Source organism: Pseudomonas putida (assembly GCF_025905425.1).
Classification (GTDB): Bacteria; Pseudomonadota; Gammaproteobacteria; order Pseudomonadales; family Pseudomonadaceae; genus Aquipseudomonas; species Aquipseudomonas putida_AF.
Genome location: NZ_CP109603.1, coordinates 3933236 through 3988698, shown reverse-complemented (window position 1 = coordinate 3988698; position 55463 = coordinate 3933236). Strand labels below are relative to the sequence as shown.

Below are 55463 nucleotides of genomic sequence, written 5' to 3'. Positions count from 1 at the left end.
CCAGCACTTCAACCCAGCCAAACACCGCCCGTGCCGGGTCGAACGCCGCCAACACCCCCTTGATGAAATAGATATTCACCACAAAGCAGGTCCAGGCATGTGCCCGGGCACTGCCTGTCAGCATGCCCGGCAGCAGCAACAGCAGCGGTACCAGCTCGATCGCCAGAATCACTTCGACCCGCGCCCCGTGCAGGTTGGCGAACCACAGGTTGTTCGCCACCAGCAGTGCGATCAGGCCAAAAAAGCACGCCAGGCTCAACGCCCGCGTCAGGCGCAGGCGGGGTGTCAGCCATTCCAGCGGCGGCAACACCTTCGGCTTTTTAGCCACGCGCGGCCTCCAGGGCCTTGGCGGTGCTCGCCAGGCGTTGGCCGAGTGCACGGCACAGGGTGATTTCGTGCGGGTCGAGCTCGCGCTTGCCGTCGGCACCGGCATGGTGGCTGGCGCCATAGGGTGTGCCGCCGCCGCGCGTTTCGAGCAAGGCCGATTCGCTGTAGGGCAGGCCCATCACCAGCATGCCGTGGTGCATCAGCGGCAGCATCATCGACAGCAGGGTGGTTTCCTGGCCGCCATGCAGGCTGGCGGTGGAGGTGAATACCCCGGCCGGCTTGCCCACCAGCTCTCCGCCCAGCCACAGGCTGCTGGTGCCGTCGAGGAAGTATTTCAACGGCGCGGCCATGTTGCCGAAGCGGGTCGGGCTGCCCAGCACCAGGCCGGCACAATGGCGCAGGTCGTCAAGGGTGGCGTACAGGGCGCCGCTGGCCGGGATATCCGGGGCCACGGCTTCGCATTCGGTGGAAATCGCCGGCACGGTGCGCAGGCGTGCTTCCATGCCGGCCATCTCGATGCCACGGGCAATGTGCCGGGCCATCTCGCTGGTGGCGCCATGGCGGCTGTAATACAACACCAGGATGAAGGGCTGGCTCACGGCAGAATCTCCAGCACTTTCTCGGGTGGGCGCCCGATCACGGCTTTATCGCCAGCCACCAGGATCGGCCGTTCGATCAGCTTGGGGTGTTGGGCCATGGCTTCGATCAGTTGCGCGTCGGTCAGGGCCGGGTCGGCCAGGTTCAGGTCTTTGTATTCGTCTTCACCGGTGCGCAGCAGCTGGCGCGGGGAGAGCCCCAGCTTGCCAAGCAGCGCCGCCAGGGTGGCGGTGTCCGGAGGGGTTTCGAGGTAGCGCACGATGGTGGGTGCCAGGCCGCGTGCTTCGAGCAGTTCCAGCGCGCCGCGGGATTTCGAGCAGCGCGGGTTATGATAGAGCGTCAGGTCAGTCATGTCGGGTCGCATCCAGCTGGTTGTGGCGGCTATTCTAACCGCAGCGACTGAACCATTTGCTTGAAACTTCGAGAAGGATTGACCCATGGCAAGGCGTCTGGCAGCAGTACTGGCCATCACCGCGAGCCTTTTGCTCGGTGGTTGCGGTGCCGATTACGGCGTGGACCAACACGGCAATACAGTAAAGGCCGAACAGATCGAAGGGCACTGGCTGGTGCTCAACTACTGGGCAGAATGGTGCGGGCCGTGCCGTACCGAAATCCCTGAACTGAACGCGGCGGCCAAGCAATGGGCGGCCGAGGGTATCAAGGTGGTTGGGGTGAACTTCGATGGCTTGCAAGGCGCGGACCTCAAGCAGGCATCCGAGACCTTGGGCATCGGGTTTACCGTGCTGGCGCAGGACCCGGCCGAGCGCTATGAGCTGCCGCGCAGCGAGGCGCTGCCGGTGACCTACATCATCGATGACAAGGGCAAGGTGCGTGAGCAGTTGATGGGCGAGCAGACGCTGGAAGGGCTACAGGCCAAGATCAAGGCCCTGAAGGGCGCTTGATGTAACAGGAAGCCCTTTCGCGGGTAAGCCCGCTTCCACAGAATCACCGCAGCATCGAATACTGCGGGATTCCTGTGGGAGCGGGCTGCGCAGTCCTCAGCCTTCCTCGGGCCAGAACCGCAACGGCTTGCCCTCGGCCGGCCAGAAGCGCATCTGCTCCACCGGCGACACATCCCAGCGCTGCACCGTCTCCAGTGCCTGCAAGAAGCGTTTTTCCTGCTCCATCAATGCCGGTGCGCACAGCTTGCGGGTCTTGCCGACCTTGCCGAAGCTCAGTTGCTCGCCCTCCAGCGTATACGGCGCAAACCAGTGGTTGCAGCCGCCATTGCCATAAGCGCGGCCATCGCTGGCCAAGGTCAAGGTGAGGTGGCTGTAGTCAATCAGCGGGCGTTCGCCAATCCACTCCAGCACATAACTGCGCTCCTGCTGCAGCTTCGACGGTTGCGCGGCGCAGCCGAGCAGGCCGGTGGCAATCAGCACGCCGGTCAGCAGATTTTTCACGCAGCGCTCTCCTGGCAACGCGGGCACAGGTGCTTCTCGCCACGGCTGGCCCAGCCCAGTTCAGCGATACGTGCGCTGGCCGCCGGCTGACGGGCTTTCTTGCCCAGTTTGGCGTCCACCGCGAATTCGAAATCCAGCACCGCGTCGCACTGGTCGCATTCGACCTGCCAGGTGAGGATCTCCAGTTCGTTGAATACCGGGCCGCTAGCCACGGCGACCCATTGGCCGCGTGGGTTGATCAGGTGTCGCACGCTTTCCACGGCCAAGCGCATGGACAAGTCCTTGCTGCCCTTCAGGGTTACCAGCAGGGTATCGCCCTTGTGCATCGAACCGCCGTTGCCGGTCACCTGATAGCGGCCGGGTACCAGGGCGCGGCACTCGATCAGGGTGTGTTGCGGGTTGAATAGGGTGTAGCGGAAATCGTGCTCGACCATGGGTCCTCCAGAAATGCCGCGTATCCTAGCATTAACCCAATACCAGATTCTGTGGATTGCCTGCCATCCAGCGGTTGATGTTGTCCAGAGTGGTGGTGGCGATGGCGTCCAGGGCTTCGCGGGTTAGAAAGGCCTGGTGGGCGGTGATGATCACGTTGGGGAAGGTCAGCAGCCGGGCCAGCACATCGTCTTGCAGTGGCAGGTCTGAGCGGTCTTCAAAAAACAGTTGCGCTTCTTCTTCGTAAACATCCAGACCCAGGTAGCCGAGCTGCCCGCTCTTGAGTGCGTCGATCAGTGCCGGGGTGTCGACCAGGGCGCCACGGCCAGTGTTGATCAGCATCGCCCCAGGTTGCAGTTGGGCGAGGCTCTGCGCGTTGATCAGGTGCCGGGTATGCTCGGTCAGCGGGCAATGCAGGCTGATGATGCGCGCCTCGCGCAGCAGCTCGGGCAGGGGCAGGTAGCGGGCGCCGAGGGCTAGCAGTTCCGGGTTGGGGTAGGGGTCGTAGGCCAGCAACTGGCAGCCGAAGCCGGCCATGATGCGGGCGAAGGCAGCGCCGATCTGGCCGGTGCCGACCACGCCCACGGTCTTGCCGTGCAGGTCGAAGCCGGTCAGGCCATGCAGGGTGAAATCGCCTTCGCGGGTGCGGTTGTAGGCCCGGTGCAGGCGCCGGTTGAGGGCGAGGATCAGTGCCACGGCGTGCTCGGCCACGGCGTGTGGCGAATAGGCCGGTACCCGCACCACGGCCAGGCCCAGGCGTTGGGCGGCGTTGAGGTCGACATGGTTATAGCCTGCCGAACGCAGGGCGATCAGGCGTGTGCCGCCTGCGGCCAGGCGCGTCAGCACCTGGGCGTCGAGCTCATCGTTGATGAAGGCGCAGACGACCTCGTAGCCACTGGCAAGGGGCGCGGTGTCCTGGGTAAGCCGCGCCGGCTGGAAGTGCAGTTCCAGCGCGTTGCCGGCGGCGGCCTGGGTGAAGCTTTCCTGGTCGTAGTGCTGGCTGCTGAACAACAGGGCGCGCATGGTCGGGCTTCCTTTGCGAGGGTCTGGGGATTGTAGTCGGGGGCCTGTCAGGCGTTGATGTGCGCCTGTGATGCGAGCCGGCTGATCGCGCCGTCCAGCTCATCCAGTGCCTGCTGCGCATGCGGATGCTCCTGTTTGAGCAAGGTCTCGCTACGTTGGCACGCTGCCCGCAGTTGCGGCACGCCGCAGTAGCGTGAGGCACCGTTGAGGCGGTGTACCTGTTCGATCAGCGTGGTGCTATCGCCTGCCGCGCGCGCGGTACGTATCGCCTCGCGATCGGACTCAAGCGACGCCAACAGCATGGCCAGCATGTCGGCAGCCAGGTCGGGCTTGCCGGCGGCCAGGCGCAAGCCTTCCTCGGGGTCGAGTACCTTGAGTTCGTCGCCGTTGGCCAGTTGCTCCGACAGGCGCTCCTGCTGTGGCATGCCAAGGCTCAGGCCGGTCCACTTCATCACCACCTGGGCCAACTGCCGCTCGCTGATCGGTTTGGTCAGGTAGTCGTCCATGCCGGCATGCAGCAGGGCGCGTTTTTCATTGGCCATGGCATGGGCGGTGAGGGCGACGATCGGCAGCGGGCTGCCGCTCTGGGCGCTTTCCCACAGGCGAATCTGCTCGGTGCAGGCGCGGCCGTCCATGCCTGGCATCTGCACATCCATCAGCACCAGGTCGAAAGGCTCGTCCTGCACCGCTTGTACCGCTGCATGGCCGTTGTCGACGGCCAGCACCTCGGCACCGAGGTCTTCGAGCAGGGTCTGTACCAGCAGCAGGTTGGCCGCATTGTCATCGACGCACAGAATCTTGGGCTGGCGCTGGCCGCTCTGGGTGTTCGGCTCGCCCAGCGGGCGACGCGGCTGGACCAGCTCCAGCAACAGCCGGCGCAACTTGCGCGTACAGGTCGGTTTGGACAGTAACTGGCCATGCCCATTGGGCAGGTACGGGTGGTACAGCGCCTGCTCGGTGGTCGGGCACAGCACCACGCATTGGCATTGGTAGCGCTCCAGTTGCTGGTGGTACTCGCCGAGCTGCTCTGGGGTCAGGTTGCCCAGGTTGGCGCCGAGCACTGCGAAGTCGAACGGGTGGCCGACCTGGTGGGCGGCCTGCACGGCATGCAGCAACTGATCGAAAGATGCGAACAGGCTGACGCTCAGGCCGCAGTCTTCAAGCTGGTGCTCCAGCGCCTGGCGCGCCAGCTCATGGCTGTCGACGATGGCGGCGCGGCGCCCCAGCAGCGGTTGCAGCGGCAGCTCCTCGGCATCGTCGTGCGCCTTGGGCAGGTTGAGGCTGATCCAGAACTGCGAGCCTTCGCCCGGCGTGCTGTCGACGCCAATCTCACCGCCCATCTGCTCGATCAGGCGCTTGGAAATCACCAGGCCCAGGCCGGTGCCGCCGGGCTGGCGCGCCAGCGAGTTGTCAGCCTGGCTGAACGCCTGGAACAGCGTGCGCACATCCTGCGGTGACAGGCCGATACCGGTGTCCTGCACGCTGATGCGAAGCTGCGCGCTGTCTTCGTGTTCGTCCTCAAGCATGGCACGCACGACGATGGTGCCTTCGCGGGTGAACTTGATGGCGTTGCTCACCAGGTTGGTGAGGATCTGCTTGAGCCGCAGCGGGTCGCCGACCAGCGAGGACGGGGTGTCACGGTAGATCAGGCTGAGCAGTTCGAGCTGCTTGGCGTGCGCGGCAGGCGCGAGGATGGTCAGGGTGTCCTGGACCAGGTCGCGCAGGTTGAACGGAATGCTGTCGAGCACCAGCTTGCCGGCCTCGATCTTGGAGAAATCGAGGATCTCGTTGATGATCCCCAGCAGGTTGTCGGCGGACTTCTCGATGGTGCTCAGGTAGTCCAGCTGGCGCGGCGTCAGCTCGCTTTTCTGCAGCAGGTGGGTGAAGCCGAGGATGCCGTTGAGCGGGGTGCGGATCTCGTGGCTCATGTTGGCCAGGAACTCGGACTTGATCCGGCTGGCCTCCAGGGCTTCCTTGCGGGCCATGTCCAGCTCGATGTTCTGGATCTCGATGGTCTCCAGGTTCTGGCGCACGTCCTCGGTAGCTTGGTCGATGCTGTGCTGCAGTTCTTCGTGGGCGCTGTGCAGGGTCTCGGCCATGCGGTTGATGCCGCGGCCCAGCTCGTCCAGTTCATGGCTGCCCATGGCCGGCAGGCGTTCGTCCAGGTGGCCGTCCTTGAGCTGATTGACCGCATGCTTGATGCGTTTGATCGGGTCATTGATGGCGCGGCTCATGCGCAGTGCAAGCAGGCCACTGAGGGCCAGGCAGGCGAGAATCAGCAGCAGGCTGGTGAACAGGTTACGGTAGCCGCGCAGCAGGGTGCCGTCATGCGACAGTTCGATTTCGACCCAGCCCAGCAGGCGCTCGGCCTCGGCCGGCACGGCGTCGGTGGCCAGGTCGCGGTGGTGGCCGAAGACCGGCATCAGGTAGCGGGTGGCATCATTGCCGGAGCGTTGCAACAGTTGCGTGCCGGTGCCGCCGCTTGGCGGCTGGTTGAGCATGCTGGGGCCGGCATGGGCCAGGCGCGTGCGGTCCGGGGCAAGAAAGGCGACGGCGCGCACATCTGTCTGCTCCAGAGTCTGCGCGGCAATCCGTTCCAGCTGTGCAGGGGCCAACTTGGCCATGGCAGGCGCGGCCAGTGGCGCCAGCTGCTCGGCGATCATTTTGCCCCGTTGCAGTAACTGGGTACGCAAATCGCTTTGCTGCAACCAGGTGAAATAACTGCCCAGTACCAGCGCCATCAGGCCGGCAGGCAGCAGGGCCAGTAGCAGGACCCGGCTTCTGATTCCCAAACGATCGAGCACACTTGCCTCCTGTCATGTGCCTGGACGCCGTCAACCGCGTGACGGACCAAGCCGGAAAGTTACTCCGCCTGCTCGGCTATTGCACCCATTTGTCAGTCTTTTCGTGGCCTTGTCGAGGCATTGGTCGCAGGGCGGTTGCTTAGAGCGGAGCGGATGCTCAATAATTGCGCAATTGAGAATGCATGGCAGTTGCCAATGAATCCCGTAGCTATTCACACCTCCACTATTCTCGCCATCGAGGATGACCCGGTACTGGGCGCTTATCTGTACGAAGAGCTGCAGCGTGGCGGCTTCCAGGTGACCTGGTGCCGCAATGGGCTTGAAGGCCTGGAAACGGCCGGCCGTCAGGCATTCGATGTGGTGCTCATGGACATTCTGCTACCAGGGCTCAATGGCCTGGATGCACTGGCCCAGCTACGCCAGCGCAGTGCCACACCGGTGATCCTGATGTCGGCGCTGGGCGCCGAGGCCGACCGCATCAGCGGTTTTCAGCGCGGCGCCGACGACTACCTGCCCAAGCCCTTCAGCATGGCCGAACTGCAGGTGCGCATCGAGGCTATCCTGCGGCGCGTGGCCCTGGAACGGCGTCATCAGCCGCAGCAGGACGCCGCTGCCGGGGAGTTGCAGTTCGACGAAGGGCTCAGCGATGTCAGGCTCGAGGGGCGGCTGGCAGGCCTTACGCCCAGCGAATATCGCTTGCTCGAGATCCTCAACCGCAACCTGGAGGAGGTGCTGAGCAAGCCCTTCCTTTATCAGCAGGTTTTGCAGCGTGGTTACTCGCGCCATGATCGCAGCCTGGACATGCACGTCAGCCAGATCCGCCGCAAGCTCAAGGGCATCGGCTACCAGGAGCGGCAGATCCGCACGGTCTGGGGCAAGGGCTACGTGCTCAGCGCCAGCGAGATAGAGTAAGCCATGCTCGACCGTCATTCGCTGTTCTGGAAGCTGGCCATCCTGCTGGTGGGCTTCTGCCTGCTGATGATCGGCCTGAGCTACACCTGGGGCCGGCACATGGAAACCCAGAACGCCTTTCTTTCCGAGCCGGCGCGCCAGTTGCTGCGCGGTTACGCGGCTGAGGCCGAGCAGGCCTGGCGCAGCGACGGGCAAGTGGGGCTGGACCGCTGGGTGCAGGCCATGCATCAGCGCGAGCGCGGTTGGGTGGGGGTGCTGGACAGCAACTTGCGCCCGCTCGATAGCGCCACCCTGCACCCCGACATCATGCGGCGTCTGACGCGCCTGCGCGGTGTCGACTGGCCCATGAGCCGACGTAGCGTCGACCAGCCTTGGGTGCGTATCCCATTCCCGGGGGCGCCAGAGCAGGGCATGCTGGTGATCGAGCTGCCCGAGCGCCTCAACCCAGGGCAATACCGCGTGCTGTGGCGGGTGGTGACCAACGGCATCATCCCCGGCCTGTTCACCTTGCTGTTGTGCGTGGGCCTGTACCGCATGTTGATCATGCCGCTCAACCAGTTGCGTGAGCAGGCCAATGCCTGGCGGGCCGACCAGCTGTCGGCCCGCCTCGATTCGCGCACCATTGCTCGGCATGACGAACTCGGTGAGCTGGCCCGCGCGTTCGACCAGATGGCCGAGCGGTTGCAGGGTACGGTGGCCATGCAACAGCAGATGTTGCGCGACCTGTCCCACGAAATGCGCACGCCGCTGAGCCGGCTGCGCGTGGCCTGCGATGGCGAAACTGACTTGCAGCGCCTGCGCGAACGCCTGGCGCGTGAGGTGGATTGCATGCAGCAGTTGGTCGAGGGCACCTTGCAGTTGGCCTGGCAGGACGCCGAGCGCGCGCCGATGAACCTTGAGCCCATCCAGGTTCAGGCGTTATGGGACCTGCTCGCCGAGGACGCCAGTTACGAAAGCGGCTGGTCACCCGAGCGCCTGCGCTGCGAACTGCCCGCCAGTTGTTGGGTGCAGGGCAACCTCAATCACCTGGCCCAAGCGCTGGAGAACATGCTGCGCAATGCCATCCGTCACTCGCCGGCCAACGGGCTGGTGCGGCTCGGCGGGCAGCGTGAGGGCAACCATTGGTGGCTATGGTTGGAAGATGAAGGCGGTGGCGTGGCAGAAGAGGACCTGGAGCGGATCTTCGCGCCGTTCTCGCGGCTGGACGGTTCGCGGCCGGGGGATGGTGGTTTCGGGCTGGGCTTGAGCATTGCGCGCAGCGCTATCCAACGCCAGGGCGGGACGCTGTGGGCGGAGAATGGCAAGCGTGGGCTGCGCTTGTGGATGCGCCTGCCGGTGCATGAGCCCGCGGCGCGCGAACAGGGCGGTAATGGGCTGAAATCGGCCACTTATAGCTTGTAGCTATATGCACCACAGATTGCGTGATATGGCCGGGAAAGGATTGCCGGTATGATAGGCGCCCCTGCCGTCCGGATTGTGAAATACGCCATGACCTTGCAGTACCCAACCATCGCCGATTGCGTCGGCAATACGCCCCTGGTTCGCCTGCAGCGCATTGCCGGAGACACCAGCAACACGCTCTTGCTCAAGCTCGAAGGCAACAATCCCGCCGGTTCGGTCAAGGACCGCCCGGCGCTGTCGATGATCACCCGCGCCGAACTGCGCGGCCAGATCAAGCCCGGTGACACGTTGATCGAGGCGACCTCCGGCAACACCGGCATTGCCTTGGCGATGGCGGCAGCGATCAAAGGTTACAAAATGATCCTGATCATGCCGGACAACGCCACCGCCGAACGCAAGTCCGCCATGACGGCCTACGGCGCCGAGTTGATCCTGGTGACCAAGGAAGAAGGCATGGAAGGTGCCCGTGACCTGGCCGAGAAGCTGCAGGCCGAGGGCCGCGGTCTGGTGCTCGACCAGTTCGCCAATGGCGACAACCCGATCGCCCATTACAACAGCACGGGCCCGGAGATCTGGCAGCAGACCCAGGGCACCATCACCCATTTCGTCAGCTCCATGGGGACCACCGGCACCATCATGGGCTGCTCGCAGTACCTCAAAGAGCAGAACCCAGCGGTGCAGATCGTCGGCCTGCAGCCGATGGAAGGCTCGGCCATTCCTGGCATCCGCCGCTGGCCGGAGGAATACCTGCCGAAAATCTTCGACGCCAGCCGCGTGGATCGCGTGGTCGACATGTCGCAGCAGGAAGCCGAAGACATCACCCGCCGCCTTGCCCGCGAAGAGGGCATTTTCTGTGGCGTGTCTTCCGGTGGTGCGGTTGCGGCGATGCTGCGCCTGTCCCAAGAGGTGGAAAACGCGGTAATGGTCGCAATCATCTGCGACCGTGGTGACCGATACCTGTCCACTGGCCTGTTTGATCCGAGCTAAATGTCCAAAAAGAAAAGCAACAGCGGCCTGCGCTTCCAGCCAGCCGGTGGCAACCGTAGCCCCCAGGTTCCCGTGGGCAAGAAACAGCGCCTGGATATCGAGCGCCTGGCCGGTGACGGCCGTGGCATCGCCTTCCATGAAGGGCGTACCTGGTTCGTCAGCGGCGCGTTGGCCGGTGAAGCGGTCGAGGCCCGCGTGCTCAATGCCCGTGGCAAGGTGGTGGAGGCGCGCCTGGAGCGCGTCCTGCAGGCCAGCCCCGAGCGGCGCGAGGCACCGTGCCGGCACTATGCCCGTTGTGGTGGCTGCAACCTGCAGCATTTGCCCCACGAAGGGCAGCTGGCGCTCAAGCAGCGCACCCTGGCCGAACAGCTGCAACGGGTCGCGGGGATACAGCCCGAAGAGTGGGCCGCGCCCCTGAGTGGGCCGGAATTCGGCTATCGACGCCGGGCACGGGTAGCCGTGCGCTGGGACATCAAGGCACGTCAGCTGGAGGTCGGCTTCCGTGCCGAAGCCAGCCAAGACATCATTGCCATCGACGATTGCGCGGTACTGGTACAGCCCTTGCAGTCGATTCTGCGTCACTTGCCAACTGCGCTGCGTGCGTTGAGCAAGCCGCAGGTGATTGGCCATGTGGAGCTGTTCAGCGGTACCGCCGATGCCGTGCTGGTGCGCCATGTCGCGCCGCTGCCGGCCGATGATCTGGCCCGCCTGCAGGCATTTTGCGACGAGGCCAAGGCGCAGCTCTGGTTGCAGGGCGAAGGCGAGCCTGCGCCGGTGGATTCGGCCGCGAAACTGGGCTTTGCCTTGGAGCCCTGGCAGTTGGAGCTGGCCTGGCGCCCTGGCGACTTCGTGCAGGTCAACGCCCAGGTCAACACGGCGATGATCGAGCAGGCCCTGGCCTGGCTCGCACCGCAGGCCGACGAGCGTGTGCTGGACCTGTTCTGCGGCCTGGGCAACTTTGCCCTGCCGCTGGCGCGCCAGGCACGTGAAGTGGTGGCGGTGGAAGGCGTGCAGGCCATGGTCGATCGGGCTGCGGCCAATGCCCGAAACAACAATGTGCATAACGCACGGTTTTTTCAGGCCGATTTATCGCAGCCTTTGGCAGGTGCCGAATGGGCCGCCGAAGGCTTTTCTGCGGTACTCTTGGATCCACCGCGCGACGGTGCTTACGAGGTGGTGCAAGACATCGCCCGCCTCAAGGCCAGGCGGCTGGTCTACGTATCGTGCAACCCGGCCACGCTGGCGCGAGACGCCCAGGTGCTGGTCGGTCAGGGGTACCGGTTAAAAAGGGCCGGGATTCTCGACATGTTTCCTCAGACGGCGCATGTCGAGGCCATGGCGTTATTCGAAGCGGGCTAGCAGACTGGCCCGTTGGTGCGGCTGCCAAGGAATGGCGGCCACACGGTGGAAGCCTGCGCACCCGCGTGGTGCGCTGTATGGAAAGGTAAAACAAAGATGGTACAGGTGAGAGTGCACCAGCCGGTCAACACCGACGGCAGTATCAATCTCGAAGCATGGCTGGATCATGTGGTAAGCGTCGATTCGGCACTGAATCGCGCGGAGCTCAAAGAGGCCTGCGAGTTCGCTCACGAAGTCGAGAAAAAGGGTAATCCTGCCAAGCATTCCTGGGCCGACGGTACGTCCAGCTTCCAGGCGGGCCTGGAGATCGCCGAAATTCTCGCCGACCTCAAGCTCGACCAGGATTCGCTGGTAGCGGCCGTCATCTACCGCTCGGTACGTGAAGGCAAGGTGACCTTGGCCGAAGTCAGTCAGCGCTTTGGGCCGGTGGTGTCCAAGCTGATCGACGGCGTGCTGCGCATGGCGGCGATCAGCGCCAGCCTCAGCCCGCGCCAGTCGTTGGTGCTGGGCTCCCAGGCGCAGGTCGAGAACCTGCGCAAGATGCTCGTGGCCATGGTCGACGACGTGCGTGTGGCACTCATCAAGCTGGCCGAGCGTACCTGCGCGATCCGCGCGGTGAAGTCTGCCGACGACGAGAAACGCTTGCGTGTCGCGCGCGAGGTGTTCGACATCTATGCCCCACTGGCGCATCGCCTGGGCATCGGTCACATCAAGTGGGAGCTGGAAGACCTGTCTTTCCGCTACCTTGAGCCCGATCAGTACAAGCAGATCGCCAAGCTCCTGCACGAGCGCCGGCTGGACCGCGAGCGCTTTATCAGCGACGTGATGAACCAGCTGCAGAACGAGCTGCTGGCGACCGGCGTCAACGCTGACATCAGCGGCCGGGCGAAACACATCTATTCGATCTGGCGCAAGATGCAGCGCAAAGGCCTGGAATTCAGCCAGATCTACGACGTGCGTGCGGTTCGCGTGCTGGTGCCGGAAGTGCGCGACTGCTACACCGCGCTGGGTATCGTCCACACCCTCTGGCGGCACATCCCCAAAGAGTTCGACGATTACATCGCCAACCCCAAGGAAAATGGCTACCGCTCGCTGCACACGGCGGTGATCGGCCCCGAGGGCAAGGTGCTGGAAGTGCAGATTCGCACCCACGGCATGCACGAGGAAGCCGAGCTTGGCGTTTGCGCCCACTGGCGTTACAAGGGCACCGACGTCAAGCCCAGCTCCAATCACTATGAAGAGAAGATCTCCTGGCTGCGCCAGGTGCTCGAATGGCACGAGGAACTGGGCGACATCGGCGGCCTGGCCGAACAGCTGCGGGTCGATATCGAGCCGGACCGGGTGTACATCTTCACCCCCGACGGCCACGCCATCGACCTGCCCAAGGGTGCCACGCCGCTGGACTTCGCCTACCGCGTGCACACCGAGATCGGCCACAACTGCCGTGGCGCCAAGATCAACGGGCGCATCGTGCCGCTCAACTACAGCCTGCAGACCGGCGAGCAGGTGGAGATCATCACCAGCAAGCACGGTAGCCCGAGCCGTGACTGGCTGAACTCCAACCTGGGCTACGTCACCACCTCGCGGGCACGGGCCAAGATCGTCCACTGGTTCAAGCTGCAGGCACGTGACCAGAACGTCGCCGCCGGCAAGACCTTGCTCGAACGTGAACTCAGCCGTCTGGGCCTGCCACAGGTGGACTTCGAGCGCCTGGCCGAGAAGACCAACGTCAAGACCGCCGAGGACATGTTCGCCTCGCTTGGCGCGGGTGATCTGCGCCTGGCCCATCTGGTCAACGCCGCTCAGCAGTTGCTCGAACCCGAGCGTATCGAGCAGATCGAGCTGGTGTCACGCAAGCCCACGGGGCCGCGTACCGGCAAGCGCGGCGATATCCAGATCCAGGGTGTCGGCAACCTGCTGACGCAGATGGCGGGTTGCTGCCAGCCGCTGCCGGGCGATGCCATCGTCGGCTACATCACCCAGGGCCGTGGTGTGAGCATCCACCGTCAGGACTGCGCTTCGGTGCTGCAACTGTCAGGCAAAGAGCCAGAGCGGATGATCCAGGTCAGTTGGGGGCCGATCCCGGTGCAGACCTACCCGGTCGACATCGTCATCCGTGCCTACGACCGCCCAGGCTTGTTGCGTGACGTGTCGCAGGTGCTGCTCAACGAGAAGATCAACGTGCTGGCGGTCAACACCCGCTCGAACAAGGAAGACAACACCGCGTTGATGTCGCTGACCATCGAGATTCCTGGCCTGGATGCGCTTGGGCGCTTGCTGGGGCGGATTTCGCAGTTGCCCAACATCATCGAGACGCGGCGTAACCGTACCCCTTGAGCGCGAGGTGGCTGCTTCGCGGGCAAGACCGCTCCCCCAGGTTGAGTGCAAACCTCAAGATAAGCACTGTGCCTGTGGGAGCGGGCTTGCCCGCGAAGGGCGCACCACCGAAGGACCTGTTCAGATGACTTACACCCTCGAAGACCTGCTGCACCTCATGGCCCGCCTGCGCGACCCGCAGTATGGCTGCCCGTGGGACTTGAAGCAGGACTACGCCAGTATCGTTCCGCACACCATCGAGGAAGCCTACGAAGTCGCCGACACCATCGAACGCGGCGATTTCGAGCACTTGCAGGGTGAGCTGGGCGATCTGTTGTTCCAGGTGGTCTACTACAGCCAGCTGGCCCGGGAAGAGGGGCGTTTCGAGTTTGACGGGGTGGTCGACAGCATCACCCGCAAGCTGATCCGCCGCCACCCGCATGTATTCCCCACTGGCGAGCTGTACGCACCGGTGGACACACCCAGCCTGAGCGAGGCCCAGGTCAAGTCGCGCTGGGAAGAGATCAAAGCCGAGGAGCGCGCCGAAGCAAGCGAACCCGAACAGCTGTCGTTGCTCGATGATGTGCCAGCGGCATTGCCGGCGCTGTCGCGGGCAGCCAAACTGCAGAGGCGTGCGGCCACGGTCGGTTTCGACTGGCCCGACGCATTGCCGGTGCTGGACAAGGTGCGCGAGGAGCTGGATGAAGTCCTGCAGGCCATGGCCGACGGTGATGCCGATGCGCTGGAAGATGAAGTGGGTGATCTGCTATTTGCCACCGTCAACCTGGCTCGCCACCTCAAGCACGACCCGGAGCACGCCCTGCGCCGCGCCAACCGCAAGTTCGAGCGACGTTTTCGTTTTATCGAACAGGCGTTGCGCGACAGCGGTCGACCCATCGAAGATTGTAGCCTTGACGAGCTGGATACCCTTTGGGGTGAAGCCAAACGTCAGGAAAAGAACCTGCCCAGCTGCGGCTGAGCTGTTGCATAAGTGAGTGAACATTCATGAGCCTTTCCCTTCGCGACCAATTGCTCAAAGCCGGTCTGGTCAACCAGAAACAGGTCTCGCAGACCAACAAAGCCCAGAAGAAACAAAAGCGCCTGGAGCACAAAGGCCAGGTCGAGGTGGACGACACCCAACAGCGCCTGGCCAAGGAAGCCATGGCCGAGAAGGCCAAGCGTGACCAGGAGCTGAACCGTCAGCAGCAGGAAAAGGCCGAGCAGAAGGCCCGTGCCGCGCAGATCAAGCAGTTGATCGAAGCGACCCGCCTGCCCAAGCTCAACAGTGAGGACTACTACAACTTCGTCGACGACAAGAAGGTCAAGCGCATTGCAGTCAATGCCCTGATGCGCAGCAAGCTGAGCAATGGCTCGCTGGCGGTGGTCTCGTTTGCTGGCGGCTACGAAGTGATTCCACGTGAGGCGGCGGTGAAGATCCAGGAGCGCGACCCTCATCGCGTGCTGCTGCTCAACACCCATGTCGAGGAAGCCGACGAGGATGACCCGTATGCGGCATACAAGATCCCTGACGACCTGATGTGGTAAGCAGCAAAAACCCCGCCTAGGCGGGGTTTTTTTATTCAAAGACTGTGGCATTGCTGGCTCATTGTGTAGCGCGCTGACTTTCCAAGTCTTCAAGCTCTACACGGTAAAGGTGGGCTTCGTGTTCATTGTGGAACATCCCCACCAGTTGGCCTTGCTGGTGCACATCCCAGATCCGCACGCCAGCGGCTAGGCCTTCGTGGGACATTTTCGATTCGTCGCGTTCGGTTACTTGGACTGTCATCGGTAAACTCCACTTTTCAGTTAGCTGCGGCACTGTGTCGCAGGTCTTCTTTATAGAGTTTGTTAGCAGGCTAAGTAAATAAAACGGCCATGAAACAAGTTTCATGAAACGTAAATGTCAGGCAAAAAGAAGCCCCGCACAAGGCGGGGCTTCGGATGCATCTGGCAGTGCCGGATCAGTTTCCCTTCACCGACTTGCCATCGACCGTACCTTCCTGCAGCACGATCACGTACTCCTTGCCATCGGTTTCGACCTGGCGCAGTTGCACCAGCAGGTAGTCCCAGTTCTTGGCGAACCACAGCTCGGTGATGCGCTTGCTTTGGCTTGGGTCGCGCACGCGCTCGACCTTGACCGCATCGACCTGGCCGGTCTTGGTGGTGACCTTCTCGGTGCCCAGTACGCGGAAATCGTAGGTGTCGATCTCGTCACCGTCGACCACCTGGTAGGTCATGCTCTTCTTGCCGGCCGCCACGTCATGCTGCAGCGCCAGTTGATAAGACGACTTGTCCAGCACGCCGCGGTTGAGCGGCAGGCTGACGGCATCGCCACGGTCGCTACCGGTGACTTTCTTGCTGTTCCAGTCAAAGTTCAGGTCGACCTTCTTCGCCTTGCCCAGGCCGCCACGTTCGAAGTGATACTTCTGCGGCAGCAGGGTGTCGTTTTCCAAGCGCAGGGTGCTTTGCTCGGTCAGGCTGGCGATCATCATGGAGGCCCTGAAATTAAGGTTCCAAGTACCGTTGGCATTTTTGACCAGGCTGCGTTCGGCGGTGCCGCTCATGGGCAGTTGCTTCCAGTCGGCGGTGTAGCTGGCCGAGAAAGGCTTCAGATCAGCTGCCTGGAGGGGCAGGGCGAGCACGGCGAGAGCCAAGAGCAGGGCGCGACGCATAAAATCTCCTAGGGTCGAATCAAATGACCGCTGGCCGCCAGAGGCTGGCCATCCAGTAACGCACCGTGCTCACCCAGACGCAAGCGTCCTTCGGCGAACCAGTGCACCGCCAGCGGGTAAATCTGGTGTTCCTGGTGGTGAACCCGATGGGCCAGGCTTTCAGCAGTGTCGTCCGACGTCACCGGTACCACAGCCTGTACGACCAGTGGGCCGCCATCGAGTTCCTCGGTGACGAAGTGTACGCTGCAGCCGTGCTCGGCGTCGCCTGCCTCCAGGGCCCGGCGGTGGGTATGCAAGCCCTTGTACTTGGGCAGCAGCGACGGGTGGATATTGAGCAGGCGGCCCTGATAGTGGCGCACGAAGTCGCCACTGAGGATGCGCATGAAACCGGCCAGCACCACCAGGTCGGGCGCAAAGCCGTCGATGCGCGCCATCAGCGCCGCATCAAAGGCTTCGCGACCGTCGAAACCGGTGTGGTCCAGTACGGCGGTGTCGATGCCCGCTGCTGCGGCGCGTTGCAGGCCGTAGGCGTCGGCACGGTTGGAAACCACCGCGCGGATGCGCACCGGGCTGTCGTCACGGCGGCAGCTGTCGATCAGGGCTTGCAGGTTGCTGCCGGAACCCGACAGCAATACCACTACATTACAGGTCTTGCTCGGCATCAGTGTGCCTTGAGGTTTTGCAGCTCGACCTGGGCGGCGCCTTCGGCGGCTTCGGCGATATGGCCGATCACCCATGGCTGCTCACCGGCGGCGCGCAGTTCGTTCAGGGCGGTTTCGACCTGGTCCTGGGCCACGCAGATGACCATGCCCACGCCGCAGTTCAGTACGCGGTGCATTTCGTGCTCGTCGACGTTGCCTTTTTCCTGCAGGAAGTCGAACACTACAGGGCGCTGCCAGCTGGCCACGTCAACCACGGCCTGGGCGTTTTTCGGCAGTACGCGCGGGATGTTGTCCAGCAGGCCGCCACCGGTGATGTGGGCCATGGCCTTGACCGCGCCAGTGTTCTTGATCAGTTGCAGCAGCGGTTTGACGTAGATGCGGGTTGGCGCCATCAGCAGGTCGGTCAGTGGCTTGCCGTCGAGCTGGGTGTTCTCGATGTCGGTGCCGGACACTTCGAGGATCTTGCGGATCAGCGAGTAGCCGTTGGAGTGCGGGCCGGAAGACGGCAGGGCGATCAGCGCGTCGCCGGTGGCAACCTTGGAGCCGTCGATGATCTCGGCCTTTTCCACCACGCCGACGCAGAAACCGGCCAGGTCGTAGTCTTCGCCTTCGTACATGCCAGGCATCTCGGCGGTTTCGCCGCCGACCAGCGAGCAGCCAGCCAGTTCACAGCCGGCACCGATGCCGGTAACCACCGTAGCGGCGACGTCGACGTTGAGCTTGCCGGTGGCGTAGTAGTCGAGGAAGAACAGCGGCTCGGCGCCGCACACCACCAGGTCGTTGACGCACATGGCGACCAGGTCCTGGCCGATGCTGTCGTGTTTGTTCAGGTTCAGCGCCAGGCGCAGCTTGGTGCCGACGCCGTCGGTGCCGGAGACCAGAACCGGCTGCTTGTAGCCGGCCGGGATCTCGCAGAGGGCGCCGAAGCCACCCAGGCCACCCATGACTTCAGGGCGTGCGGTGCGTTTTGCCACGCCCTTGATGCGTTCGACCAGTGCTTCGCCGGCGTCGATGTCTACACCGGCGTCCTTGTAGCTCAGGGAGGGTTGCTTGCTCATTGATCCAGGCCTTTAGGAGGGAGGGATTCTTAAAAACGACCATGACGGCCAAGGCCGGCTTGGAAGCGACGGCTGCCTGAAACGTCAGAGGTCTGCGAAGGCGCGCGATTTTATCAGGGTTGCCGTGCAGCGGCCATCCTCAGGCCGACGGGCAGGGCGGTAAATTGCTGAAAAACGCTGATCGAGCCATGCGGGTGGTTGATACTGCTGCTTCTGTATAAGCTGCAAACAGCGAGCCTCACGCGCCGGGCATTGCAGGTGGGTGCTCGGCCTGCTTTTTTCTTGCAGCTTGAAGCTTGTGGCTTGAAGCTCGACTGGACAGGAATCCTTCATGCGTTTTCTTAATTATCTGGCAGCAGGTTGCCTTGCCCTGGTGGCTGTCACCGCGCAAGCCGAAACCGTCTCCGGGCTTTATCAAGTGCGTGAGCCGCTCCAAGGCCAGGGCGCAGAAGCCCGTACTCAGGCCACTGGCAAGGCCCTCGAAACCTTGGTCCAGCGCCTGACCGGCGACCCGAAGGCGGCGCAAAGCCCAGCATTGGCCGAACTGCGCAAGGATCCGCAGCAAATCATCAATCAGGTCGGCACCGAAGCCGGCCCGCCCGAGTCTGTGCTGGTCGAGTTCGACCCCGGCAGTACCGAGCGTGCACTGCGCAAGGCCGGCCTGGCCCTGTGGGGCAGCAACCGGCCGTCGATCCTTGGCTGGTGGCTCAACGACAGCGTCGAGGGCAGCAACCTGGTGGGTGACGGTCAGGCCGCTGCCCAGCCTCTGCGTCGTGCGGCCCAACACCGAGGCTTGCCATTGCGCCTGCCGTTGGCCGACCTGCAGGAGCAGTTGGTGGCCAACGCCAAGCAAATCGAAGGCAATGACCCAAAACCGCTACGCGAAGCCTCCGAACGCTACGCAGCGGATGCCTTGCTGGCGGTCCACGCCCAAGAGGCGGAGGGCAAATGGCAAGGCAAATGGCAGTTGTGGGTGGGCGACCAGCACGAGCAGGGCAATGCCGAGGGCGCCGACCAGGCTGCCTTGGCCGACGCGGTGATGCAGGCGGTGAGCAGCCGCCTGGCGCCGCGTTATGTGACCCGCCCGGGCGCCAGCAGCCAGCTGCAGCTTCAGGTGCAGGGGATGAACCTGCAGCGCTATGCCGAATTGAGCCGGGTGCTTGAACCTTGCGGCCCGCGGCTGAAGATGGCCGAAGGCAGCACGCTGACTTACGGCGTCACTGCCAATCGCGAACAATTGCGTGCCCAGCTTGGCCTGGCCAAGCTGCAGGAAGTACCGGTCGAGGCAGCCCCTGTCGCTCCGGCGGCCCCGGCACCTGCCCCTGGCGTCAACCCGGAGCAGCCCGCAGCGCCCAAGCCGTTCGACGGCCTGCGTTTTCGCTGGTAAGGAGTAGCGACCGTGACCGATATGCGCCGTTGGATCTGGCTGGGTGCGGCACTGCTGATCGCCGTGCTGTTATATAGCCTGCACAACATCCTTACCCCCTTTTTGATCGGCATTCTGCTGGCTTATCTGGCAGACCCGCTGGTTGACCGTCTGGAACGTTTGGGGCTGTCTCGTACCTGGGGCGTGGTGGTGGTATTCAGCCTTTTCACCCTGGTGTTCATGGCCTTGCTGTTGGTGCTGGTGCCGATGCTGGCCAAGCAGCTGGTGCGCCTGTACGAGCTGGCACCGCAGATGCTTGACTGGCTGCAGCACGTGGCGCTGCCTTGGGTGCAGCACCGCCTTGGCCTGGCCGATGGCTTCTGGAAGTTCGACAAGATCAAGGCCGCCATTGGCGAGCACATGGGCCAGACCACCGACATCGTCGGCATCGTACTGTCCCAGGCGACCGCTTCGAGCCTGGCCTTGATCGGCTGGCTGGCCAACCTGGTACTGATCCCGGTGGTGGGCTTCTACCTGCTGCGTGACTGGGACCTGATGATGGCCAAGCTGCGCAGCCTGTTGCCACGCCAGCGCGAGTCGCAGGTCGTGGGGTTGGCGGAAGAATGCCATGAAGTGCTGGGCGCGTTCGTCCGTGGCCAACTGATGGTGATGCTCGCGCTGGGCGTCATCTACTCGGCCGGGCTGATGCTGGTGGGGCTCGAACTTGGCCTGTTGATAGGCATGCTGGCGGGGTTGGCAGCCATTGTGCCGTACATGGGCTTCATCATTGGTATTGGCGCGGCGTTGGTTGCCGGGCTGTTTCAGTTCGGTGGCGACCTGTACCCGATGCTGGGCATCGTTGCGGTGTTCATGGTGGGCCAGGTGCTTGAGGGTACGGTGCTGACGCCGTTGCTGGTGGGTGACCGCATCGGCCTGCACCCGGTGGCGGTGATTTTCGCCATTCTTGCCGGCGGCGAACTGTTCGGCTTTACCGGTGTGCTGCTGGCGCTGCCGGTGGCGGCGGTGATCATGGTGCTGCTGCGGCATGTGCATGATTTGTACAAAGAGTCGGACATGTATGACGCCGATGTCGATCCGCAGCTGTAAGTTGGCCGGGCAGGGCAGCCAGAACATGACGCAACCTGTTGATTTTGCTTGTGCTCTTCTGCTCCCTGATTGTGCCGCCCGCGTTGCGGGTATAGACTTTGCACACTGTCCAGCAAAGGCCCCCTGTGGTCCCAGCGACCACCCGCGAGCATGAAACCACCGATCCAGTTGCCCCTGGGTGTGCGCCTGCGCGATGACGCCACCTTCATCAACTACTATCCGGGCGCCAATGCCGCGGCATTGGGCTACGTCGAGCGTCTTTGCGAAGCCGACGCCGGCTGGACCGAGAGCCTCATCTACCTGTGGGGCAAGCAGGGTGTTGGCCGCACCCACCTGTTGCAGGCCGCCACCCACCGTTTCCAGCAATTGGGCGAGCCCGCCGTCTACCTGCCGTTGGCGCAGTTGGTCGAGCGCGGTGTCGAGTTGCTCGATCACCTCGAACAATACGAGCTGGTGTGCATCGACGACCTCCATGTGATTGCCGGCAAGGCCGATTGGGAAGAGGCCATGTTCCACCTGTTCAACCGCCTGCGCGACAGTGGCCGTCGTTTGCTGCTGGCGGCCTCCAGCTCGCCCCGCGAATTGCCCATCAAGCTGGCCGACCTCAAGTCGCGGCTGACCCTGGCGCTGATCTTCCAGATGCGTGGCATGTCCGATGAGGACAAGCTGCGTGCCCTGCAGCTGCGTGCGTCGCGCCGTGGCCTGCACCTCACCGATGAGGTCGGCCACTTTATCCTGACCCGCGGTACCCGCAGCATGAGCGCACTGTTCGATCTGCTCGAGCGCCTCGATCAGGCTTCGCTGCAGGCACAGCGCAAGCTGACCATTCCTTTTCTCAAGGAAACCCTGGGCTGGTAAGCCCCTGAAAATCCTGGGCCAGAGCGGTAAAACGAAAAAGTCACATCTTTTTCGATAAAATTTGCAAATGGCCATGATAGAGGGCATAGTTTCACCCCTCTAAAGGATTACAGACACGGTCGTGCCCATGCTAAAGCGCTTCGCACCCCTCGTGCCCCTCGCACTCGTGACCCTGCTTTTTGGCTGCGCGGCCCAAGGCCCGGTATCCCAGCCCCAGGATCACACCCCGATCTCCGCACAATCGGCGTTCAAGGCCAAAGCCTCGTCTTCGTCCGTATTCGGCGAACCGGAAGAGCTGGCCACTGAAGATGACCTGGAGGCGTTCTCCAGCAACAGCAAGCCTTATCAGCTGCCGGTTCTGGCTGACAGCATTCTCGAGCGCGGCATGGCCCTGATCGGCACCCGCTACCGCTTCGGTGGTACCTCGGAGAAGTCCGGCTTCGACTGCAGCGGCTTTATTGGTTACCTGTTCCGCGAAGAAGCCGGCATGACCTTGCCGCGTTCGACGCGCGAAATGATCAACGTCGATGCCCCGAAAGTGGCCCGCAACAAGCTCAAGCCAGGCGACCTGCTGTTCTTCAGCACCAATGGCCGCGGTCGCGTCAGCCATGCCGGTATCTACCTGGGTGACAATCAGTTCATCCACTCCAGCAGCCGCCGCAGCGGTGGCGTGCGCATCGACAGCCTCGGTGATCGCTACTGGAGCAAGACCTTCATCGAAGCCAAGCGTGCCTTGGCGATGGCGCCGACTAACATCGCGCGCAACTGATACCAAAACGAAATACCCCCGCCGCGGCGGCGATGCTTTGAAAAAAGCTCGCCGCCGTGCGCATTTACAGAAAGCGTCTAATCTAAATTCTCAACTCTTTTCGGCCGCAGCGCAGCGGTCTCAGACAGGATGTTCTGGCCATGGCAATGATGGCGCGCTTCGCATTCCTTTCCCTGGTGGCATTGCTTGCTGCCTGCTCCAGTCGCGCCCCTGCGCCGGCTCCTACGGTTCAGCAGCCGAAGGTTACCTACAGCCAGCCTGATGGTTCGCCGATCGCCGACGACGTGTTGATCCGCGCGATCGGGCTGGTGGGCACGCCTTATCGATGGGGCGGCAATACGCCCGACTCCGGTTTCGATTGCAGCGGCCTGATCAAGTATGTCTATCGTGATGCCGCCGGCATCAGTTTGCCGCGCTCGACGCGGGAGATGATTGTCATGCGCGCGCCGACCGTGGATGCGAAGGCGCTGCAATCGGGCGACCTGGTGTTCTTTGCCACCAGTGGCGGCTCGCAGGTCAGCCATGCCGGCATCTACGTGGGGGAGGGGCGTTTTGTGCACGCACCGTCCACGGGTGGGACGGTGCGCCTGGACTACCTGTCCAACAGCTATTGGGCCAAAGCGTATCTGCAAGCCAAGCGCGTGATTGTTCAGGGGCACCTGGCGCAGAACCCCTGAGGTACTGCGCCTACCGGGCCTTGCTCACTCGCCAGATGACGTTCCCCACGTCATCGGCCACCAGCAGCCCACCGCGCTGATCGTTGGCCACGCCTACCGGACGCCCCATGGCCTTGCCATCGGTATTCAGGAACCCCGTCAGCAGGTCGACCGGTTTGCCGGCAGGTTCGCCTGCCGTGTTGAACGGCACAAAAATCACTTTGTAGCCACTGTGCGGCTTGCGATTCCACGACCCGTGCTGGCCCACGAATGCCCCTTGCCCGAACGGTGGTGGCAACACGCCAGGTTCAGCGAATGTCAGCCCCAGCGATGCCGTGTGCGGGCCGACTGCGTAGTCCGGCACAAGTGCCTGGGCGACTTTCTGCGGGGCTTGCGGTTCTACGCGCTGGTCGACGTGTTGCCCGTAATAGCTGTAGGGCCACCCATAGAAACCGCCGTCCTTGACTGACGTGATGTAGTCCGGCACCAGGTCGCTACCGATCTCGTCACGCTCGTTGACCGCCGTCCACAGCGCCCCGCTGTGTGGCTCCCAGGCCAGGCCGTTAGGGTTGCGCAGGCCGGTGGCAAACAAACGCTGCTGGCCGCTCGCAGGGTCCACCTCCCAGATCGCCGCACGCCCTTGTTCCTTGTCCAGGCCGTTTTCCCCCACATTGCTGTTGGAGCCAACTGTCACGTAGAGCTTCTTGCCATCGGGGCTGGCGATCACGTTCTTGGTCCAGTGATGGTTAAGCGGCCCGCCTGGCAGCTCGATCACCTGCTGGCCGTCATCGCGGATCTGCATGGCCCCAGGCTCGTAGTGAAAGCGCAGCAGCTTGTCGGTGTCGGCGACGTAGAAGTCCTTGCCCACCAATGCCATGCCAAAGGGCGAATTGAGCCCTTCGATGAAGGTTGTGCGTATTTCTGCGACGCCATCATGGTCGGCATCGCGCAGCAAGGTGATGCGGTTGGCGCTGGGCACGCCAGCGCCGGCGCGTTTCATCGCCTTGCCCATCACCCAGCCACGGATGCCTTTGCCATCTTCAGGCTTGGCTGGTGCATTGGTCTCGGCCACCAGAACGTCGCCGTTGGGCAGTACATAGAGCCAGCGCGGGTGGTCGAGCTTGTCGGCGAAGGCCCTGACTTGTGTGCCTGTTGCTGCCTTGGGTTTGCCGCCGTCCGGCCAGCCGATGGCGGGTGCGATGTTGACGGTCGGGATCAGCGTCTTGTTGGGCGCGGGCAGTTGCGGCGAGGGGCCGCTGCCATCCATCACGTCAAGGTGGGCGGTGTCGCTACAGCCCGCCAGGCAGGCGCCAAGCGCCCAGGGTAAGAGGATACCGATGCGTTTCATGTGCGCCGCGCTCCGAAGTTGCTTTCTCACTATTCAGAGCACGGCTGAACAGCAGTGGTTCAGCCTGCGGCGGCACACATCTACCACTCTGCGCGGGCTCAGGCAGCAACGATGGTTGCCCGACAATCAAGGTTTGGAGTGGAGCATGGGCGATATCAACGATAAAGCGCGCCGCAGCCTGGCAGCAATGGACGCAGCCGCGCCTCTGGCACAACTGATGAGTACCATTTTAGATGATTTCCCTGACCCGTATGCGCTGGCCGGCAAGCATGCAGCGCGTCTCCTGCTCAAGCACACGGGGAGGGCGATGGACCCTCGGTTCGTTTGGTGGCATCAGTTCAACACCGAAAGCTCCAGCCCCCGGGCATTCACCGGCTGGCAGCACAGCGGGCCACCCCAGAAGTCCATGGTGCTGGACGAATTGGTGATCAATCGATTCGATGCATACTTCCAGGACGCCAGCGACGAACTCGACCTGCGCGGTGGTTTCTACCGTCAGGGGCCGCATGCAATAACCTTTGATGAGCGCAATGAAGTACCCATGCTCGGCAGTGAAGTGCAAAAAGACTTGTGGGCGCTGGATTTCGCGGTGCTCTACCGTGCTGACGTCGAGCGTTATTGGTCGAACTATGGCGCCAATTTTCACATTGTTGCCAAGTTCAATCTGCTAGGGCAGGCGGCTACTGCGCTGAACCGGGGCAAAATCTTGCTGCTCGACTGGGAGCGCTTGCGGGCAATGATAAGCGACACATTAGCCAATGAAGCGTTGCCAACACTGGCGGGGCTGCAGCAGGGGGCGACGCGTAGCGTGTTGACGGTCAACCGCTACGTCTTCGGTGACGGTGACAGGTGGTGCCTGTTCAGTTTGGTCGCACCGGATGGCCGGGTACTGGCGTTCATGCCCTGGTCCGACGAAGCGCTACAAGGCTTCGATTCCGAGGCGGCGATGGCCAGTTGGCTGTGCTGGCAACTGCAATCGAGCGCCAAGCTCGATGCGTTTGTCAGCGGCGCGCACAGCAACCACCGCGATGCTGACGCAAAGCGCCTGATCAGGGTGCACCTGCAAGGCATTGCTGGGAGCCGCTCGGATGAAGCCGCATTGATTGCCTTGTCCTTGTTCAAAAGGCCGCTGGCTTCGGAGCTTTTCACCTACCTGGTCGACCAAGCGAAGCTCGATATGCAAGGTAATGCTCGGCTGATGCAGGACAATGCCAGCTTGCGCAAAGGCATGCTCAGTGGCTATCTGTCGGCCTTTCTTGGGGTCTTTGGTGGCCTTGCGCCCTTGGGCTGGCCCCTTTCTCTCATGCTGCTCGGTGCCAGTGCTGGCAAGGTGGCACTCGATGTGGATGAAGCCCTGCATGCAACTGACGAGCGCAGCCGCAAGCAGGCGCTGCGCGCGGCAATGCTGGAAAGCGTGTTCGCGAGCATGAACCTGCTGGATATCAGCTTTCAGTCGAGTTTTGCCTCCCTGTCTTATGAGGCGCCGCCCCATGAAACCGGCGTTTCACTCCAGCATTGGCAATGGGCGGATGCGTCGACCCTGCCCGTGGAGGTGCGCGACGCCAATACCGTGCTCATTGGCGAGCCGGACCAAGCAGGCCGCTTGCGTGGTATTCAGGTCAATGACGATGGCAGTTGCTGGATCACCCTGCAGGGCCTGCCTTACCGCGTGCGTTACAGCCATGGGTTGGCGGTGTGGCTGGTGGTGTCGGCGGATAATCCGTTCGCTTTCAGTCCGCTGCACCCTGTGCGCTTGAACGAAGCGGGCGAATGGGAACTGCTGGCACCCCCACGCTTGCTCGGCGGTGCTCCCCCGACAGTGGAGGGTATGCAGAGCTTGGTTTCACCGTTCTGGGATACCTACACGCAGGCGAACGCTGTGCAAAGCAAGAAGCTGTCCGGTTTTGCGCTGGAGCGGCAGAAGGGCTTGTTGAAATCCTGGCCAATCGCTGAGCTGCCACGCGGGCGGGCGCCGGACCTCGATGTGCGAAACCTGGATTGCGTGAAAATCGCGGGGCGCACGCACTATTCCTACCGCTATGGGCCTGAGTACTTCAATGCGGTGATTGACTACTACACCAGCGATGAGTCGAAGGTGAACGATGTGTTCCGTTCCGGGAGCTATCGATATGGTGATGAGGATGACTACATCGTCGACCTGGCCGATAGCCTCGAACAGTTGCCCAAAAGCAACCAGGTCAGGCTTTACCGGGGTGGCCATCGTTCTCGGGGTACCGGCGGTGAAGGTTATCGACGCGGTGAGCTGCAGGTTGGCGATGTGCTGGTCAATACCGACTTTACCTCGTTTACCGAGAACCCTTACATGGCTACAGAGTTCGCCTGCTTGCCTTACCCGAACGTGCCAGGAGGCCTGCCTGGGCTATTTGATGACAGTTCGGTAGTGTTCGAACTCCCTGCAGGTGAGTACCACGGCGCGACACCGGTCAGCGCCTTTTCGTCTTTCCCGGAAGAGGCCGAAACGCTGTTCCTACCGGGTAATTACTTTCGCATCGATGCCTTGCAGCAGGTCTATGGTGAGTACTATCGCTTCATCAAGGTCACCTTGAAGCAGACGATCAAGCCTGCTTTGGGGCCGGTATACGATTTGCGTACCGGGCTTGCCTTCGACATGGCGGCTTATCGTGAACAGATTCGAACACCGGGACTGGTACAGCGCTTCTTTCCCGCTTGAAGCCGCGAGCGCCGCTCCGTTGGGCTATTCCAGGCTCAGGGGGCGGCGCTCGATAGGTGCACTGCCACTGCTCAGAAGGCAAGCGTGTTCGATTGACGCTCCCGCCCCAACCCTCTAACCTTCGCGCGTGTTTCAGGTGCCCTGCCGGCCTCGACTGTGCAGGGTGAAACTGGGAAGCCGGTGGGCGCCTGCCAAGGTGCGATTCCGGCGCTGCCCCCGCAACGGTAGGTGAGTCAAAGGTCGCGCACAGCCACTGGATGCCAGCATCCGGGAAGGCGCGCAGGCCGGGGCCAAGGCCCGCTCACAAGCCCGGAGACCGGCCTGATACAGCCAACGGCATCACGGAGGGTGATGCGCGGTGCACCGTGGCGTCTGGCCGCGGCTCCTGCGCGCTCTCCGTCTGCCTGCCTATCGACCTGTCGCTGCGCTTCGCGTGGCCTCAGCCTGCGGAGACCCCTGATGAGCGAACCCACCGAACGCGACGAACGCCACCTGGCGCGCATGCAGCGCAAAAAGGCGATCATCGACGAACGCATCGCCAATTCCCCCAATGAATGCGGCCTGTTGTTGGTGCTGACCGGCAATGGCAAGGGCAAGAGCAGCTCGGCCTTCGGCATGCTCGCCCGCGCCCTGGGCCATGGCATGCAGTGCGGCGTGGTGCAGTTCATCAAAGGCCGCAACAGCACCGGTGAAGAGCTGTTCTTCCGGCGCTTCCCCGAGCAGGTGCGCTATCACGTGATGGGCGAAGGTTTTACCTGGGAGACCCAGGACCGCCAGCGCGACATCGCCGCCGCCGAAGCCGCCTGGGCGGTTTCGCGCCAGCTACTGCAGGACCCGACGGTGCAGTTCGTGGTGCTCGATGAATTGAACATCGCCCTCAAGCATGGCTACCTCGACCTCGACCAGGTGCTTAGCGACATCCAGGCCCGCCCGCCGATGCAGCATGTGATCGTCACCGGCCGCGCCGCCAAGCCCGAAATGATCGAGCTGGCCGATACGGTCACCGAGATGGGCATGCTCAAGCACGCATTCCAAGCGGGTATCCGTGCGCAAAAGGGCGTTGAATTGTGAGTGAGCTGCGACATTGCCCGGCCGTACTGATCGCGGCGCCGGCTTCCGGCCAGGGCAAGACCACCGTTACCGCGGCCTTGGCCCGCCTGCACCGCAACCTCGGGCGCAAGGTGCGGGTGTTCAAGTGTGGGCCTGATTTTCTCGACCCGATGATCCTGGAGCGTGCCAGCGGTGCGCCGGTCTACCAGCTCGACCTGTGGATGATCGGCGCGCAGGAAAGCCGCCGCCTGCTGTGGGACGCAGCCGGGGAGGCCGACCTGATCCTGATCGAAGGGGTCATGGGGCTGTTCGACGGTACCCCGTCGAGCGCCGACCTGGCGCGCCACTTCGGCGTGCCGGTGCTGGCGGTGATTGACGGCACGGCCATGGCCCAGACCTTCGGAGCCCTGGCCCTGGGGCTGGCGCGCTACCAGGCCGACCTGCCGTTCGCCGGTGTGCTGGCCAACCGGGTCGGCAGCCTGCGCCATGCGCAACTGCTCGAAGGCAGCCTGACCGAGGGGTTGCGCTGGTACGGCGGTCTGTCGCGTGAGCGCGGTATCGAACTGCCCAGCCGCCACCTGGGCTTGGTCCAGGCCAGTGAACTGAACGACCTGGATGCCCGCCTGGATGCCGCGGCCGAGGCGTTGGGCGCCAGTTGCGATGCTGCGTTACCACCGCCTGTGGCGTTTGCCGAGCCTGAACCGCAGCCGGCCTACGCTTCATTGGCCGGTGTACGCATTGGCGTGGCTCGGGACGAGGCGTTTGCTTTTACTTATGGTGCCAACCTCGACCTCCTGAACAACCTGGGGGCAGAGCTGGTGTTTTTCTCGCCGTTGCACGACCGTGAATTGCCAGCCGTGGACAGCCTGTACTTGCCAGGTGGTTACCCCGAGTTGCACCACCACGCGCTGGCGGCCAATACGCCAATGTGCGCGGCGATCCGTGACCATCATGCGCAAGGCAAGCCATTGCTGGCTGAGTGTGGCGGCATGCTCTACCTGCTCGACGCACTGACCGACGTGGCGGGTGAGCGTGCTGAGCTGCTAGGCCTGCTGGCGGGCGAGGCGACCATGCAGAAACGCCTGGCGGCCCTGGCGCTGCAGGCGGTAGAGCTGCCGGAAGGCACCCTGCGCGGCCATACCTACCACCACTCCCTGACCAGCACCGATCTGACGCCGATCGCTCGCGGCCTGAGCCCCAACGGCGGGCGCGGCAACGAGGCGGTCTATCGCCTGGGGCGCCTGACAGCTTCCTACGTGCACTTCTACTTCCCCTCCAACCCTGACGCGGCGGCGGCGCTGTTGCGACCATGAGCGAGCACGCTTTCAGCGACGCCGAGCGCGCCGCGCTCTACCGGGCCATCGGCGAGCGCCGCGACATGCGGCATTTTGCCGGTGGCGAGGTGGCCCCAGCGCTGCTCGGCCGCCTGTTGGCCGCAGCACATCAGGCACCGAGCGTGGGGCTGATGCAGCCCTGGCGTTTCATCCGCATCACCCAGCGTGGCCTACGTGCGCGCATCCAGGCACTGGTCGAGCAGGAGCGGGTACGCACCGCCGATGCCCTGGGCGAACGGGCCGATGAATTCATGACCCTCAAGGTCGAAGGCATCAACGATTGCGCCGAAGTGCTGGTGGCCGCCCTGATGGACCAGCGCGAGTCGCACATTTTTGGCCGTCGCACCTTGCCGGAAATGGACCTCGCCTCCTTGGCCTGCGCCATCCAGAACCTGTGGCTGGCGGCGCGTGCCGAAGGCTTGGGGATGGGCTGGGTGTCACTGTTCGACCCCGTGGCACTGGGGGAACTGCTAGGCATGCCTGGCGGGGCAAAGCCTGTGGCCGTGCTGTGCCTGGGGCCTGTGACCGAATTCTATCCGGCACCGATGCTGGTGATGGAAAACTGGGCCCAAGAGCGCCCCTTGAGTGACCTGCTGTATCACGACCAATGGGGAGAGCGGCCATGAGCGTTGCCTTGCTGACCGTGGCCGGGGTGGCCCTGGATGCCTTGCTGGGCGAGCCGCAACGGCGTCATCCGCTGGTGGCCTTCGGCAACATGGCCGCCAACCTGGAACGCCGGCTGAATGCCGGAGGGCGCGGTTGGCGCAGCCATGGGGTGAGCGCCTGGTTCCTCGCCGTGGTGCCGTTGACCCTGGTCGCACTGATCCTGTCGTGGTTGCCGTACATCGGCTGGCTGGTGGATGTGCTGGCGCTGTACTGCGCCCTGGGGCTGCGTAGCCTTGGCGAGCACGTGCTGCCGGTGGCCAACGCGTTGCGCCAGGGCGACCTGGAAGAGGCGCGGCGGCGGGTAGGCTACCTGGTTAGTCGCGAAACCCGCGAGCTGGACGAGCCCGCCGTGGCCAGGGCGGCTACCGAGTCGGTGCTGGAAAACGGCAGTGATGCGGTGTTCGCCGCGCTGTTCTGGTTTGTCGTGGCTGGCGCGCCCGGCGTGGTGTTGTACCGGCTGAGCAATACCTTGGATGCCATGTGGGGCTATCGCAACGAACGTTTCGAACGGTTCGGCTGGTGCGCGGCGCGCATCGACGATGTTCTTAACTATATTCCCGCAAGGCTGGTGGCGCTGACCTACGCGCTGCTCGGCAAGACCCGCCTGGCCCTGGCCTGCTGGCGCAATCAGGGGCCACTGTGGGACAGCCCCAACGCAGGCCCGGTGATGGCGGCGGGTGCCGGCGCGCTGGCGGTCGAGCTTGGCGGCCCGGCGGTGTATCACGGTGAGCTGCACGAGCGGCCGCGCCTGGGCGAAGGGCCGATGGCCGATGCCGACGCCATCGAGCGCGGCTGGAGCCTGGTGCAGCGGGGTGTGTGGCTGTGGGTGCTGCTGATTTGCCTGGGAGCCTACTGCAATGCTTGAACACGGTGGTCGTCTACTGCGTGCGGTGCATCAATACGGTATCGCGCGGGAACATTGGCTCGACCTGTCCAGTGGCATTGCCCCCTGGCCTTACTCGATCCCGCCCATTCCACTCGACGCCTGGGCGCGCCTGCCAGAGACCGAAGACGGTCTGGAAGAAGCCGCCCGGCAGTATTACGGCACTCGCCAGCTACTGCCGGTAGCCGGCTCGCAGGCGGCGATCCAGGCCTTGCCGTTGCTGCGTCCGGCTGGCCGGGTCGGGGTGCTGACCCCTTGCTACGCCGAGCACCCGCACGCCTGGCAGCGGGCCGGGCATCAGCTGGTCGAACTGGATGAAACCGAGGTCGAAGGCGTGCTCGACAGCCTCGATGTGCTGGTGCTGGTCAACCCCAACAACCCGACCGGCCGCCAGGTCAGCCGCGAGCGTCTGCTCGACTGGCATGGCCGCTTGGCGGCCCGTGGCGGCTGGCTGCTGGTCGACGAAGCGTTCATGGACAACACCCCCGTTCACAGCGTGGTCGAGTGCACCGAAAAGCCTGGGTTTATCGTGCTGCGTTCGTTCGGCAAGTTCTTTGGCCTGGCCGGGGTACGGCTGGGTTTCGTCGCGGCTGAACCCAGCCTGTTGCAGCGCCTGGCAGAGCTGCTCGGCCCCTGGACAGTCAGTGGGCCGACGCGGGTGCTGGCCCAGGCCTGTTTTGCCGACCACACCGCCCATCAGTCGCAGATCGAACGCTGCGCCGCCAGTAGCCAGCGGCTCGCCGCGCTGCTGCGCAGTACCGGCCTGGCCCCGAGCGGCGGCTGCGACCTGTTCCAGTACGTGCGCAGCGAACGCGCCGCGCACCTGCATGACTTTCTGGCCCGGCGCGGCATCCTGGTGCGCCTGTTCGAGCGGCCAGCGGCTGTGCGCCTGGGGTTGCCTGCCTGTAGGGCAGACGAACAGCGCCTGGCTCAGGCGCTGGCGGACTATCAAAAGGAAACGGCATGACCACGCTCATGGTGCAAGGCACCACCTCCGATGCCGGCAAGAGCACGCTGGTCACCGCGCTGTGCCGTTGGCTGTTGCGCCAGGGGGTCGGCGTGGTGCCGTTCAAGCCGCAGAACATGGCACTGAACAGTGCGGTGACCGCCGACGGTGGCGAAATTGGCCGGGCCCAGGCCGTGCAGGCCCAAGCGTGCCGACTGGCGCCGCACACCGACATGAACCCGGTGCTGCTCAAACCCAACAGCGACACCGGCGCCCAGGTGATTATCCACGGGCGCGCGGTCACCAGCATGAATGCAGTGGCCTATCACGACTACAAGGCCATCGCCATGCAGGCGGTGCTGGCCTCGCACCAGCGCCTGAGCGCCGCGTACCCAGTAGTCATGGTCGAAGGCGCAGGCTCGCCGGCGGAGATCAACCTGCGTGCCGGCGACATCGCCAACATGGGCTTTGCCGAGGCGGTGGACTGCCCGGTGATTCTGGTGGCCGATATCAATCGCGGCGGGGTTTTCGCTCACCTTGTGGGCACGCTCGAATTGCTCTCGCCGAGTGAGCAGGCGCGGGTCAAAGGCTTCGTCATCAATCGCTTTCGCGGTGACATCGCCTTGCTGCAGCCTGGGCTGGACTGGCTGGAAGCGCGCACCGGCAAGCCAGTGCTGGGTGTGTTGCCGTATGTCACCGACCTGCACCTGGAGGCCGAGGACGGCATCGATGTGCGCCAGGTGGCCAAGGGTGAACGCGTATTGAAGGTGATCGTCCCGGTGTTGCCGCGCATCAGCAACCACACCGACTTCGACCCGCTGCGCCTGCACCCGCAGGTGGATCTGCAGTTCATCGGGCCGGGCCAGTCGATACCGCCTGCCGACCTGATCATCCTGCCCGGTTCGAAAAGCGTGCGTGGCGACCTGGCGCAACTGCGCGAGCGTGGCTGGGATACTGCCATTGCCCGCCACCTGCGCTATGGCGGCAAGCTCATTGGCATCTGCGGCGGCCTGCAGATGCTGGGTACTGACGTGCACGACCCGCTGGGCCTGGAAGGGCCGGCGGGCTCCAGCCCTGGGCTGGGGCTATTGGATTACGCCACGGTGCTGGAGGCCGACAAGCAACTGCGCAACGTCGCAGGTACTGTGACCCTGGAGCACGCGCCGGTTTGCGGCTACGAGATTCATGCCGGCGTCACTCAGGGCCCGGCCCTGGAGTGCCCCGCCGTGCAGCTGGACGATGGCCGCTGCGACGGCGCCATCAGCGCCGACGGGCAGATTTTCGCCACCTACCTGCATGGCCTGTTCGAAGGCAGCCAGTCGTGCGCCGCGCTGTTGCGCTGGGCGGGGCTGGCCGATGCACAGACCATCGATTACCAGGCCCTGCGCGAGCGTGATATCGAACGCCTGGCGGACCTGGTGGAAAAACACCTGGACACCGCGCACCTGCGCACCCTGTGTGGAGTCGCCTGAGATGCGCAACCTGATCCTCGGAGGCGCTCGCTCCGGCAAGAGCCGCCTGGCCGAACAGTTGGCCAGCGACAGCGGCCTGCCCGTGACCTACATCGCCACCAGCGAGCCGCTGGACGGTGAAATGAACGAACGCGTGCGCCTGCATCGTCAGCGCCGGCCCGCTGAGTGGGGGCTTATCGAAGAACCTCTGGCGCTGGCCACGGTGCTGCGCCGCGAAGCCGCCGAAGGGCGCTGCCTGTTGGTGGATTGCCTGACCCTGTGGCTGACCAACCTGTTGATGCTCGATAACGAGCAGCGCCTGGCCGAGGAGCGCGATGCGCTGCTCGACTGCCTTGAGCAGTTGCCGGGCACCGTTATCCTGGTCAGTAACGAAACCGGCTTGGGCGTGGTACCCATGGGTGAACTGACCCGGCGCTATGTTGACCAGGCCGGCTGGTTGCACCAGGCCGTGGCCGTACGCTGTCAGCGTGTGGTGCTGACCGTGGCTGGCCTGCCCCTTATGCTCAAAGGACCTGCACTATGACTCAAGCCTGGTGGCGTGACGCCTGCCAACCTCTCGACAACGCCGCCATGGACCAGGCCCGCGCCCGTCAGCAACAGCTGACCAAACCTGCAGGTTCGCTCGGCCAGCTGGAAGGCCTGGCCGTGCACCTGGCGGGCCTGCAAGGCCGTGAGCGGCCCGTGGTGGACCAACTGGCGATCACAATTTTCGCCGGTGACCACGGCGTGGTTGAGGAGGGCATTTCGGCCTACCCGCAAGCCGTGACCGGGCAAATGCTGCGCAACTTTGTGGGTGGCGGTGCGGCGATTAGCGTGCTGGCGCGGCAGCTGCAAGCCAGCCTTGAAGTGGTTGACCTCGGCACCATTGACCTTGCTCTGGCGCTGCCTGGCGTGCGGCATCTACGCCTGGGCGCCGGCACCGCCAACTTCGCCCGCCAGCCGGCGATGACCGAGCGCCAACTGCAGGCCGCCTTGCAGGCCGGCCGTGACAGCGCCCAGAGGGCTGCCGAACAGGGTGCGCAGTTGTTCATCGGTGGCGAGATGGGCATCGGTAACACCACCGCTGCCGCCGCGTTGGCCAGCACCCTGCTGGGCTGCCCGGCCCGTGAGTTGAGCGGCCCTGGCACTGGCCTGGACAACGCCGGTGTGCGGCACAAGGCTGAAGTCATCGAGCGTGCGCTGATCGTGCATGGCCTGCGTGCTGACGACCCGTTGCAGGCGCTGGCGTGCGTCGGTGGTTTCGAGATCGCCGCCCTGGTTGGTGCTTACATCGCGTGTGCGCAACAGGGTGTCGCGGTGCTGGTGGACGGTTTCATCTGCACTGTCGCCGCGCTGGTGGCCGTGCGCCTCAATCCGCAGAGCCGGGCATGGTTGCTGTTTGCCCACCAGGGCGCCGAGCCTGGGCACAAGGCCCTGCTCGAAGCGCTGCAAGCCGAGCCGTTGCTGGCGCTGGGCCTGCGCCTGGGCGAGGGCAGCGGTGCCGCCCTGGCGGTCCCGCTGTTGCGCCAGGCCTGCGCACTGCACGGGCAGATGGCGACGTTTGCCGAAGCCGCAGTGGCGGACCGCCCGGCATGATCCTTGACCTGTTGCGCCACGGCGAAACGGAGCAGGGCGGGCTGCGTGGCAGCCTTGACGATGCCCTGACTGAAAAAGGCTGGGCGCAAATGCGTGGCGCCGTCGCCGAGGCCGGCCCATGGGAGGTGCTGGTCAGTTCGCCGTTGCAGCGCTGTGCACGTTTTGCCGACGAACTAGGGGCAAGGCTGCACGTGCCAGTACAGCGTGAGGCCGCCCTGCAAGAGCTGCACTTCGGTGACTGGGAAGGCCGCAGTGCGGCGCAGATCATGGAAGACCAGGCTGACGCCTTGGGGCGCTTCTGGGCCGATCCTTACGGCTATACGCCGCCCAACGGTGAACCGGTCAGTGCGTTCGCCGAACGTGTTCTGGCTGGCGTCGAGCGCCTGGGCCAGCAACATGCCGGCAAGCGCGTGCTGCTGGTCACTCACGGCGGGGTGATGCGCCTGCTGTTGGCCCGTGCACGTGGCCTGCCCAGGGAGCAATTGCTCCAGGTGGAAGTTGCCCACGGTGCTCTGGTGCGCCTGGTGCTGCGTGACGACGGCCAATTGGGCGAGGCGCACTGACATGCTGCCGTTCTGGATTGCCCTGCAGTTTCTAAGCAGCCTGCCGGTGCGCTTGCCGGGCATGCCGGAACCGCAGCAAGTAGGCCGCTCGCTGTTGTGCTACCCACTGGTGGGGCTGCTGTTCGGCCTGCTGCTGTGGCTGGCCAGCCATCTGATGCACGGTACGCCCACGGCCCTGCATGCGGCGTTGCTGCTGACCCTGTGGGTGTTGCTCAGCGGCGCCCTGCACCTGGACGGGCTGGCCGACAGCGCCGATGCCTGGCTCGGTGGCTTCGGCGACCGTGAGCGCACGCTGCGGATCATGAAGGACCCGCGCAGTGGGCCGATTGCCGTGGTGACCTTGGTGCTGGTGTTGTTGCTGAAGTTCTGTGCCTTGTGGGTGCTGGTCGAGCGTGGCGTGGGTGTTGAACTGGTGCTGGCGCCGGTGGTTGGACGGGCTGCGATGCTTGGCCTGTTCCTCTGTACGCCTTATGTAAGGGCCGGTGGCTTGGGGCAGGCACTGGCCGAGCATCTGCCACGGTCTGCTGCCCAGTGGGTATTGCTTGGTAGCACCGCCTTGTGTATTGCAGTTGGCGGTTGGAGCGCGACTTGGGTGCTGGTGGCAGCCGGGGGCGTGTTCGCCTGGTTAAGGCACATTATGTGCCGACGTTTGGATGGAACAACCGGTGACACCGCTGGAGCGATGCTGGAGTTGTTGGAGCTGACGGTGGTGGTGGGGTTGGCATTAGGCCTATGAGGTGTCGTCTGTTGCGCAAGACGAGCGTGTGTCTGAATGAAATCTCTTGCAACACTCATGACGCGGGTATATACACGTATCCATGTTGACCAGCGAATGCATCTGCACCCATCTACGCCGTGCCGCCCGTGGGGTGAGCCGGCATTATGACGAGGCCCTTGTCGGCTTCGGCATCAATGTCGCCCAGTTTTCCCTGTTGCGGCACTTGCAGCGGCTCGACCGCCCCAGCATCACCACCTTGGCCGAAGCCATGGGCCTGGAACGCAGTACCTTGGGGCGCAACCTGCGGGTGCTGGAAGCCGAAGGCCTGGTGGCCTTGGCTGGCGGTGACGACCAGCGCAACCGCGTGGTGCTGCTGACCGAGGCAGGCAAAGCGCTGCTGCAAGCGGCTTACCCTGCATGGGAGCAGGCCCAGAGGCTGCTGGTCGAGCGTTTGGGTGCGGGGCAGCGCGATGAGTTGGTGCGTCTGCTGGAGCAACTGGCCTGATTTGATACGACATTAAGCGGGTATATACCCGCAAAACCTTGCGATGTGCTGGAGATAACGACAATGACTTCGGTGTGGCGAACCAGCGGGTGGGTACTGGTGGGGGCAGCGCTGATTCTGGCGTTGTCCTTGGGTGTGCGGCACGGCTTTGGCCTGTTCTTAGGGCCGATGAGCGCCGACTTTGGCTGGGGGCGTGGCGTGTTTGCCTTCGCCATTGCCTTGCAGAACCTCATCTGGGGGCTGGCGCAACCGTTCGCCGGCGCCTTGGCTGACCGCCTGGGGGCGGTGCGCGTGGTGATCATCGGCGGCATCCTGTACGCCGCCGGGTTGATGTTCATGGGGCTGGCCGACTCCGCCTGGTCATTGTCGTTGAGCGCTGGCCTGCTGATTGGTATCGGCCTTTCCGGCACCTCGTTCTCGGTCATCCTGGGTGTGGTCGGGCGCGCCGTGCCGGCGGAAAAACGTAGTATGGCAATGGGTATTGCCAGTGCGGCCGGTTCGTTCGGCCAGTTCGCCATGCTGCCAGGCACGCTGGGCCTGATCGAGTGGCTGGGCTGGTCCGCCGCGTTGCTGGTACTAGGCCTGGTGGTGGCGCTGATAGTGCCCTTGGTTGGCCTTCTGCGCGACCGCCCGCTGCCCAGCCATGGCGCCGAGCAGACCCTGGCCCAGGCCTTGCGTGAAGCCTGCTCGCATTCGGGGTTCTGGTTGTTGGCGCTGGGTTTCTTCGTCTGTGGATTCCAGGTGGTGTTCATCGGTGTGCACCTGCCGGCCTACCTGGTTGACCAGCACCTTACTGCCGCCACGGGCACCACGGTGCTGGCACTGGTCGGCCTGTTCAACATCGTCGGCACCTTCACTGCGGGTTGGCTGGGCGGGCGCATGTCCAAGCCGCGGCTGCTCACCGGGCTCTATCTGTTGCGCGCGGTGGTGATCGTGCTGTTCCTGTGGGCGCCTGTGACCCAGGTCAGTGCCTATGTGTTCGGCATCGCCATGGGCTTGCTGTGGCTTTCCACCGTGCCGCTGACCAACGGCACGGTGGCGACGCTCTTCGGCGTGCGCAACCTGTCGATGCTGGGCGGTATCGTGTTCCTCTTCCACCAGGTTGGCGCCTTCCTGGGTGGCTGGTTGGGTGGGGTGGTGTATGAGCGTACGGGCAGCTACGACCTGGTCTGGCAGATCTCGATCCTGCTCAGCCTGCTGGCTGCTGCCCTCAACTGGCCGGTGCGTGAACGCCCGGTCGCCCGCCTGCAGGCCCAGGCCGCATGAACCGCTACCTGGCTCAGGGGTTGCTGGCCGCTGCCGCGATCGGGCTATTGGCGCTGGTGTGGTGGGGGTGGCACAAGGGTGGGCTGGCGTTGATGCAGCTGGGCATGGGGGTTTGTTAAGCGCTACCCTGCAAGTTCAAGGATTGTCTTGCGGGAGAAACGAACGATGCGTGCACACTGGTTGACGGTGCCTCTGCTGGCCCTGCTTGCTGCCACGTCGAGCTGGGCTGCGGATTGCCCGGCCTTGTTGCAGGGCAGCCTGCCCGAACTGCGTGGCAAGGGGCAGGTGGATCTGTGCCAGCGCTTTGCCGGCAAGCCGCTGGTGGTGGTCAACACGGCGAGCTATTGCGGGTTTGCGCCGCAGTTCGAGGGGCTTGAGGCAACGTACAAGGAGTACCACAAGCAGGGCTTGGAGATGCTCGGTGTACCCTCTAATGATTTCAAGCAGGAAGACGCCGATAGCGAGAAGATCGCCAAGGTCTGCTACGCCAATTACGGGGTGACCTTCACCATGACCAAGGCTCAGCCCGTGCGTGGCAAGGATGCAATACCACTGTTCAGCGAACTGGCGAGCCAGAGCAGTGCGCCGAAGTGGAACTTCTACAAATATGTGGTGGACCGCAAGGGCAAGGTGATCGGTAATTTCTCCAGCCTGACCAAGCCGGATGATCCTGACTTCCGGGCTGCGATCGAGAAGGCTATCGCGTCGCAGCCGTAACGCCTGCAGGTGCCTGTTCAGTGAGGGTGAACGGTGATCGCCACCAGTCGCACCACCATCGGCCTGACCATCAGCACGCAGACAAACGCCACCGGCATGGCCAGTTGGTAAGCCTTTAGCACGTTGCTCAGATACTGCGGGTTCACGCCGGCATTGGCTGCTGTGATTACAAAGCACATCAACAACGCCATGATCGACGACATGTAAAACGCGAACACGTAGGGCGTGGCACTGGGGCGCAGTTTGCGCCGGCTGCGGGCCTGGGACAGGTTGTTCATGCAAGCTCCTGAATGATGAGTGAAGGCGCAGGTTAGCAATCACCCAGGCCGGGGCTGTAGACCACTGTGATTGAGTTCTTTATAAAGAGATTCTTACGAATCCAAAGGGCTCGACATGGACCTGCTCAATGCCATCCGCAGCTTCATCAAGGTGGTCGAGGCTGGCAGCATCGCCGCAGGTGCGCGCAACCTGGGGTTAACCCCAGCGGCAGTGAGCCAGAACATCGCACGTCTTGAAGGGCATCTTCAGGTGCGTTTGCTTAGCCGCACCACGCGCAGCATGGCGCTAACGCCTGCTGGTACGCTTTACTACGAGCGGGTCAGGCAGGTGGAGCGTGACCTTGCCCAGGCCGAGCTGGCTGTTACCACGCCCGACAGCGAGCCCCAGGGCCGCCTGTGCATTGCATCGACATCGGCCTTTGGCCGCCATGTGCTGGCGCCCTTGATCCCGGCATTCAGTGCCCGTTATCCCCAACTTTCGATAGAGTTGGTAATGACTGATCGACGGGTCAACCATGCGCGTGAGGATGTGGATGTCAGCCTGCGCATTGCTCCGCAGTTGGAGGAACACCTGCTGGCGAGGCACATAGCCAGGATCCCGTTCATCTGCTGCGCCTCGCCGGGTTACCTGGCAAGCGCCGGCGTGCCTGCTACGCCTGAGGCCTTGCGCGAGCACCGCTGCCTGGTGTTCCGCTATCCGGTCGACGGCCGCTTCCTGCGTTGGGGCTTCATGCGCGACGGCATGCGTTTCGAGGCAGAGTTTGGCACCGTGCTGATCAGCGACGATATCGATGCCCTGACCCAGATGGCCCTTCACGATGGCGGCATCACCCGGCTGGCAGCGTTTATCGTTCGACCTTACCTGGCCTCGGGCGAACTGGTGCCCTTGTTCGAATACAGCGACACCGGCCAGGCCTATGCCCAGACCGAGCCGATGGACATCTACCTGTGTGTGGCCGATCGTTTCGCCATGACCGCGAAGGTGCGTGCCTTCATGGACTACCTGCGTGAATGCCTGGGTGACAGCTGGGAGGTCCAGACGTGAAAAAACCGCCACAAGGGCGGTTTTTAAGGTGCGAGGCTGACTCAGAAGCGGTAGGTGAGGGAGGCACCGACGCCGTGAGCGCTGTTCTCGTACTTGGCCTGGTAACTGCCTTTGGTCGCGCTGACCTGGTTGACCTTGGTGTCTTCCTCCCACAGGTAGGAGTAGGCCACGTCGATGGTCATGTCCTCGCTCGGGCTCCAACCGGCGCCCAGGCTGAACACCTTGCGATCGCCCGTCGGGATGCGCGGTGAACGGTCGTGGTTGTTGGTTGGCGACTGGTCGACGGTGAAGCCGGTGCGCAGCACCCACTCCTTGTTGACCTTGTAGGACGCGCCAATGGCGTGTGCCCAGGTGTCGTGCCAGTTCTGCTCTTCGCTGATGGTCTGGAATGCCGAACCTGCCAGTGGCGCCGGTACATCGTTCTGCACGGTGATGGCTTCCAGGCGGCTCCAGCGGGTCCAGGTGCTGCCTGCGTACAGGGTCCACTGGTCGTCGAGTTCGTGGGTGACCGAAAGGTCGACGGACTCTGGCGTCTTGATCTTCAGGGTCGCATCGAACTTGTTGCCGTTGAACGGCCCGATCAACGGGGTGCTGACGCGGGTCTTGCCTTCGAGCTTGTAGTCGACCATCGAGTGATAGGTCAGGCCGACGCGGGTGCTGTCGGTGGCCTGTACCAGGATGCCGATGTTGTAGCCCACGGCGGTGTCATCGCCCTTGATCTTCACTTCGCCGTCGTTGCGGCCAGGGGTGAACGGGTTGATCAGGCTCGAACCCAGCTCACCCTTGATGCGGTTGATGGTTGGACCGAAACCGATCGAGACCTTGTCGTTGAAGGCGTAGCTGACGGTTGGCTGGAAGGTGACGACTTCGACGTGGCTCTTTTTGCCCCAGTAGCGGGCGGCATCGTCGCTGCCGTAGTCGGTGACCAGGCCGAAGGGCACGTAGACGCCGAAACCGACGCTCCAGTGATCATCGATCGGCTTGACGTAGTAACCCATCGGTACGCCAACGACTGGCACCATGTCACCGTCGGTTTCCCCCCCGAGGTTGCTGCCACGGCCCGAGATGTCGGACTTGGCGATGACGGCGGCGCCGCCCACGGTGATTTGTTCGCGCTTGAGGCGGGACATGCCGGCTGGGTTGCCAAACACGGTGCTGGCATCTTCGGCAGAAGAAGAACGTCCCGCGAAACCTGTCCCCATGCTGCTGATGCTCTGTTCGTTCAGGGCAAAGCCGCTGGCGAGCAGTTGGCTGGAAGCAAGCGCAACGGCTACGCCGAGGGAGGTTTTGAGCATTACTTTTTTCATTATTAGAAACTCCTTGGGATCTCCGGGGCGAAAAGCTACCAACAAATTGCCCGCCGCGCTATAGCCTCAATCACAGGAGATAGAGCGGTTTTGTAGGACAATCCGACCAAAATTCCATTTTTTCCGGTAAAGTTGTAGGACGCTTCCTAAGATGCCTGTGGCAATCTCTGATCGATGCAGGTATGCCAAGCTTGAGTGAAGTCGCGTAGGCGCCCCTGAGGGTGGAAAACCTGTCGCCAGATGCGCGCCAGCCCCAGCAAGTCGTCAGCTGCAGGCAGCGCTGTACATTGTGCTTCCACAAGCATCCAGGCAATGGCGGTGGAATAGCGCAGGTTTACGGTGAGTTCCAGGTGAGGGCCGCCGAGAAAGGCGTGTTGGCTGGCCAGGCCGCGGATCAGGCTGGCGAGGTCGGGATCACGAGCAAGGTACTCGTCCCAGAGCGCCTGGTGGCGCGTTTCGCCGATGCGGTAGAGGCCATGGCCACGTCGGTCGTGCAAGGCCGAGCCGAGTGCCGACTGGCTGGCGGCAATGCCCAGTAACAGCGCTTCGGCGCTAGGGCAGTGACGGTTAAGGTAGACCAGGGTTGGTCGGATCACATACAGACACAATTCATTCGCCGCGATACCCATGATGCCCTCGAGCAAGTAAGGGCCGGACGGGCGCTGGAGCTTGGCAGCTGGTGAATGATCAGGCCCGCCGGAAGCGGTTAGCACCGCTCGAGTTGAAGTGTAGTGTGATAATCGTGGTGTAAAGAGCTGTTTTTAAATCGATTGCTGCCTGACGTTCAGGGCTATATGCCTTGCGGCAATTACGCCAAGAACGATCAGGCAGGCTTCCCGAGCAGTGATTCAGCGCCTGAATGCCGCGGTATTCGCCACTCACGCGGTGAGCGATTGGCGGGTCCGGGCGATCACTGCCTGCAGGGGTTCCTTGCGGCTGTACTGTTCGGGGTACAAGCGTTCGGTGTGGCAGGCGACGCCGTGTTCGTCCACCAGGGTAAAGCTGAAGCTGCCCTTGCGAGGGGCAACGATAAGGCACTTCAGCGGCGAGAAGGCCTGGGAAAGGGTGCCAATGGCAGCCTGAATTTGATGATGAGTTTGCATATTGTTGGAGGTTCCTGCTTTAAACACGGAGGTTATGATCCGTGCATGATAGAAACGTTCCAGTGACGCCTTTATTAAGGGACGAACGAACCTGACTGGAACAAAGCAGCCAGAGAGAGCGCAATCAAAGGTGGGCGCTTGGGCTGACTGGTAGGTACTTCAGAGGGCAGGCAGCACGCCGGGGCCAAGGTTCTAGGCCGTCGGGGTGGAATCCTGATCAATTGGCTAGGTGATTCGCGCTTGGGCAGCGTATGGCTGGCGAGGGAATCATCGAGTGTGGCCGGTCCTGGTTTCAGCAGTGTCTGCTCTTGGGGGGAGCAACGCTGCAAGGACGCTTCTGCCTGAATTGACTTTCAGCTTGGTACTAACGAGGGGCACCATACCGAAAAAAAAGCAGCTTGGCAAGTGTTGCTGCAACTGGCCAGGTTAGCCGAGCAGTATGGCGCTTCTTTCGCGGGCTGGGAAGAGGGGCAAAAGGCTGGCATCGACGGAGATGTACTCGTTTTGTGCATTCAAACGAGGTCTTGCGATGCACTTGTTCACATTTGGCGCGCAAGCTGTAACGCGGCCGCAACAGGCTTCGATAGCCTCGCCAATGCCTTGACTGGGGGGTTAAGTCAATGAAAAAAAACACTAATTTTTGCTGGTGAAAAAATCGACAGTTTGACTGGAGGCCCCAAATCACGGGGGTTTTAGGTCCCCTGGAGGGGGTTGTCCACCGAGTTATCCACAGGAACTGTGGATTGTCCGGAGCGCTTGCTCTAGGACGGGCGTGCCAGCAAACCGGAGAACTGTCGGACAATCTTCGGGCGCCCGTAGACCGGTTGGTCATCCACTCGAAAACGTCAAGAAAAGATCATCGAAATTATTTTTCAATCCTCCGGAAATCGACAGGTCATGCCGGGAAAAATGGAGTAGAGTGGCGCGCCTTTCGAGTTGCCTTTTCCTGTTGCTCATGAAGTTTCGCGGTAAACACCTCGCCAACCCTGTTGATCCCTCGTCAGCGCCCCCACCCAAACGCTTTTCCCTGAAAGTGGCCCTGTGGCTGCTCGACAGCCCGCGCCTGGGTGACAAGCCTCAGGTCAAGCACCTGGCTGGGCGCTTGCTGAAACAACCGGCACGCCAGGGCGTGGTGGTGGCCCAAAGCCGGCTGGGGCAGATGCTGTGCCGGGATTGTGGCAACGCCCGGGATCGGCGTATCGGCCACGAATTGCTGCGCCAGGCTGCCCGCGCCGGTGATCGGCGTGCGCAGCTGGAGTATGCCCGGCTGTGCCAGGCCAACGAGCCGGACCAGGCCCGCTACTGGTTGGAGCTGGCTGCAGCGCAGGGCTCGCAGGAAGCGCGGCGGCTGCTGGGGCAGTGGTTTTCGGGTTGATCGTGGCGTGTGAAAAGGCGCAAACCCTGATCCCAGACTGATAAGCTGCGCAGCATTCATCACGGTTTGATCGGGGTAACCATGGCAGTGGATCTGGCCAGCATTCTGCTGGGCTTGGTGGCGGGTGCGTTGCCCTGCCTGGTGTGGGTCATGCAGGTGCAGCGTCGTCAGGGCGCCCGCCAGGGTGAACAGGCCCTGCTCGAAGAGCGCCTCAACGCTGCCCAGTTGTCCCAGGCCGGGTTGCAGGCGCAGCTGGACGCCAGCCGCGACGAAGTCAGCGACCTCAGTGAAGCCAACACCGTGAAGCAAGCCCAGCTTGCGGCCCAGGGCCGTGAGCTGGAGTTGCTGCAGATCGACCGCGACAATGCCCGCGATGCCGCCCATGCCTGGAGCCTCGAACGCGCCAACCGTGAAGCCGAGCTGCGCCGCCTGGAAGCCCAAGCTGCACGCCTGGAGGCGGAACTGCGCGAGCAGCAGGAGAACCACCAGCAGCGCCTCGAAGACCTGCAAGAGGCCCGCGATACTCTGCGTGCCCAGTTCTCCGACTTGGCCACGAAGATCTTCGACGAGCGCGAGCAGCGCTTTGCCCAGACCAGCCAGCAGCACCTGGGCCAGTTGCTCGACCCGCTCAAGGATCGCATTCAGGCCTTTGAAAAGCGTGTAGAGGAAAGCTACCAGCAGGAAGCGCGCGAGCGTTTCTCCCTCGGCAAGGAGCTGGAGCGTTTGCAGCAGCTCAACCAGCGCCTGTCCGATGAAGCCACCAACCTCACCCAGGCCCTGAAGGGCCAGAAAACCCAAGGCAACTGGGGCGAGATGATCCTTGAGCGGGTACTGGAGCACGCGGGCCTTGAGAAGGGCCGCGAATACCAGACCCAGGTCAGCCTCAAGAGCGCCGATGGCGAGCGCTTCCAGCCTGATGTGCTGATCATGTTGCCCGGCGACAAGCAGGTGGTGGTTGACGCCAAGGTCAGCCTCACGGCTTACCAGCAGTTTGTCGGCAGCAATGACGAGGCGGCGCTCAAGCAGCACGTGCAGTCATTGCGCAGCCACGTCAAAGGCCTTTCGAGCAAGGATTACAACCGCCTGGAAGGCCTGCACAGCCTCGACTTCGTGCTGCTTTTCGTACCTATTGAGGCGGCATTCTCGGCCGCCCTGCAGGCTGAGCCCAACCTGTTCCAGGAAGCCTTCGACCGGCACATCGTGATTGTCAGCCCGACCACGCTGCTGGCTACCCTGCGGGTGATTGACAGCCTGTGGAAGCAGGAGCGCCAAGGCCAGAACGCCCGCGAGATTGCCGAGCGCGCCGGCTGGCTGTACGACAAGTTTGTGCTGTTCATCCAGGACCTGGACGAGCTGGGCAACCGCTTGCAGCAGGTGGACAAGGCCTACGCCGCAGCGCGCAACAAGCTGTGCGAAGGGCGTGGCAACCTGGTCAGCCGCAGCGAGCAGCTCAAGTTGCTTGGCGCCCGTGCCAGCAAGAGCCTGCCGGCAGACCTGCTGGAGCGGGCCCTGTCCGATGAGGCCCTGCCGGACGAAGCGGTTACTGAACCAGGCTCAGATGCCGATTGAGCAGGGCGCGCAAGGCTGCCGGCTTGACCGGTTTGGCCAGGTAGTCCAGGCCTGCGGCATGCACCAGGGCGATGGTTTCTTTGCTGCCGTCGGCGCTGATCACAACCCCAGGCACCGGCTCACCCAGCCGGGTGCGTAGCCAGCCCATCAGTTCGGTACCGGTCTCGCCGTCGTCCAGGTGGTAGTCCACCAGTGCCAGGTGCGGGCGCATGCCCTTGGCCAGCAAGGCCTCGCATTCGGCGCGGTTGCGTGCGGTCCAGACCTGGCAGCCCCAGCGGCTGAGCAGGCTGTTCATGCCGATCAGGATGCTGTCTTCGTTGTCGATGCACAGCACGTTCAGCCCGGCCAGCGGCTGGCCCGTCTGCTCCACTGGCGCGCTTGGCGCAGGTGCCGCCTGTCGGGCAATCGGGACGCTGACCCGGAACACCGTGCCCTTGCCGGGCCACGAGCGCACTTCGAGGCTATGGCCAAGTACCCGGCACAGGCCATCGGCGATCGCCAGGCCCAGGCCCAGGCCTTTCTCGGCGCGGGTCTGGTGGCTGTCCAGGCGTTTGAATTCCTGGAAAATCTCCTGCAGCTTGTTGTCGGCGATGCCCGGGCCGCGATCCCACACTTCCAGCCACAGGCGTTCACCCTGGCGGCGGGCGCCGAGCAGAATCGGGCTTTTGCCATAGCGCAGGGCGTTGGTCAGGAAGTTCTGCAGCACCCGGCGCAGCAGTTTCATGTCGCTTTCGACCCGCAGGCGGCTGCCGCGCAGGCGGAATTCCAGCCCTTTTTCGGCGGCCAGCACTTTGAATTCGGCGCCCAGGGTGTCGAACAGCTCATTGAGGGCGAACGGCTTGGCGTCCGGGGTGATCTTGTTGTTCTCCAGGCGCGAGATGTCCAGCAGGTCGCTGATCAGTTCTTCGGCCGAGCGCAGCGAGCTGTCCATGTGCTGCACCAGTTGCTGGGCCTCCTCGTTCATGCCCTCGGCCTGTTGCGACAGGGCGGCGGAGAACAGCCGCGCGGCGTTCAGCGGTTGCATCAGGTCGTGGCTGACCGCGGCAAGGAAGCGGGTCTTGGACTTGCTCACCGCCTCGGCCTGGCTCTTGGCTTCTGACAGTGCCTGGTTGAGCTGGGACAATTCGTGGGTACGTTCCGCCACCCGCTGCTCCAGGCCTTCGTTGGCATCGCGCAGCGCCTGTTCGGCTTCGCGGAACGGGGTGATGTCGGTGAAACTCATGACGAAGCCGCCGCCGGGCATCGGGTTGCCGATCAGCTCGATGACCCGGCCGTTGGGGAACAGCCGCTCGGAAGAGTGCGCGCGGCCCTGGCGCATCCAGTGCAGGCGCCGGGCCACGTGCACCTGCGCCTCGCCAGGGCCGCACAGGCCGCGCTCGGCGTTGTAGCGGATGATGTCGGCAATTGGCCGGCCAACGCTGATCAGCCCGTCGGGGTAGTTGAACAGTTCCAGGTAACGGCGGTTCCAGGCGACCAGGTGCAGGTTCTGGTCGACCACGCTGATGCCCTGGTTGATGTTCTCGATAGCGCCTTGCAGCAGTGCACGGTTGAACTGCAGCACCTCGCTGGCTTCGTCGGCGATGCGCACCACGTCCTCAAGCTGCATGTCGCGGCCTTCGATGGCGGCCTTGACCACAGCGCGAGTCGACGAGGTGCCGAGCACGCCGGCGAGCAGGCGTTCGGTGTGCTCGATCCAGTCGCCGTCGGCGTTCTGGTTGGGGTTGAAGCCTTTGCCCTGGCGGTAGGCGAAGCGGATGAAGCTCTGCCGGGCACGCTCTTCGCCGACGAAGCGCGAGGCCAGGGTCAGCAGGTCGTCGATCTGTACCGCCAGCAGCGGTTTGCTGCTGGGGCGGGCGCTGGTCTGCTGGCCGATGAAACGGCCAGCCTGCCAGTGTTCCGACACCCGCGTGCGCGACAACACCGACACCCAGGCGAACAAGGTGAAGTTACCCGCCAGTGACAGCACCACGCCTTGGGTCAGCGGGCTGATCGGCAGGTTCAGCGGGTTGCCATGCAGCCACGCAAGGCCTGGGAACAGCTCAAGCGACCAGCCCACGCTGTGGGCGGCAATCGGCAGTACCAGGGTGTAGAACCACAGGAAGATGCCGGCGGCGAGGCCGGCGAACACGCCGCGCCGGTTGGCCTGCTTCCAGTACAGCGCGCCAAGCATGGCCGGGGTGAGCTGGGTCACGGCGGCGAAGGCGATCTGGCCGATGGTCGCCAGGCTCGCCGTTGAACCGAGCAGGCGGTAGCTGACGTACGCCAGCAGCAGGATCACCACGATGGTCACCCGGCGTACCGAGAGCATCCAATGGCGGAACGCCTCGAACGGCCGCTCGGCATTGTTGCGGCGCAGTAGCCAGGGCAGCAGCATGTCGTTGGAGACCATGGTCGACAGCGCCACGGCTTCGACGATGACCATGCCGGTGGCGGCCGAGGCACCGCCGATGAAGGCCAACAGGGCCAGGCTCGGGTGGGCCTCGGCCAGGGGCAGGCTGATGACGAACGAATCGGACATCACCGTGCCCGGCAACAGCATCTGCCCGGCCAGGGCGATCGGCACCACGAACAGCGCGGCCAGCGCCAGGTACATCGGGAACACCCAGCGGGCCAGGCGCATGTCCTGTGGCTCGATATTCTCCACCACGGTGACATGGAACTGCCGTGGCAGGCAGATGATCGCCATCATGGCCACTGCCGTCTGCACCACCATCGATGGCCAGTTGATGGTCTCTTTCCAGTAGCTTTCCAGTTGAATCGACTGACGCGCCTGGCTGAACAGGTCGTCGAAGCCGTCGTACAGGTTGAACACCACGAAGATGCCCACGGCAAGGAATGCCAACAGCTTGATCAGCGACTCAAAGGCAATTGCCAGAACCATGCCGCGGTGGTGCTCGGTCACGTCAAGGCTGCGCGTGCCGAACACGATGGCGAACAAGGCCAGCACCAGCGACACCACGAGTGCGGTGTCCTGTACGCGGGTGCCCGTGGCATCGGCATTGGCACCGATCAGCAGGTTGACGCCCAGCACGATGCCTTTGAGCTGCAAGGCAATATAAGGCAGCACGCCGACCAGGCAGATCAGTGCCACCACCACCGCCAGGGTCTGCGATTTGCCATAGCGCGCGGCAATAAAGTCGGCGATCGAGGTGATGTTCTGCTGCTTGCTGATCAGCACCATCTTCTGCAGCACCCAGGGTGCGAAAATCAGCAGCAGCACCGGGCCCAGGTAGATCGGCAGGAACGCCCAGAGTTGTTCGGCCGCCTGGCCGACGGCGCCAAAGAACGTCCAGCTGGTGCAGTAGACGGCCAGCGACAGGCTGTACACCCAGGCACGCAGCTTCGGCGGCAACGGTGTGCTGCGGCGGTCGCCGTAGAAGGCGATGGCGAACATGATGGCCATATAGGCCAGGGCGACCACGGCGATCAGCCCACTGGACAACGACATGCAAACTCCGGAGCAAAAAAGGTAACGCGGTCCCGATCAATCAGTCTGGCACGCAGGCGGGCGTTCGTCAGCGCAGACGATGGTCGCAGTGGCGAGTCGTCGCAGGCATCATCAGTACCTGCGGGTACCCCGCCAATAAAACACCCCCGCCAGTATCACCGACAACACCAGCAGGTAGAAGATCGCCCCCGGCCACCATTGCCCCAGCACAAACCCCACCATCACCGGCCCCAGTGCCGCGCCCAGGTTCGACAGGTTCTGCGCGCCGTAATACACCCCGCGCAGGTGCTCCGGGGCGATCAGGTCGATGAACATGTACTCGGCGGGTATCACGATGATTTCCCCCAGGGTGAACACCAGCATCGCCAAGCACCACATCGGCACCGTGTCTGCCCAGGAAAAGCCCAGCAGCCCGGCAATGAACAGGCCCATGCCGGCCAGCAGCCAGGGCATCAGGCGCTGGCGGCTGATACGCCGGCCGATCAGGTACTGCAGGGCAATCACCGTGATGGCGTTGGTGGTCACCAGGTAGCCGACCAGGCGCGCGGCCTCGCTCGGGCTGGTGGTCACCACCAGGTACTGCGACAAATAAGCAGTGAATTGGCCGAACACTACGGCGCTCAGCACCCCGCCCAGGGTGAAGCACACCAGCCGCCGGTCACGCGCCAGGCCCAAGGCCACCAGCCCAAAACCCGCACCTGATTGCGCCGGCGCACCGGCCAGCAGGCCCCGGTCGCCGAGGTGCTGGTAGGCCAGGCCCATCCCCAGGCCAATCAATGCAGAGGCAATGAACGGCAGGTGGTCGTTCAGCTCCAGCAGGGCCACGCCCAGCAGTGGGCCGGCGGCATAGCCAACGTTGCTCAAGGTGTACTTGATGGCAAATACTTCCGCCCGTTCCTCTACCGGCAACAGTGCGCAAAAACCGGCCTTGGCCGCGATGTCGACCACCGCCAGGGCCAGGTTGATCAGTACCAGGCACAGAAAGAACAGCGCTGCCGAGTGGCTGGCGATGGCGCCGATGAAGGCCAGGGCAAACACCAGGGTGCTGGCGATCACCAGCGTGTGATTGCGCACGGTGTCCACCAGGTGGCCGCCGTACAGGCTCAGCAGCGAGGCGATGATCAGGGCGCCGCCGATCACCAGGCCGATCTGGCTCATCGGGAGCTGAAAGTTGTCCGCCAGGTACACCACCAGGTAGGGCAGGGTAAGGGCGCGCGCCAGGGTCAGGGTGAAGGTGGTGGTGAGCAGCAGACGTACGGCCGGTGGGTAGCGCTTGAGGGCGGCGAGCATTGCCACGTCCTTGTTGTTGTGGTTTGCCGGTTTCCAGCATAAGCCAGCAAGGGGCTGCTGCGCAGCCTCGCTTTAATCGATGTGGCGGGCTTGCCAGCAGCAGGTTTTCCCATGCAGATTTGTGGCTTGTCGCTTCTGGCGCGCCTCCAATGAAAAATGCCCATCAGGTACAAGGACGATGAGTCATCCCTCGCAATTCACCTTGCTCGGCAAGCGGCGCTTCCTGCCGTTCTTCATCACCCAGTCGCTGGGTGCGTTCAACGACAACCTGTTCAAGCAGTCGCTGATCCTGGCGATCCTGTTCAAGCTGAGCCTGGGCGATGGTGACCGTTCGATCTGGGTCAACCTTTGCGCATTGCTGTTCATCTTGCCGTTCTTTCTGTTTTCGGCGCTGGGTGGGCAGTTTGGCGAGAAGTTCGCCAAGGACGCACTGATCCGTGCGATCAAGCTGGCCGAGATCGGCATCATGGCCATTGGGGCCCTGGGCTTTATGACCAACCACTTGGCGTTGATGCTGGTGGCACTGTTCGGCATGGGTACCCATTCGGCGCTGTTCGGGCCGGTTAAGTACTCGATCCTGCCCCAGGCCCTGCGTGAAGAAGAACTGGTGGGCGGTAACGGGCTGGTCGAGATGGGCACCTTCCTGGCTATCCTGGCTGGCACTATCGGCGCCGGGGTGATGATGTCGTCGGCCAGCTATGCCACGGTGGTGGCGGGAGGCGTGGTGGGCACCGCAGTGCTGGGCTACCTGGCCAGCCGCTGGATTCCACGCGCCGCAGCCGTAACGCCGCAGATGCAACTGGACTGGAACATCTTCAAGCAATCCTGGGCGATCCTGCGCATGGGCCTGGGGCAGACGCCTGCGGTGTCGCGCTCGATCGTCGGCAACTCGTGGTTCTGGTTCGTCGGCGCCATCTACCTGACCCAGATCCCGGCGTACGCCAAGGACTGGCTGCACGGCGACGGCACCGTGGTGACCCTGGTGCTGACCCTGTTCTCGGTAGGCATCGCCCTCGGCTCGCTACTGTGCGAGCGGCTGAGCGGGCGCAAGGTGGAGATCGGCCTGGTGCCGTTCGGCTCGTTTGGCCTGACCCTGTTCGGCCTGCTTTGGTGGTGGCACTCCGGCGACGTGCCAGCGGCGCCCGTGCCGCATGACTGGCTGGCGTTGCTGGGCATGAGCCAGGCCTGGTGGATTCTGATGTCAATCGTCGGGCTCGGGGTGTTTGGCGGGTTCTACATCGTGCCGCTGTATGCCTTGATCCAGGCGCGCACGGCCGAGGATCAGCGGGCCCGGGTGATCGCCGCCAACAACATCCTCAATGCCTTGTTCATGGTGGTTTCGGCGATCCTCACCATCGTTCTGCTGGGGCTGGCCGAACTGACCATCCCGCAGCTGTTCTTGGTGGTGTCGTTGCTCAACATCGCGGTCAACGCCTACATCTTCAGGATCGTGCCTGAGTTCACCATGCGCTTCCTGATCTGGCTGCTCAGCCACTCGATGTACCGCGTAAAGCACCGCGACCTTGAGCGCATCCCGGACGAAGGCGCGGCGCTGCTGGTGTGCAACCATGTCTCGTTCGTCGATGCCCTGTTGCTCGGCGGTGCGATCCGTCGGCCGATCCGTTTCGTCATGTACTACAAGATCTACAACCTGCCGGTACTCAACTTCGTGTTCCGCACCGCAGGCGCCATCCCGATTGCCGGGCGCGGTGAGGACGAGGCCACGTACGAGCGGGCGTTCGCCCGTATCGCCGAGTACCTGGCGGCGGGTGAGCTGGTGTGTATCTTCCCGGAGGGCAAGTTGACCGCTGATGGCGAGATCGATGTGTTCAAAGGTGGGGTGAACCGCATTCTCAGCGAAACCCCGGTGCCGGTGATTCCCTTGGCGTTGCAGGGGCTGTGGGGCAGTTTCTTCAGTCGGGATCCGGCCAAGGGTTTTTTCAAGCGCTTGTGGTCGCGGGTGACCATCGTGGCTGGCACCGCCATCCCGGTGGAGGCGGCGCAGCCGGATGCGTTGCGTGAGCAGGTGAGCCGCTTGCGCGGCGACTTGCGTTAAAGAGGGCGTGTCAGCTGGCGCTGACTTTCAGGCCGATCAGGCCGCAGACGATCAGCGCCACACTGACCAGTCGCACCAGGGCCATGGATTCGCCAAACAGGATAATCCCGGCGATTACCGTGCCCACGGCGCCGACACCGGTCCAGATGGCATAAGCGGTGCCTAGCGGCAGCTCCTTCATGGCCAGGCCCAGCAGGCCAAGGCTGATGACCATGGCGCCGACGGTGAGTACGGTGGGCAGTGGGCGGGTGAAGCCATCGGTGTATTTCAGGCCGACGGCCCAGCCGACCTCGAACAGGCCGGCGAAGAACAGGATGATCCAGGACATAGGTGCCTCCATTGTTGCCAATGATGGGGCCGTCCCCGGAATGGTCACGCGGTGCGTCGTGAGGCCGTCCTCACAGTGGGCACTAGGGTGCACATTTTCTGATTGCTGGGCAAGTCTGTGCTGGCCTCTTCGCGGGGCAAGCCCGCTCCCACAGGTACTCCACGGCTTTCAGGAGTGTGGAGTACTTGTGGGAGCGGGCTTGCCCGCGAAGAGGCCGGGTCAGGCAACATCAATCCCTGGCAGGCTCGCCATTCTCAACAGCTGACGAAGACTCTTCCATTCGCCGGAACCAGGTCGACAGCAACGCCCCGGAAATATTGTGCCAAACGCTGAACAGCGCACTCGGCACCGCTGCCAATGGCGAGAAGTGCGCCGCTGCCAATGCCGCCCCTAGCCCTGAGTTCTGCATACCCACCTCCAGCGCCAGCGACTTGCGCTGGGCCAGGGGCAACTTGCAGAGCTTGCCGGTCAGGTACCCCAGCAAATAGCCGAAGCTGTTGTGCAGCATCACCACCGCCATGATCAGCAGCCCCGATTCGGCGATCTTCGCCTGGCTGGCCGCCACCACCGCGCAGACGATCATGACGATGCTCACTACCGATACCAGCGGCAATACCTGCACGGCCGCCTGCACCCGCGCGCCAAGCAGGCGCTGGGCCAGCACGCCGAGCACGATCGGCAGCATGACCAGCTGCAGAATCGACCAGAACATGTCCATGAACGAGACCGGCAGCCAGGCCGAGGCCAGGAACCAGATCAGTGCCGGAGTCAGCAGCGGGGCGAGCAGGGTGGTGACTGCGGCAATCGCCACCGCCAGCGCCAGGTCGCCCTTGGACAGCCAGACCATCACGTTCGAAGCCGTACCGCTTGGGCAGCAACCGACCAGAATCACCCCTACGGCGATCTCGGCGGGCAAGTGGAACAATTGGCACAGCAACCAGGCCATGCCCGGCATGATCACGAAGTGTGCTACCACCCCCAGCATCACCCGCCAGGGTTGGCGGGCGAGGGCGGCGAAGTCGTCGAGCTTGAGGGTCAGGCCCATGCCGAACATCACCAGCCCAAGCAAAGGCACGATGGCCACTTTCAGGGCGATAAACCACTGCGGTTGCAGGAAGGCCAGCACGGCGAACACCAGCACCCAGAGGGCAAAGGTGTTGCCGACGAAGCGGCTGAGGGCGGCGAGGGCGCGCATGGGGAAGTCCTTGTACTTATATATAGAGGCGATTTTTGAAGGGCCATTCGCAGGCAAGCCCGCTCCCACAGGCTGAGCAAACACCTGTGGGAGCGGGCTTGCCCGCGAAAGGGCCGGTACTGGTCAACGATTAACTGTCAGGCCAGCACCGGCAAATCATAAAGGTTAGACCCCTTGCGGAATCTCCTCCCCACCCAAGGCCTCGAACAGCACCGGGAGGAACTCGGTAAAGGTCATCATCATCAGCAGGAAGCTCGCATCGAACTGCTGCTGGGCTTCATCGCCACCATCCTGTTCAGCCTGCTCCTGCAGCAGCTCCTCGAACTTCAGGCGCTTGATCACCATCTTGTCGTCCAGCACGAACGACAGTTTGTCTTGCCAGGCCAGGGCCAACTGAGTGACCACCTTGCCGGTGCTCAGGTGCAGCTGGATTTCCTCGCTGGTCAGGTCCTGGCGCTTGCAGCGCACGATGCCACCGTCTTCGGCGGTGTCGCGCAGCTCGCACTCGTCCAGTACATAGAAGCCTTCGGCCGCTTGCTGCGACTTGACCCAGTCGGTCATGGTGGCAACCGGCGCGATCTTCACGGTAGCGGGGCGCACCGGCAGCGAGCCCATGACTTCACGCAGGGTCGACAGCAGGTCTTCGGCGCGCTTGGCGCTGGCCGAGTTGACCAGGATCACGCCCAGGCGCGGCGCGATGGCGGCGAAGATCATCGAACGACGAATGAACGCGCGCGGCAGGAAGGCCTGGATGATTTCATCCTTGATCTGATCGCGTTCCTTTTTATAGACCTTGCGCATTTGCTCGGTCTCGATCTCTTCGACCTTCTCCTTGACGGCGTCATTGACCACACTGCTAGGGAGGATACGTTCTTCCTTGCGTGCGGCGATCAGCAGGAATTCACCGCTGACGTGCACCAGGGGAGCGTCTTCGCCTTTGCCGAACGGCGCGACGAAGCCATAGGTGGTCAGCTCCTGGCTGGCGCACGGACGGGCCGGCTTGCTGGCCAGGGCAGTTTCCAGTGCGTCGGCTTCGAATGAAACATCCTGGGTCAGGCGGTAGGTCAGCAGGTTCTTGAACCACATGAGGGGCAATCTCTCCTTAATGCATAAGGCGGGCATTATTCTCCGAGCGGTGGTTCCCGTCCAACCCTGTCAGAGGGCCAGTACCTCTCTATAAAGGAAGAAAAGCCCTGGGTTGCTAGGTCTTTGAAAGCCTTCGAAAATTTTTTTAAAAAAGTCGAAAAAAGTGCTTGCCAGGGTAGGGGCTCATCCGTAGAATGCGCGCCACACCGAGACGAAAGGGTGATTAGCTCAGCCGGGAGAGCATCTGCCTTACAAGCAGAGGGTCGGCGGTTCGATCCCGTCATCACCCACCACTCGATGTATAGCGCAGCGGTAGTTCAGTCGGTTAGAATACCGGCCTGTCACGCCGGGGGTCGCGGGTTCGAGTCCCGTCCGCTGCGCCATATTCAACTTCCAGGGCCCACTGAACACCCGGAAGTTACAGAAAAAGCGACCTTAGGGTCGCTTTTTTTGTTTCTGCATGCTGAAAAGTTTTGTGGTACAGCACGGCCTATGGACTGCCCCGCGAATATTGCCACGCGGTGCATGGCACCGGCTTTGCCAGTATTCGCGGGCAAGCCCGCTTGTGTCTTGGAGAGGGAATAGAATCTGAAGTGAGAGCGGTGAATGGCAAGCTGATAGCCCGAGGTGCCCAGAGCACGTGTGGGAGCAAAAGCTGCCATTCACCGTTCCACTTTGGCGAGAGCCCGAACAGTTGGATGAGGGGCGTAATCTCGAATCACAAGCGTGGGCCAAGCCAAAGCGCTCTCACTCCTTGAGTTTAAGAGGGTTTGGCCATGTCTTCCTCTGTCGGCATCGATGTTTCCAGTGCCACACTTGCTGTTCACATCCGCCCTGAGGGGGTGAACTTCAGTGTTTCCAATGACTTGAAGGGATTCCAACTGCTCGTCGAAAAGCTTGGCGGGTATGCAGTTTCAATGGTCTTGCTCGAAGCTACCG

Annotated in this window: 54 protein-coding genes, 2 tRNA genes and 1 riboswitch (2 of these 57 running past the window's edge); of the genes, 35 read left to right on the top strand and 21 right to left on the bottom strand. The window is 63.3% G+C overall.

Annotated features, from left to right (window positions below; genetic code table 11):
• The 3 genes in view from OGV19_RS17775 to arsC are tightly spaced (each overlapping or abutting the next) and all read right to left on the bottom strand, a layout consistent with a single transcriptional unit that may run on beyond the window.
• Positions 1-328 carry the 5' portion of a DUF2069 domain-containing protein gene (locus OGV19_RS17775; protein ID WP_264309950.1) on the bottom strand. The gene continues 86 nt to the left of window position 1, outside the view, so the window shows 328 of its 414 coding nt (coding positions 1-328); its start codon is at positions 326-328; the stop codon falls past the left edge of the window.
• On the bottom strand, positions 321-926 hold the full coding sequence (gene wrbA, locus OGV19_RS17770) for an NAD(P)H:quinone oxidoreductase (protein ID WP_264309949.1): 606 nt from the start codon (positions 924-926) through the stop codon (positions 321-323). The genes OGV19_RS17775 and wrbA overlap by 8 nt, the downstream gene beginning before the upstream one ends.
• On the bottom strand, positions 923-1276 hold the full coding sequence (gene arsC / locus OGV19_RS17765; RefSeq protein WP_264309948.1) for an arsenate reductase (glutaredoxin): 354 nt from the start codon (positions 1274-1276) through the stop codon (positions 923-925). The genes wrbA and arsC overlap by 4 nt, the downstream gene beginning before the upstream one ends.
• Positions 1277-1361: 85 nt before the next feature.
• Here arsC and OGV19_RS17760 point away from each other — a divergent pair, with 85 nt between their 5' ends.
• A complete protein-coding gene (locus OGV19_RS17760; RefSeq protein ID WP_264309947.1) occupies positions 1362-1826 on the top strand; it encodes a TlpA disulfide reductase family protein in 465 nt (154 codons plus the stop codon).
• A gap of 96 nt (positions 1827-1922) precedes the next feature.
• Here the strand turns inward: OGV19_RS17760 and OGV19_RS17755 are convergent, their stop codons facing one another.
• From OGV19_RS17755 to OGV19_RS17740, 4 genes are read right to left on the bottom strand one after another with little or no spacing between them, the layout of a single operon-like run.
• Positions 1923-2327 carry an META domain-containing protein gene (locus tag OGV19_RS17755; RefSeq protein WP_264309946.1) on the bottom strand — a complete coding sequence of 135 codons (405 nt, stop codon included), beginning with the start codon at positions 2325-2327 and terminating at the stop codon, positions 1923-1925.
• Positions 2324-2761 carry a hypothetical protein gene (locus OGV19_RS17750; protein WP_264309945.1) on the bottom strand — a complete coding sequence of 146 codons (438 nt, stop codon included), beginning with the start codon at positions 2759-2761 and terminating at the stop codon, positions 2324-2326. The genes OGV19_RS17755 and OGV19_RS17750 overlap by 4 nt, the downstream gene beginning before the upstream one ends.
• Positions 2762-2792: 31 nt before the next feature.
• Complete coding sequence (locus OGV19_RS17745) at positions 2793-3782, bottom strand: 2-hydroxyacid dehydrogenase (protein ID WP_264309944.1); 990 nt, start codon at positions 3780-3782, stop codon at positions 2793-2795.
• A gap of 47 nt (positions 3783-3829) precedes the next feature.
• Complete coding sequence (locus OGV19_RS17740) at positions 3830-6586, bottom strand: response regulator (protein WP_264309943.1); 2757 nt, start codon at positions 6584-6586, stop codon at positions 3830-3832.
• A gap of 195 nt (positions 6587-6781) precedes the next feature.
• Here OGV19_RS17740 and OGV19_RS17735 point away from each other — a divergent pair, with 195 nt between their 5' ends.
• From OGV19_RS17735 to OGV19_RS17705, 7 genes are all read left to right on the top strand, one after another.
• Entirely contained in the window at positions 6782-7498 is a 717-nt protein-coding gene (locus tag OGV19_RS17735) for a response regulator transcription factor (protein ID WP_264309942.1), read from the top strand.
• Positions 7499-7501: 3 nt separating this feature from the next.
• Entirely contained in the window at positions 7502-8899 is a 1398-nt protein-coding gene (locus tag OGV19_RS17730; protein ID WP_264309941.1) for a sensor histidine kinase, read from the top strand.
• Positions 8900-8986: 87 nt separating this feature from the next.
• Positions 8987-9886, top strand: coding sequence for a cysteine synthase CysM (gene cysM / locus OGV19_RS17725; RefSeq protein ID WP_264313967.1), 900 nt, complete (start codon positions 8987-8989; stop codon positions 9884-9886).
• A complete protein-coding gene (rlmD, locus tag OGV19_RS17720) occupies positions 9887-11245 on the top strand; it encodes a 23S rRNA (uracil(1939)-C(5))-methyltransferase RlmD (protein ID WP_264309940.1) in 1359 nt (452 codons plus the stop codon).
• A 96-nt stretch (positions 11246-11341) separates the two neighbouring features.
• The gene (gene relA / locus OGV19_RS17715; protein WP_264309939.1) at positions 11342-13582 is read left to right on the top strand and encodes a GTP diphosphokinase; all 2241 of its coding nucleotides are present in this window, start codon (positions 11342-11344) and stop codon (positions 13580-13582) included.
• A 124-nt stretch (positions 13583-13706) separates the two neighbouring features.
• Positions 13707-14540 (top strand): nucleoside triphosphate pyrophosphohydrolase, encoded by an 834-nt coding sequence (gene mazG, locus OGV19_RS17710; protein WP_264309938.1) that lies wholly within the window; start codon positions 13707-13709, stop codon positions 14538-14540.
• Between the two features lie 26 nt (positions 14541-14566).
• A complete protein-coding gene (locus OGV19_RS17705) occupies positions 14567-15106 on the top strand; it encodes a DUF2058 domain-containing protein (protein WP_264309937.1) in 540 nt (179 codons plus the stop codon).
• Between the two features lie 58 nt (positions 15107-15164).
• Here the strand turns inward: OGV19_RS17705 and OGV19_RS17700 are convergent, their stop codons facing one another.
• The 4 genes from OGV19_RS17700 to purM form a co-directional block, all read right to left on the bottom strand.
• The gene (locus OGV19_RS17700; RefSeq protein ID WP_264309936.1) at positions 15165-15347 is read right to left on the bottom strand and encodes a hypothetical protein; all 183 of its coding nucleotides are present in this window, start codon (positions 15345-15347) and stop codon (positions 15165-15167) included.
• Between the two features lie 175 nt (positions 15348-15522).
• Positions 15523-16233 carry a DUF3108 domain-containing protein gene (locus OGV19_RS17695; RefSeq protein ID WP_264309935.1) on the bottom strand — a complete coding sequence of 237 codons (711 nt, stop codon included), beginning with the start codon at positions 16231-16233 and terminating at the stop codon, positions 15523-15525.
• 8 nt (positions 16234-16241) lie between these two features.
• Entirely contained in the window at positions 16242-16895 is a 654-nt protein-coding gene (purN, locus tag OGV19_RS17690; RefSeq protein ID WP_264309934.1) for a phosphoribosylglycinamide formyltransferase, read from the bottom strand.
• Positions 16895-17953: a phosphoribosylformylglycinamidine cyclo-ligase gene (gene purM / locus OGV19_RS17685; protein WP_264309933.1), complete on the bottom strand. Its 1059-nt coding sequence runs from the start codon at positions 17951-17953 to the stop codon at positions 16895-16897. The genes purN and purM overlap by 1 nt, the downstream gene beginning before the upstream one ends.
• Positions 17954-18284: 331 nt before the next feature.
• Between purM and OGV19_RS17680 the strand changes: the two genes are divergently transcribed.
• The 5 genes from OGV19_RS17680 to OGV19_RS17660 all read left to right on the top strand — a co-directional run bounded on the left by OGV19_RS17680 (position 18285) and on the right by OGV19_RS17660 (position 22730).
• Entirely contained in the window at positions 18285-19340 is a 1056-nt protein-coding gene (locus OGV19_RS17680) for a DUF2066 domain-containing protein (RefSeq protein ID WP_264309932.1), read from the top strand.
• Between the two features lie 12 nt (positions 19341-19352).
• Positions 19353-20426: an AI-2E family transporter gene (locus OGV19_RS17675; RefSeq protein WP_264309931.1), complete on the top strand. Its 1074-nt coding sequence runs from the start codon at positions 19353-19355 to the stop codon at positions 20424-20426.
• 150 nt (positions 20427-20576) lie between these two features.
• Entirely contained in the window at positions 20577-21284 is a 708-nt protein-coding gene (hda, locus tag OGV19_RS17670) for a DnaA regulatory inactivator Hda (protein WP_264309930.1), read from the top strand.
• Positions 21285-21411: 127 nt separating this feature from the next.
• A complete protein-coding gene (locus OGV19_RS17665; RefSeq protein WP_264309929.1) occupies positions 21412-22053 on the top strand; it encodes a C40 family peptidase in 642 nt (213 codons plus the stop codon).
• A 140-nt stretch (positions 22054-22193) separates the two neighbouring features.
• The gene (locus OGV19_RS17660) at positions 22194-22730 is read left to right on the top strand and encodes a C40 family peptidase (protein ID WP_264309928.1); all 537 of its coding nucleotides are present in this window, start codon (positions 22194-22196) and stop codon (positions 22728-22730) included.
• A gap of 10 nt (positions 22731-22740) precedes the next feature.
• Here OGV19_RS17660 and OGV19_RS17655 read toward each other — a convergent pair whose 3' ends face one another.
• Entirely contained in the window at positions 22741-24057 is a 1317-nt protein-coding gene (locus tag OGV19_RS17655) for a PQQ-dependent sugar dehydrogenase (RefSeq protein ID WP_264309927.1), read from the bottom strand.
• Between OGV19_RS17655 and OGV19_RS17650 the strand changes: the two genes are divergently transcribed.
• The 15 genes from OGV19_RS17650 (at position 24047) to OGV19_RS17580 (ending at position 38444) form a co-directional block, all read left to right on the top strand.
• On the top strand, positions 24047-26749 hold the full coding sequence (locus tag OGV19_RS17650; RefSeq protein ID WP_264313966.1) for a dermonecrotic toxin domain-containing protein: 2703 nt from the start codon (positions 24047-24049) through the stop codon (positions 26747-26749). The two genes, OGV19_RS17655 and OGV19_RS17650, sit on opposite strands and share 11 nt — an antisense overlap.
• Before the next feature lie 117 nt (positions 26750-26866).
• Positions 26867-27089, top strand: a riboswitch (cobalamin riboswitch).
• A 119-nt stretch (positions 27090-27208) separates the two neighbouring features.
• The gene (gene cobO, locus OGV19_RS17645) at positions 27209-27820 is read left to right on the top strand and encodes a cob(I)yrinic acid a,c-diamide adenosyltransferase (RefSeq protein WP_095064096.1); all 612 of its coding nucleotides are present in this window, start codon (positions 27209-27211) and stop codon (positions 27818-27820) included.
• Positions 27817-29112, top strand: a complete 1296-nt coding sequence (locus OGV19_RS17640; protein ID WP_264309926.1) for a cobyrinic acid a,c-diamide synthase CobB — start codon at positions 27817-27819, stop codon at positions 29110-29112. The genes cobO and OGV19_RS17640 overlap by 4 nt, the downstream gene beginning before the upstream one ends.
• On the top strand, positions 29109-29759 hold the full coding sequence (gene bluB / locus OGV19_RS17635; RefSeq protein WP_264309925.1) for a 5,6-dimethylbenzimidazole synthase: 651 nt from the start codon (positions 29109-29111) through the stop codon (positions 29757-29759). The genes OGV19_RS17640 and bluB overlap by 4 nt, the downstream gene beginning before the upstream one ends.
• Positions 29756-30664 (top strand): adenosylcobinamide-phosphate synthase CbiB, encoded by a 909-nt coding sequence (cbiB, locus tag OGV19_RS17630; protein ID WP_264309924.1) that lies wholly within the window; start codon positions 29756-29758, stop codon positions 30662-30664. Before bluB ends, cbiB begins: the two co-directional genes overlap by 4 nt.
• Positions 30657-31649: a threonine-phosphate decarboxylase CobD gene (gene cobD, locus OGV19_RS17625; RefSeq protein ID WP_264309923.1), complete on the top strand. Its 993-nt coding sequence runs from the start codon at positions 30657-30659 to the stop codon at positions 31647-31649. Before cbiB ends, cobD begins: the two co-directional genes overlap by 8 nt.
• The gene (locus OGV19_RS17620) at positions 31646-33100 is read left to right on the top strand and encodes a cobyric acid synthase (RefSeq protein ID WP_264309922.1); all 1455 of its coding nucleotides are present in this window, start codon (positions 31646-31648) and stop codon (positions 33098-33100) included. The genes cobD and OGV19_RS17620 overlap by 4 nt, the downstream gene beginning before the upstream one ends.
• Position 33101: 1 nt before the next feature.
• The gene (cobU, locus tag OGV19_RS17615; RefSeq protein ID WP_264309921.1) at positions 33102-33623 is read left to right on the top strand and encodes a bifunctional adenosylcobinamide kinase/adenosylcobinamide-phosphate guanylyltransferase; all 522 of its coding nucleotides are present in this window, start codon (positions 33102-33104) and stop codon (positions 33621-33623) included.
• Complete coding sequence (cobT, locus tag OGV19_RS17610; RefSeq protein ID WP_264309920.1) at positions 33620-34675, top strand: nicotinate-nucleotide--dimethylbenzimidazole phosphoribosyltransferase; 1056 nt, start codon at positions 33620-33622, stop codon at positions 34673-34675. The genes cobU and cobT overlap by 4 nt, the downstream gene beginning before the upstream one ends.
• On the top strand, positions 34672-35238 hold the full coding sequence (gene cobC / locus OGV19_RS17605; RefSeq protein ID WP_264309919.1) for an alpha-ribazole phosphatase family protein: 567 nt from the start codon (positions 34672-34674) through the stop codon (positions 35236-35238). The genes cobT and cobC overlap by 4 nt, the downstream gene beginning before the upstream one ends.
• A 1-nt stretch (position 35239) precedes the next feature.
• Positions 35240-35974 (top strand): adenosylcobinamide-GDP ribazoletransferase, encoded by a 735-nt coding sequence (locus tag OGV19_RS17600; protein ID WP_264309918.1) that lies wholly within the window; start codon positions 35240-35242, stop codon positions 35972-35974.
• 82 nt (positions 35975-36056) lie between these two features.
• Positions 36057-36461 carry a MarR family winged helix-turn-helix transcriptional regulator gene (locus tag OGV19_RS17595; protein WP_264309917.1) on the top strand — a complete coding sequence of 135 codons (405 nt, stop codon included), beginning with the start codon at positions 36057-36059 and terminating at the stop codon, positions 36459-36461.
• A gap of 63 nt (positions 36462-36524) precedes the next feature.
• Positions 36525-37727 (top strand): MFS transporter, encoded by a 1203-nt coding sequence (locus OGV19_RS17590; protein WP_413470103.1) that lies wholly within the window; start codon positions 36525-36527, stop codon positions 37725-37727.
• Positions 37724-37846 (top strand): hypothetical protein, encoded by a 123-nt coding sequence (locus tag OGV19_RS17585; protein WP_264309916.1) that lies wholly within the window; start codon positions 37724-37726, stop codon positions 37844-37846. The genes OGV19_RS17590 and OGV19_RS17585 overlap by 4 nt, the downstream gene beginning before the upstream one ends.
• A gap of 46 nt (positions 37847-37892) precedes the next feature.
• A complete protein-coding gene (locus tag OGV19_RS17580; protein ID WP_264309915.1) occupies positions 37893-38444 on the top strand; it encodes a glutathione peroxidase in 552 nt (183 codons plus the stop codon).
• Positions 38445-38461: 17 nt separating this feature from the next.
• Here OGV19_RS17580 and OGV19_RS17575 read toward each other — a convergent pair whose 3' ends face one another.
• Positions 38462-38722 (bottom strand): DUF2798 domain-containing protein, encoded by a 261-nt coding sequence (locus OGV19_RS17575; protein WP_264309914.1) that lies wholly within the window; start codon positions 38720-38722, stop codon positions 38462-38464.
• A gap of 115 nt (positions 38723-38837) precedes the next feature.
• Between OGV19_RS17575 and OGV19_RS17570 the strand changes: the two genes are divergently transcribed.
• Positions 38838-39767, top strand: coding sequence for a LysR family transcriptional regulator (locus OGV19_RS17570; protein ID WP_264309913.1), 930 nt, complete (start codon positions 38838-38840; stop codon positions 39765-39767).
• Between the two features lie 41 nt (positions 39768-39808).
• Here OGV19_RS17570 and OGV19_RS17565 read toward each other — a convergent pair whose 3' ends face one another.
• The 3 genes from OGV19_RS17565 to OGV19_RS17555 all read right to left on the bottom strand — a co-directional run bounded on the left by OGV19_RS17565 (position 39809) and on the right by OGV19_RS17555 (position 42177).
• The gene (locus tag OGV19_RS17565) at positions 39809-41074 is read right to left on the bottom strand and encodes an OmpP1/FadL family transporter (protein ID WP_264309912.1); all 1266 of its coding nucleotides are present in this window, start codon (positions 41072-41074) and stop codon (positions 39809-39811) included.
• A 146-nt stretch (positions 41075-41220) separates the two neighbouring features.
• Entirely contained in the window at positions 41221-41703 is a 483-nt protein-coding gene (locus OGV19_RS17560) for a hypothetical protein (RefSeq protein WP_264309911.1), read from the bottom strand.
• Positions 41704-41952: 249 nt separating this feature from the next.
• Positions 41953-42177 (bottom strand): hypothetical protein, encoded by a 225-nt coding sequence (locus OGV19_RS17555; RefSeq protein WP_264309910.1) that lies wholly within the window; start codon positions 42175-42177, stop codon positions 41953-41955.
• A 955-nt stretch (positions 42178-43132) separates the two neighbouring features.
• Here OGV19_RS17555 and OGV19_RS17550 point away from each other — a divergent pair.
• Positions 43133-43552, top strand: coding sequence for a tetratricopeptide repeat protein (locus OGV19_RS17550; RefSeq protein WP_264313964.1), 420 nt, complete (start codon positions 43133-43135; stop codon positions 43550-43552).
• A gap of 195 nt (positions 43553-43747) precedes the next feature.
• On the top strand, positions 43748-45121 hold the full coding sequence (gene rmuC / locus OGV19_RS17545; RefSeq protein ID WP_264313963.1) for a DNA recombination protein RmuC: 1374 nt from the start codon (positions 43748-43750) through the stop codon (positions 45119-45121).
• On the opposite strand, the gene OGV19_RS17540 is transcribed toward rmuC, so the two are convergent.
• Positions 45093-48569: a hybrid sensor histidine kinase/response regulator gene (locus tag OGV19_RS17540; RefSeq protein WP_264309909.1), complete on the bottom strand. Its 3477-nt coding sequence runs from the start codon at positions 48567-48569 to the stop codon at positions 45093-45095. The two genes, rmuC and OGV19_RS17540, sit on opposite strands and share 29 nt — an antisense overlap.
• Before the next feature lie 111 nt (positions 48570-48680).
• The gene (locus OGV19_RS17535; RefSeq protein ID WP_264309908.1) at positions 48681-49859 is read right to left on the bottom strand and encodes an MFS transporter; all 1179 of its coding nucleotides are present in this window, start codon (positions 49857-49859) and stop codon (positions 48681-48683) included.
• A gap of 178 nt (positions 49860-50037) precedes the next feature.
• Between OGV19_RS17535 and OGV19_RS17530 the strand changes: the two genes are divergently transcribed.
• Positions 50038-51915: a 1-acyl-sn-glycerol-3-phosphate acyltransferase gene (locus OGV19_RS17530; protein ID WP_264309907.1), complete on the top strand. Its 1878-nt coding sequence runs from the start codon at positions 50038-50040 to the stop codon at positions 51913-51915.
• A gap of 10 nt (positions 51916-51925) precedes the next feature.
• Here the strand turns inward: OGV19_RS17530 and sugE are convergent, their stop codons facing one another.
• From sugE to rdgC, 3 genes are all read right to left on the bottom strand, one after another.
• Entirely contained in the window at positions 51926-52243 is a 318-nt protein-coding gene (sugE, locus tag OGV19_RS17525; RefSeq protein WP_054900524.1) for a quaternary ammonium compound efflux SMR transporter SugE, read from the bottom strand.
• A 229-nt stretch (positions 52244-52472) separates the two neighbouring features.
• A complete protein-coding gene (locus tag OGV19_RS17520; protein WP_264309906.1) occupies positions 52473-53438 on the bottom strand; it encodes a bile acid:sodium symporter family protein in 966 nt (321 codons plus the stop codon).
• Between the two features lie 165 nt (positions 53439-53603).
• Positions 53604-54524: a recombination-associated protein RdgC gene (gene rdgC, locus OGV19_RS17515; protein ID WP_264309905.1), complete on the bottom strand. Its 921-nt coding sequence runs from the start codon at positions 54522-54524 to the stop codon at positions 53604-53606.
• Positions 54525-54741: 217 nt separating this feature from the next.
• Here rdgC and OGV19_RS17510 point away from each other — a divergent pair.
• The 3 genes from OGV19_RS17510 to OGV19_RS17500 form a co-directional block, all read left to right on the top strand.
• A tRNA-Val gene (locus tag OGV19_RS17510) sits at positions 54742-54817 on the top strand.
• Positions 54818-54830: 13 nt separating this feature from the next.
• Positions 54831-54907, top strand: a tRNA-Asp gene (locus OGV19_RS17505).
• A 393-nt stretch (positions 54908-55300) separates the two neighbouring features.
• On the top strand, positions 55301-55463 hold the beginning of the coding sequence (locus tag OGV19_RS17500; RefSeq protein WP_264309399.1) for an IS110 family transposase. 773 nt of this gene lie beyond the right edge of the window; only the first 163 of its 936 coding nucleotides appear in the window; its start codon is at positions 55301-55303; its stop codon lies beyond the right edge, outside the window.

Bases quoted from the DNA above. Each gene is read 5' to 3' on its own strand.
- arsC (WP_264309948.1), bottom strand. From the start codon at position 1,276: ATGACTGACCTGACGCTCTATCATAACCCGCGCTGCTCGAAATCCCGC.
- OGV19_RS17760 (WP_264309947.1), top strand. From the start codon at position 1,362: ATGGCAAGGCGTCTGGCAGCAGTACTGGCCATCACCGCGAGCCTTTTG.
- OGV19_RS17750 (WP_264309945.1), bottom strand. From the start codon at position 2,761: ATGGTCGAGCACGATTTCCGCTACACCCTATTCAACCCGCAACACACC.
- OGV19_RS17745 (WP_264309944.1), bottom strand. From the start codon at position 3,782: ATGCGCGCCCTGTTGTTCAGCAGCCAGCACTACGACCAGGAAAGCTTC.
- OGV19_RS17735 (WP_264309942.1), top strand. From the start codon at position 6,782: ATGAATCCCGTAGCTATTCACACCTCCACTATTCTCGCCATCGAGGAT.
- OGV19_RS17730 (WP_264309941.1), top strand. From the start codon at position 7,502: ATGCTCGACCGTCATTCGCTGTTCTGGAAGCTGGCCATCCTGCTGGTG.
- cysM (WP_264313967.1), top strand. From the start codon at position 8,987: ATGACCTTGCAGTACCCAACCATCGCCGATTGCGTCGGCAATACGCCC.
- rlmD (WP_264309940.1), top strand. From the start codon at position 9,887: ATGTCCAAAAAGAAAAGCAACAGCGGCCTGCGCTTCCAGCCAGCCGGT.
- relA (WP_264309939.1), top strand. From the start codon at position 11,342: ATGGTACAGGTGAGAGTGCACCAGCCGGTCAACACCGACGGCAGTATC.
- mazG (WP_264309938.1), top strand. From the start codon at position 13,707: ATGACTTACACCCTCGAAGACCTGCTGCACCTCATGGCCCGCCTGCGC.
- OGV19_RS17705 (WP_264309937.1), top strand. From the start codon at position 14,567: ATGAGCCTTTCCCTTCGCGACCAATTGCTCAAAGCCGGTCTGGTCAAC.
- OGV19_RS17700 (WP_264309936.1), bottom strand. From the start codon at position 15,347: ATGACAGTCCAAGTAACCGAACGCGACGAATCGAAAATGTCCCACGAA.
- OGV19_RS17695 (WP_264309935.1), bottom strand. From the start codon at position 16,233: ATGCGTCGCGCCCTGCTCTTGGCTCTCGCCGTGCTCGCCCTGCCCCTC.
- purN (WP_264309934.1), bottom strand. From the start codon at position 16,895: ATGCCGAGCAAGACCTGTAATGTAGTGGTATTGCTGTCGGGTTCCGGC.
- purM (WP_264309933.1), bottom strand. From the start codon at position 17,953: ATGAGCAAGCAACCCTCCCTGAGCTACAAGGACGCCGGTGTAGACATC.
- OGV19_RS17680 (WP_264309932.1), top strand. From the start codon at position 18,285: ATGCGTTTTCTTAATTATCTGGCAGCAGGTTGCCTTGCCCTGGTGGCT.
- hda (WP_264309930.1), top strand. From the start codon at position 20,577: ATGAAACCACCGATCCAGTTGCCCCTGGGTGTGCGCCTGCGCGATGAC.
- OGV19_RS17665 (WP_264309929.1), top strand. From the start codon at position 21,412: ATGCTAAAGCGCTTCGCACCCCTCGTGCCCCTCGCACTCGTGACCCTG.
- OGV19_RS17660 (WP_264309928.1), top strand. From the start codon at position 22,194: ATGGCAATGATGGCGCGCTTCGCATTCCTTTCCCTGGTGGCATTGCTT.
- OGV19_RS17650 (WP_264313966.1), top strand. From the start codon at position 24,047: ATGCGTTTCATGTGCGCCGCGCTCCGAAGTTGCTTTCTCACTATTCAG.
- OGV19_RS17655 (WP_264309927.1), bottom strand. From the start codon at position 24,057: ATGAAACGCATCGGTATCCTCTTACCCTGGGCGCTTGGCGCCTGCCTG.
- cobO (WP_095064096.1), top strand. From the start codon at position 27,209: ATGAGCGAACCCACCGAACGCGACGAACGCCACCTGGCGCGCATGCAG.
- bluB (WP_264309925.1), top strand. From the start codon at position 29,109: ATGAGCGAGCACGCTTTCAGCGACGCCGAGCGCGCCGCGCTCTACCGG.
- cbiB (WP_264309924.1), top strand. From the start codon at position 29,756: ATGAGCGTTGCCTTGCTGACCGTGGCCGGGGTGGCCCTGGATGCCTTG.
- cobD (WP_264309923.1), top strand. From the start codon at position 30,657: ATGCTTGAACACGGTGGTCGTCTACTGCGTGCGGTGCATCAATACGGT.
- OGV19_RS17620 (WP_264309922.1), top strand. From the start codon at position 31,646: ATGACCACGCTCATGGTGCAAGGCACCACCTCCGATGCCGGCAAGAGC.
- cobU (WP_264309921.1), top strand. From the start codon at position 33,102: ATGCGCAACCTGATCCTCGGAGGCGCTCGCTCCGGCAAGAGCCGCCTG.
- cobT (WP_264309920.1), top strand. From the start codon at position 33,620: ATGACTCAAGCCTGGTGGCGTGACGCCTGCCAACCTCTCGACAACGCC.
- cobC (WP_264309919.1), top strand. From the start codon at position 34,672: ATGATCCTTGACCTGTTGCGCCACGGCGAAACGGAGCAGGGCGGGCTG.
- OGV19_RS17600 (WP_264309918.1), top strand. From the start codon at position 35,240: ATGCTGCCGTTCTGGATTGCCCTGCAGTTTCTAAGCAGCCTGCCGGTG.
- OGV19_RS17595 (WP_264309917.1), top strand. From the start codon at position 36,057: ATGTTGACCAGCGAATGCATCTGCACCCATCTACGCCGTGCCGCCCGT.
- OGV19_RS17590 (WP_413470103.1), top strand. From the start codon at position 36,525: ATGACTTCGGTGTGGCGAACCAGCGGGTGGGTACTGGTGGGGGCAGCG.
- OGV19_RS17585 (WP_264309916.1), top strand. From the start codon at position 37,724: ATGAACCGCTACCTGGCTCAGGGGTTGCTGGCCGCTGCCGCGATCGGG.
- OGV19_RS17580 (WP_264309915.1), top strand. From the start codon at position 37,893: ATGCGTGCACACTGGTTGACGGTGCCTCTGCTGGCCCTGCTTGCTGCC.
- OGV19_RS17575 (WP_264309914.1), bottom strand. From the start codon at position 38,722: ATGAACAACCTGTCCCAGGCCCGCAGCCGGCGCAAACTGCGCCCCAGT.
- OGV19_RS17570 (WP_264309913.1), top strand. From the start codon at position 38,838: ATGGACCTGCTCAATGCCATCCGCAGCTTCATCAAGGTGGTCGAGGCT.
- OGV19_RS17565 (WP_264309912.1), bottom strand. From the start codon at position 41,074: ATGAAAAAAGTAATGCTCAAAACCTCCCTCGGCGTAGCCGTTGCGCTT.
- OGV19_RS17560 (WP_264309911.1), bottom strand. From the start codon at position 41,703: ATGGGTATCGCGGCGAATGAATTGTGTCTGTATGTGATCCGACCAACC.
- OGV19_RS17555 (WP_264309910.1), bottom strand. From the start codon at position 42,177: ATGCAAACTCATCATCAAATTCAGGCTGCCATTGGCACCCTTTCCCAG.
- OGV19_RS17550 (WP_264313964.1), top strand. From the start codon at position 43,133: ATGAAGTTTCGCGGTAAACACCTCGCCAACCCTGTTGATCCCTCGTCA.
- OGV19_RS17540 (WP_264309909.1), bottom strand. From the start codon at position 48,569: ATGTCGTTGTCCAGTGGGCTGATCGCCGTGGTCGCCCTGGCCTATATG.
- OGV19_RS17535 (WP_264309908.1), bottom strand. From the start codon at position 49,859: ATGCTCGCCGCCCTCAAGCGCTACCCACCGGCCGTACGTCTGCTGCTC.
- OGV19_RS17530 (WP_264309907.1), top strand. From the start codon at position 50,038: ATGAGTCATCCCTCGCAATTCACCTTGCTCGGCAAGCGGCGCTTCCTG.
- sugE (WP_054900524.1), bottom strand. From the start codon at position 52,243: ATGTCCTGGATCATCCTGTTCTTCGCCGGCCTGTTCGAGGTCGGCTGG.
- OGV19_RS17520 (WP_264309906.1), bottom strand. From the start codon at position 53,438: ATGCGCGCCCTCGCCGCCCTCAGCCGCTTCGTCGGCAACACCTTTGCC.
- rdgC (WP_264309905.1), bottom strand. From the start codon at position 54,524: ATGTGGTTCAAGAACCTGCTGACCTACCGCCTGACCCAGGATGTTTCA.